The 57671-nt window shown below is 56.3% G+C and carries 46 protein-coding genes and 9 tRNA genes (1 of these 55 running past the window's edge); 29 read left to right on the top strand and 26 right to left on the bottom strand.

Annotated elements, in window-relative coordinates; all coding sequences use genetic code 11:
• Positions 1-136: the 3' end of a glycosyltransferase family 2 protein gene (locus DWV57_RS05045; protein ID WP_120020164.1), read on the top strand. 866 nt of this gene lie to the left of the window's left edge; the window shows 136 of its 1002 coding nt (coding positions 867-1002); the start codon falls outside the window, past its left edge; its stop codon occupies positions 134-136.
• A gap of 51 nt (positions 137-187) precedes the next feature.
• On the opposite strand, the gene DWV57_RS05040 is transcribed toward DWV57_RS05045, so the two are convergent.
• Entirely contained in the window at positions 188-1102 is a 915-nt protein-coding gene (locus DWV57_RS05040) for an Ice-structuring protein (protein WP_118529239.1), read from the bottom strand.
• Between the two features lie 107 nt (positions 1103-1209).
• Positions 1210-1551: an arsenate reductase family protein gene (locus tag DWV57_RS05035; protein WP_120020163.1), complete on the bottom strand. Its 342-nt coding sequence runs from the start codon at positions 1549-1551 to the stop codon at positions 1210-1212.
• 115 nt (positions 1552-1666) lie between these two features.
• On the opposite strand from DWV57_RS05035, the gene DWV57_RS14450 reads away from it, so the two are divergent.
• The 3 genes from DWV57_RS14450 to tsaD all read left to right on the top strand — a co-directional run bounded on the left by DWV57_RS14450 (position 1667) and on the right by tsaD (position 5559).
• Entirely contained in the window at positions 1667-1855 is a 189-nt protein-coding gene (locus DWV57_RS14450; RefSeq protein ID WP_005945433.1) for a ferredoxin, read from the top strand.
• Between the two features lie 119 nt (positions 1856-1974).
• Positions 1975-4548 (top strand): DNA polymerase I, encoded by a 2574-nt coding sequence (gene polA, locus DWV57_RS05025; protein ID WP_120020162.1) that lies wholly within the window; start codon positions 1975-1977, stop codon positions 4546-4548.
• A gap of 3 nt (positions 4549-4551) precedes the next feature.
• A complete protein-coding gene (gene tsaD, locus DWV57_RS05020; protein WP_097776634.1) occupies positions 4552-5559 on the top strand; it encodes a tRNA (adenosine(37)-N6)-threonylcarbamoyltransferase complex transferase subunit TsaD in 1008 nt (335 codons plus the stop codon).
• Between the two features lie 58 nt (positions 5560-5617).
• Here tsaD and ribF read toward each other — a convergent pair whose 3' ends face one another.
• The 14 genes from ribF to DWV57_RS04950 all read right to left on the bottom strand — a co-directional run bounded on the left by ribF (position 5618) and on the right by DWV57_RS04950 (position 22504).
• A complete protein-coding gene (gene ribF, locus DWV57_RS05015) occupies positions 5618-6535 on the bottom strand; it encodes a riboflavin biosynthesis protein RibF (protein ID WP_118529235.1) in 918 nt (305 codons plus the stop codon).
• A 17-nt stretch (positions 6536-6552) separates the two neighbouring features.
• The gene (gene truB, locus DWV57_RS05010; RefSeq protein ID WP_120020161.1) at positions 6553-7437 is read right to left on the bottom strand and encodes a tRNA pseudouridine(55) synthase TruB; all 885 of its coding nucleotides are present in this window, start codon (positions 7435-7437) and stop codon (positions 6553-6555) included.
• A complete protein-coding gene (locus DWV57_RS05005) occupies positions 7438-8427 on the bottom strand; it encodes a bifunctional oligoribonuclease/PAP phosphatase NrnA (protein WP_120020160.1) in 990 nt (329 codons plus the stop codon).
• Positions 8428-8444: 17 nt separating this feature from the next.
• Positions 8445-8837, bottom strand: coding sequence for a 30S ribosome-binding factor RbfA (gene rbfA / locus DWV57_RS05000; RefSeq protein WP_005945412.1), 393 nt, complete (start codon positions 8835-8837; stop codon positions 8445-8447).
• A 169-nt stretch (positions 8838-9006) separates the two neighbouring features.
• The gene (gene infB, locus DWV57_RS04995) at positions 9007-11463 is read right to left on the bottom strand and encodes a translation initiation factor IF-2 (RefSeq protein ID WP_118529232.1); all 2457 of its coding nucleotides are present in this window, start codon (positions 11461-11463) and stop codon (positions 9007-9009) included.
• Positions 11460-11837: a 50S ribosomal protein L7ae gene (locus DWV57_RS04990; protein WP_097780834.1), complete on the bottom strand. Its 378-nt coding sequence runs from the start codon at positions 11835-11837 to the stop codon at positions 11460-11462. The genes infB and DWV57_RS04990 overlap by 4 nt, the downstream gene beginning before the upstream one ends.
• The gene (locus tag DWV57_RS04985) at positions 11821-12120 is read right to left on the bottom strand and encodes a YlxR family protein (protein ID WP_005945403.1); all 300 of its coding nucleotides are present in this window, start codon (positions 12118-12120) and stop codon (positions 11821-11823) included. Before DWV57_RS04985 ends, DWV57_RS04990 begins: the two co-directional genes overlap by 17 nt.
• Before the next feature lie 33 nt (positions 12121-12153).
• Positions 12154-13260: a transcription termination factor NusA gene (gene nusA, locus DWV57_RS04980; RefSeq protein WP_097773881.1), complete on the bottom strand. Its 1107-nt coding sequence runs from the start codon at positions 13258-13260 to the stop codon at positions 12154-12156.
• A gap of 37 nt (positions 13261-13297) precedes the next feature.
• Positions 13298-13783: a ribosome maturation factor RimP gene (rimP, locus tag DWV57_RS04975; protein WP_005945397.1), complete on the bottom strand. Its 486-nt coding sequence runs from the start codon at positions 13781-13783 to the stop codon at positions 13298-13300.
• A 137-nt stretch (positions 13784-13920) separates the two neighbouring features.
• Positions 13921-15162 carry an aminopeptidase gene (locus tag DWV57_RS04970; RefSeq protein ID WP_118529231.1) on the bottom strand — a complete coding sequence of 414 codons (1242 nt, stop codon included), beginning with the start codon at positions 15160-15162 and terminating at the stop codon, positions 13921-13923.
• A gap of 506 nt (positions 15163-15668) precedes the next feature.
• A complete protein-coding gene (locus DWV57_RS04965) occupies positions 15669-17090 on the bottom strand; it encodes a glycine--tRNA ligase (RefSeq protein WP_097773884.1) in 1422 nt (473 codons plus the stop codon).
• Positions 17091-17272: 182 nt separating this feature from the next.
• Positions 17273-17758 carry a 23S rRNA (pseudouridine(1915)-N(3))-methyltransferase RlmH gene (gene rlmH / locus DWV57_RS04960; protein ID WP_044954166.1) on the bottom strand — a complete coding sequence of 162 codons (486 nt, stop codon included), beginning with the start codon at positions 17756-17758 and terminating at the stop codon, positions 17273-17275.
• 212 nt (positions 17759-17970) lie between these two features.
• On the bottom strand, positions 17971-20220 hold the full coding sequence (locus tag DWV57_RS04955) for a DNA gyrase subunit A (RefSeq protein WP_120020159.1): 2250 nt from the start codon (positions 20218-20220) through the stop codon (positions 17971-17973).
• 292 nt (positions 20221-20512) lie between these two features.
• Positions 20513-22504, bottom strand: a complete 1992-nt coding sequence (locus DWV57_RS04950; RefSeq protein WP_120020158.1) for a toprim domain-containing protein — start codon at positions 22502-22504, stop codon at positions 20513-20515.
• Between the two features lie 355 nt (positions 22505-22859).
• On the opposite strand from DWV57_RS04950, the gene DWV57_RS04945 reads away from it, so the two are divergent.
• The 6 genes from DWV57_RS04945 to recG all read left to right on the top strand — a co-directional run bounded on the left by DWV57_RS04945 (position 22860) and on the right by recG (position 25609).
• Positions 22860-22935: transfer RNA gene (locus DWV57_RS04945), tRNA-Phe, on the top strand.
• 30 nt (positions 22936-22965) lie between these two features.
• Positions 22966-23041 (top strand) — tRNA-Gly (locus tag DWV57_RS04940).
• Positions 23042-23070: 29 nt separating this feature from the next.
• Positions 23071-23147 (top strand) — tRNA-Asp (locus DWV57_RS04935).
• A gap of 86 nt (positions 23148-23233) precedes the next feature.
• Positions 23234-23309: transfer RNA gene (locus DWV57_RS04930), tRNA-Gly, on the top strand.
• A gap of 28 nt (positions 23310-23337) precedes the next feature.
• A tRNA-Cys gene (locus DWV57_RS04925) sits at positions 23338-23412 on the top strand.
• Between the two features lie 136 nt (positions 23413-23548).
• Positions 23549-25609, top strand: coding sequence for an ATP-dependent DNA helicase RecG (gene recG / locus DWV57_RS04920; protein ID WP_120020157.1), 2061 nt, complete (start codon positions 23549-23551; stop codon positions 25607-25609).
• A gap of 70 nt (positions 25610-25679) precedes the next feature.
• On the opposite strand, the gene DWV57_RS04915 is transcribed toward recG, so the two are convergent.
• Positions 25680-26372, bottom strand: coding sequence for a metallophosphoesterase (locus DWV57_RS04915; RefSeq protein WP_120020156.1), 693 nt, complete (start codon positions 26370-26372; stop codon positions 25680-25682).
• A 175-nt stretch (positions 26373-26547) separates the two neighbouring features.
• Here DWV57_RS04915 and DWV57_RS04910 point away from each other — a divergent pair, with 175 nt between their 5' ends.
• Positions 26548-27888 carry a D-alanyl-D-alanine carboxypeptidase gene (locus DWV57_RS04910; RefSeq protein WP_120020155.1) on the top strand — a complete coding sequence of 447 codons (1341 nt, stop codon included), beginning with the start codon at positions 26548-26550 and terminating at the stop codon, positions 27886-27888.
• A gap of 78 nt (positions 27889-27966) precedes the next feature.
• Here DWV57_RS04910 and DWV57_RS04905 read toward each other — a convergent pair.
• Positions 27967-28040 (bottom strand) — tRNA-Gln (locus DWV57_RS04905).
• Between the two features lie 314 nt (positions 28041-28354).
• Here DWV57_RS04905 and DWV57_RS04900 point away from each other — a divergent pair.
• From DWV57_RS04900 to DWV57_RS04865, 8 genes are all read left to right on the top strand, one after another.
• Complete coding sequence (locus DWV57_RS04900; protein ID WP_242959143.1) at positions 28355-28813, top strand: InlB B-repeat-containing protein; 459 nt, start codon at positions 28355-28357, stop codon at positions 28811-28813.
• Between the two features lie 48 nt (positions 28814-28861).
• Entirely contained in the window at positions 28862-29083 is a 222-nt protein-coding gene (locus DWV57_RS04895) for a hypothetical protein (RefSeq protein ID WP_242959145.1), read from the top strand.
• 345 nt (positions 29084-29428) lie between these two features.
• Positions 29429-29971: a hypothetical protein gene (locus DWV57_RS04890; RefSeq protein ID WP_120020154.1), complete on the top strand. Its 543-nt coding sequence runs from the start codon at positions 29429-29431 to the stop codon at positions 29969-29971.
• Positions 29968-30558 (top strand): signal peptidase I, encoded by a 591-nt coding sequence (lepB, locus tag DWV57_RS04885; protein WP_120020153.1) that lies wholly within the window; start codon positions 29968-29970, stop codon positions 30556-30558. The genes DWV57_RS04890 and lepB overlap by 4 nt, the downstream gene beginning before the upstream one ends.
• Before the next feature lie 15 nt (positions 30559-30573).
• On the top strand, positions 30574-36042 hold the full coding sequence (locus DWV57_RS04880; RefSeq protein WP_120020152.1) for a SpaA isopeptide-forming pilin-related protein: 5469 nt from the start codon (positions 30574-30576) through the stop codon (positions 36040-36042).
• Positions 36043-36154: 112 nt separating this feature from the next.
• Entirely contained in the window at positions 36155-37696 is a 1542-nt protein-coding gene (locus DWV57_RS04875; protein WP_120020253.1) for a SpaA isopeptide-forming pilin-related protein, read from the top strand.
• A gap of 79 nt (positions 37697-37775) precedes the next feature.
• Complete coding sequence (locus DWV57_RS04870) at positions 37776-38621, top strand: class C sortase (protein WP_120020151.1); 846 nt, start codon at positions 37776-37778, stop codon at positions 38619-38621.
• Positions 38608-39477: a SpaA isopeptide-forming pilin-related protein gene (locus DWV57_RS04865; RefSeq protein WP_120020150.1), complete on the top strand. Its 870-nt coding sequence runs from the start codon at positions 38608-38610 to the stop codon at positions 39475-39477. Before DWV57_RS04870 ends, DWV57_RS04865 begins: the two co-directional genes overlap by 14 nt.
• A gap of 79 nt (positions 39478-39556) precedes the next feature.
• On the opposite strand, the gene DWV57_RS04860 is transcribed toward DWV57_RS04865, so the two are convergent.
• From DWV57_RS04860 to DWV57_RS04835, 6 genes are all read right to left on the bottom strand, one after another.
• Complete coding sequence (locus DWV57_RS04860; RefSeq protein WP_118529221.1) at positions 39557-41704, bottom strand: polyribonucleotide nucleotidyltransferase; 2148 nt, start codon at positions 41702-41704, stop codon at positions 39557-39559.
• Between the two features lie 277 nt (positions 41705-41981).
• Positions 41982-42236, bottom strand: a complete 255-nt coding sequence (gene rpsO / locus DWV57_RS04855; RefSeq protein WP_005933138.1) for a 30S ribosomal protein S15 — start codon at positions 42234-42236, stop codon at positions 41982-41984.
• 158 nt (positions 42237-42394) lie between these two features.
• Complete coding sequence (locus tag DWV57_RS04850) at positions 42395-43234, bottom strand: CPBP family intramembrane glutamic endopeptidase (RefSeq protein WP_118529220.1); 840 nt, start codon at positions 43232-43234, stop codon at positions 42395-42397.
• Positions 43235-43342: 108 nt separating this feature from the next.
• Entirely contained in the window at positions 43343-44953 is a 1611-nt protein-coding gene (locus tag DWV57_RS04845) for a glycosyltransferase family 39 protein (protein ID WP_120020149.1), read from the bottom strand.
• A gap of 429 nt (positions 44954-45382) precedes the next feature.
• Positions 45383-45458, bottom strand: a tRNA-Pro gene (locus DWV57_RS04840).
• A 34-nt stretch (positions 45459-45492) separates the two neighbouring features.
• Positions 45493-45566 (bottom strand) — tRNA-Gln (locus DWV57_RS04835).
• Between the two features lie 280 nt (positions 45567-45846).
• Here DWV57_RS04835 and DWV57_RS04830 point away from each other — a divergent pair.
• The 4 genes from DWV57_RS04830 to DWV57_RS04815 all read left to right on the top strand — a co-directional run bounded on the left by DWV57_RS04830 (position 45847) and on the right by DWV57_RS04815 (position 51172).
• Positions 45847-46926 (top strand): ATP-dependent 6-phosphofructokinase, encoded by a 1080-nt coding sequence (locus DWV57_RS04830; RefSeq protein ID WP_097776657.1) that lies wholly within the window; start codon positions 45847-45849, stop codon positions 46924-46926.
• Positions 46927-47241: 315 nt separating this feature from the next.
• Positions 47242-48072 (top strand): PRD domain-containing protein, encoded by an 831-nt coding sequence (locus tag DWV57_RS04825; RefSeq protein ID WP_118529293.1) that lies wholly within the window; start codon positions 47242-47244, stop codon positions 48070-48072.
• A gap of 82 nt (positions 48073-48154) precedes the next feature.
• Positions 48155-49762, top strand: coding sequence for a PTS transporter subunit EIIC (locus DWV57_RS04820; RefSeq protein ID WP_118529294.1), 1608 nt, complete (start codon positions 48155-48157; stop codon positions 49760-49762).
• 3 nt (positions 49763-49765) lie between these two features.
• Positions 49766-51172, top strand: coding sequence for a family 1 glycosylhydrolase (locus DWV57_RS04815; protein ID WP_118529295.1), 1407 nt, complete (start codon positions 49766-49768; stop codon positions 51170-51172).
• A 55-nt stretch (positions 51173-51227) separates the two neighbouring features.
• Here DWV57_RS04815 and DWV57_RS04810 read toward each other — a convergent pair whose 3' ends face one another.
• On the bottom strand, positions 51228-52223 hold the full coding sequence (locus tag DWV57_RS04810) for a D-isomer specific 2-hydroxyacid dehydrogenase family protein (RefSeq protein WP_118529296.1): 996 nt from the start codon (positions 52221-52223) through the stop codon (positions 51228-51230).
• Between the two features lie 208 nt (positions 52224-52431).
• On the opposite strand from DWV57_RS04810, the gene pepT reads away from it, so the two are divergent.
• Complete coding sequence (gene pepT / locus DWV57_RS04805) at positions 52432-53649, top strand: peptidase T (RefSeq protein WP_120020148.1); 1218 nt, start codon at positions 52432-52434, stop codon at positions 53647-53649.
• Positions 53650-54048: 399 nt separating this feature from the next.
• Here pepT and DWV57_RS04800 read toward each other — a convergent pair whose 3' ends face one another.
• Positions 54049-55434: a potassium transporter TrkG gene (locus DWV57_RS04800; protein WP_120020147.1), complete on the bottom strand. Its 1386-nt coding sequence runs from the start codon at positions 55432-55434 to the stop codon at positions 54049-54051.
• A gap of 372 nt (positions 55435-55806) precedes the next feature.
• On the opposite strand from DWV57_RS04800, the gene DWV57_RS04795 reads away from it, so the two are divergent.
• The 5 genes from DWV57_RS04795 to DWV57_RS04775 all read left to right on the top strand — a co-directional run bounded on the left by DWV57_RS04795 (position 55807) and on the right by DWV57_RS04775 (position 57581).
• Positions 55807-55880, top strand: a tRNA-Arg gene (locus tag DWV57_RS04795).
• Between the two features lie 248 nt (positions 55881-56128).
• A complete protein-coding gene (locus DWV57_RS04790; RefSeq protein WP_243112304.1) occupies positions 56129-56479 on the top strand; it encodes a YodL domain-containing protein in 351 nt (116 codons plus the stop codon).
• The gene (locus tag DWV57_RS04785) at positions 56469-56672 is read left to right on the top strand and encodes a transposon-transfer assisting family protein (protein ID WP_120020146.1); all 204 of its coding nucleotides are present in this window, start codon (positions 56469-56471) and stop codon (positions 56670-56672) included. The genes DWV57_RS04790 and DWV57_RS04785 overlap by 11 nt, the downstream gene beginning before the upstream one ends.
• A 173-nt stretch (positions 56673-56845) precedes the next feature.
• On the top strand, positions 56846-57193 hold the full coding sequence (locus tag DWV57_RS04780; protein WP_112122235.1) for a DUF6054 family protein: 348 nt from the start codon (positions 56846-56848) through the stop codon (positions 57191-57193).
• 1 nt (position 57194) lies between these two features.
• Positions 57195-57581, top strand: a complete 387-nt coding sequence (locus tag DWV57_RS04775) for a DUF2500 domain-containing protein (RefSeq protein WP_015536783.1) — start codon at positions 57195-57197, stop codon at positions 57579-57581.
• Positions 57582-57671 lie beyond the last annotated feature (90 nt).

The raw sequence follows: 57671 nt of genomic DNA, 5'->3' as shown, positions 1-57671 counted from the left end.
AAGCGGCAGGCTGGGCAAGCGGCCTTTCCGCCTGAAGGATCTGCCCAACTACATCCTGATGGAGCTGTGGATGATCTGGAACATGGTGCCGTACCTGTGGTACCGGCTGGTGATCGTAAAATTTGACCTCAAATAAAAAATACCGGATACGAAGCATCTGCCTTGTATCCGGTATTTTTGTTTTGTATTATGCCGCCGGGCTGGCTGTGCTTTCGTCCGCCTGTGCCTCGGTGCTGTCGGCGGGCTGTTCCTCCGCCTGTGTATCCACGCCCTCGTCTGCAGCGGTGCTGTCTGCCTCAGCCGAAGCAGAATCCGAACCGGCTGCTGCAAGAATAGCATCCTGCACATCGCTTTCTGCCATGGGTTCCGGCACATTCGCGGCCGGTGTGCTTTCCGTGCTCTCGGCCTTGGTCTCGCTCTCGGTCAGGCCGGTGAGATACCAGCTGCCGCTCTGGCGCTCGAACAGATAATCCATGTACTTGGTGGGCGTATCCGAAGAAACATTGATGATACTGTCGTCCGTGCTGGCGGTGGGGATATAGCCCACGGTCACATGCAGCTTGCCGCTGCGCTTGAACAGCTTGGTGACTACAGCGCGGTAGTAGCCCACCGTGCCGGTGACCGGAATCTTATAGCACTGGGTGGCATCGTCAAACTCGATGGTCATATCCTCCATCTCAAAGCTGCGGTGGGTCAGCTTGAAGCCGGGGCCAAGCAGCTTTGCAAGGTAGGCATCCACATCCAGCGAGGGCAGCAGCAGCTGTTCGGTGTCGGGGTCGGTATTGTAGTTGTCAAAGCCGCCCTGCGTTTCCTGAATATTATAGATGCAGCCCCACACCGCAGCTTCGCGCAGAGTCAGGTCGTCGATGTTCTCAATGCCGTCAAATGGCATGGGGTCAAACAGCACAAGCCCTTCCAGCTTATCTTCATATTCCTGCTTTTGGGCGGTATCATCGAACAGGTTCGCCACCGCGCCCACACCGGCCCGCAGCACGGTAACAAAGCCCACGATCACCAGAATGGCAACCAGAAGGCCCAGTGCCTGCCGCCCGCGGCGGCGCTGCATCCGGGCATGTTCTTCAGGGGTAATATAATGTTTCATAGTTGTTTTATCTCCCAGGGTTCTCAAATGCTACAGTGTCCAGTATACCACATACCGGCCCATTGTGCAAAACTATGCCCGTGGTTTTTTTGTGAAAAGCGCATTCCTTATTCCCATGTCTTCCACACATCGGGCTGGTAGCCCACGGTGGCCTTGCGGCCATTGCGTACAATGGGCGTTAAAAACAGCTGCTGGTTCTCAAACAGCTTGTCCTCCTTCTGCCAGTCCACCAGTGCGTCCAGAAGTGCAAGGGTCTGCTTGTCCTTCGCCTTGGGGTCCACCAGCTTTTCCCAGCCGCCAAGAGCGCGGGCCACGTTCTCGAACTCGCCGCGGCTCATCTCTTTTTCCTTGAGGTCAATCATCTGGAACTTGATGCCGCGCTCCTTGAAATAGCGCTGGGCCTTTTTGGTATCAAAGCACTTGCTTGTGCCAAAGATCTGAATATTCATGGTCTGTACCCTCCTGAATTTTTATTGTACCACATCCTGTGCCCTCTGCATAGGCATAATTCGCAGCCGGATGGGCCATACTGCCCGCAGGGCATTATCAGAAGGAGGTTTTTCTATGAACGCATATGTTGACCCTGATCTGTGCATTGGCTGCACCCAGTGCGCCGGGCTTTGCCCCGCCGTGTTCCAGATGGAAGGCACGCTGGCCGTGGCCCAGCCCGGGCCGATCCCACCGGAGGAGGTGCCGCAGGCTGTGGACGCAGCCAACGCCTGCCCGGTAAGCGCGATCCGCATCGAGGAGTAAGAGGGAAGGCCGTCAACCATGTTGGCGGCTTTCTCTCTTTTTTACGCAAAAATCCCCCGCTGGGCACGGTTTTGTGGTATAATGCAGAATGTGTAATAATGCAATGGAGGAACACGACTATGCGTTTACTGGTCATTGACGGCAACAGCATTGCCAACCGTGCTTTTTTTGGCATCAAGCTGCTGACCACCAAGGACGGACGATACACCAACGCCATCTATGGCTTTCTGAATATCCTGCTCTCCCTGCTTAAGGAGTGCGAACCCGACGAGGTGGCTGTTGCCTTTGACCTGAAGGCTCCCACCTTCCGCCACAAAATGTACGATGGCTACAAGGCCACCCGCCATGGCATGCCCGAAGAGCTGGCCCAGCAGATGCCGGTGCTCAAGGAACTTCTGGCAGACCTCGGCTACCGCACCGTCACCGCCGAAGGCTGGGAAGCGGATGATATCCTTGGCACGCTGGCCGCTGCCTGCGCCGCCCGGAAGGACGACTGCTTCCTTGCTACGGGAGACCGGGACAGCCTGCAGCTGGTCAGTGACACCACCACTGTGCTGCTTGCCGCCACTGTCATGGGACGCAGCAAGACGGTGACGATGGACGTGGATGCCATTCAGGAAAAATACGGCATCCAGCCCAGACAGCTCATTGAGGTGAAGAGCCTGATGGGCGATGTTTCGGATAATATTCCGGGCGTGAAGGGCATTGGTGAAAAGACCGCCCTGACCCTTGTGCAGAACTTTGGCACGCTGGAAGGCGTGTACGAGCACATCGACGATAAGCTCATCAAGCCCAAACAGCGGGAACATTTGCTGGAATGCCGCGAGATGGCCCAGCTGAGCCACACCCTTGGCACCATCCGCACCGATGCACCCATCGACACGGCCGAGGGCACCTATGCCGTGGGCGAGGGCAACAAAGCCGAGGCCGTGCGCCTTTTGCAGGAATTGGAGATCCACTCTCTGATCCCTCGCTTTGGGCTGGACGGCATTGCACCTGCCGCCCCGGAAGAAGAGGACGGCATCGAGCTGGCTGAAGCAGAGCTGGAAGCTCTGCCGCTGGCTCCTTCCGGCACCTATCTGGTGGCATCGCGCCCGGCCGTGATGGGCAAGCAGGGCACCCGCAACGTGGTGCTGCAGCCGGAGAGCTGGTACGCCGTGCAGGACTGCACCGTTTACCCGCTGGAGGATGCCGACCTTGTGCGCCTGCTGGACAACGCAGACGTAACGCTGGAAGTGTTCAACGCAGCGCCCCTCTATGCCAAGGCCATGGCCGCAGGCGGCTGGGGCAGCAGCATCGTGTGGGATGGCAAGCTTGCCGCCTACCTGCTGGACGCTTCTGCTTCCAAGTATCAGATCAGCGAGCTGACCGCCAGCTACCGCGCCGCTGCTGCCTTTACCTGTGCCGATTACCCGGATGCAGGCCGCCTTGCCGACCTGTTCTGCAAGATGAAGGCCGAGATCACCGCCTGCGGTGAGGACAGCCTTTACAATGAGATCGAGTTCCCGCTGGCACAGGTGCTGGCCGATATGACCCGCACCGGTGTGCTGGTGGATAAGGACGGCATCGAGCAGTTCGGCGTAAAGCTGCGCACCGAGCTGGAGCAGGTGCTCACCCGCATCCATATGGAGACCGGCAGCGCCAGCTTCAACCCCAACAGCCCGAAGCAGCTGGGCGAGATGCTGTTCGATACCATGGGCCTGCCCCATGGCAAAAAGACCCAGCGCGGCTGGTCCACCGATGCCGAAACGCTGGAAAGCCTGCGGGATTACCCGCTGGTAGAGGACATTCTGCAGTACCGTGCCTACCAGAAGCTGAACTCCACCTACGTGGAGGGCCTTTTGAAGGTGATCGGCGAGGATGGCCGCATCCACTCCACCTTCAACCAGACCGAGGCCCGCACCGGACGGCTTTCCTCCGATAACCCCAACCTGCAGAACATCCCCATCCGCACCGAGCTGGGCAGCCAGCTGCGCGCCTACTTTATTGCAAAGCCGGGCTGTGTGCTGGTGGATGCCGACTACAGCCAGATCGAGCTGCGCATCCTTGCCCACATTACCGGCGATGAGCACATGCAGCAGGCGTTTTTGAACGGTGAGGACATCCACCGCAGCACCGCCGCAAAAATTTACGGCATCCCGCAGGAAGAAGTCACCTCCCGGCTGCGCTCTTCTGCCAAGGCCATCAACTTTGGCATCATGTACGGCAAGGGCGCTTACAGCCTTGCCAAAGACATCGGCGTGAGTGTGAAGGAGGCAGATGCCTTCCTCAAGAACTATCTGGCCGCGTTCCCCAAGGTGAGCGGCTACATGGATAAGACCATCGCGGACGCCAAGGCCGTGGGCTATGTATCCACCCTGTTCGGCCGCCGCCGTGCTCTGCCGGAGCTGGCAAGCAGCAACTTCAATGTGCGTTCCAGCGGCGAACGCATGGCCCGCAACACCCCCATTCAGGGCACTGCGGCCGACGTGATCAAGCTGGCCATGGTGCGGGTATGGAAGCGCCTGCGGAACGAAAAGATGGAAAGCCGCCTGATCCTGACCGTCCACGATGAATTGATCGTGGAAGCCCCGCAGGCCGAAGCCGAAAAGGCTGCGCAGATCCTGCGGGAGGAAATGGAAGGCTGCGTGCAGTATGCCGTGCCCCTGAGCACCGATGTGCACGCAGGAAAAAACTGGCTGGAGGCCCACTAAAACATGATTATTTTGGGAATTGAATCCACCTGCGACGAGACCGCCGCAGCTCTGGTGGAGGATGGCCGGCACCTGCTGAGCAACGTCATTTCCACCAGCGTAAAAGAACAGGCTCTTTACGGCGGCGTTGTGCCGGAGATCGCCAGCCGCCGCCACTGCGAGTTTATCAGCGCTACGGTCAAAAAAGCCCTGCTGGATGCAGGCAAGACCATCGACGATGTGGATGCCGTGGCCGTCACCTTTGCGCCGGGCCTCATCGGTGCAGTGCTGGTGGGCGTGAATTTTGCCAAGGGTCTGGCCTACTCGGCCAATAAGCCTTTGGTGCCGGTGCACCACCTGCGCGGACACATTGCCGCGCTGTACCTCACCCACCCGGAGCTGAAGCCGCCCTTCCTCTGCCTTGTGGCATCCGGCGGCCACAGCCACATCGTGGAGGTGCAGGACTACACCCATTACCACATCCTCGGCCACACGGTGGACGATGCCGCCGGTGAAGCCTTTGACAAAGTGGCCCGCACGCTGGGTCTGCCCTACCCCGGCGGCCCTAGCGTGGCCAATGCCGCCAAGACCGGCAACCCCAAGGCCTACCGCCTGCCGGTGCCCCATGTGGACGGCAAGTACAACGTAAGCTTTTCCGGCCTGAAAACCGCCGTGCTCAATGAGGTGAACAAGGCCCAGATGAAGGGCGAAGAAGTGAATGTGCCCGACCTTGCCGCCAGCTTTCAGGACCGCATTGCGGGCATTCTGGCCGAAAAGCTGCTGCTGGCCGCAGCGGACACCGGCGCAAAGCAGGTGTGTCTGGCAGGCGGAGTTGCCGCCAACGGACGGCTGCGCCAGCTGGTGAACGACGGTGCCCAGAAGCTGGGTGCAAAAGTTTATCTGCCGGAGCTGAAATTCTGCGGTGACAACGGCGCTATGATCGCGGCGCAGGGGTATTACCAGTACATTGCAGGCCACACAGCGGGCCTTGAACTGAACGGTCTGCCCACTTTACCCATCGACTACGAATAAAACAGGCGCTTTTGCGCAAAAAATCCCGTCTTTCTGCAACAGAAGACGGGATTTTTTCTTATGCAAAATATTCCTGTGCACGCTTTGCAGCGTTGTTGATGCAGGCCCGCAGCTCGTCCAGCGTATCAAACTTTTTGCTGGGGCTGAGGTAGGCGTGGAACTCCACCACCGGGTCGGTGCCGTAGAGGTCGCCGGAAAAGCCCGGGATAAAGGTCTCGCAGGTCACCTTGGTGGCATCATCGTTGACGGTAGGGCGGCTGCCAAGGCCGGTGGCCGAAGGATACCACACCCCGCCAATGCGGGTGCGGGTGATATAAATGCCGCTGCGGGGCAGCTGAAAGCCCTCGGGATACAGCTGGTTGATGGTGGGCACCCCCAGCGTGTGGCCCAGACCTGCACCGTGCTGCACCTCGAACCGGATGGCGTAGGGCATCCCCAGCATGGCGTTTGCTGCCGGGATGTCGCCGCCTTCCAGCGCGGTGCGGATGCGGGTGGAAGACACCGGCTTTTCCTCAAACTGCGCCATGGGCACCACGATCACCTCCACGCCCAACGGAGCGCAGAGGGTGCGCAGCAGCTCCGGGTTGCCGGCCGCTTTGGCGCCAAAGGTAAAGTTTTCGCCGCAGACCAGCGCACGGGCATTGCAGTCCCGCACGATGCCCAGCACGAACTGCTCCGGGGTCAGGCCCTTGATCTCCTCAAAGTCCGGCGTGAGGTAATACTCCACGCCAAGGCTTGCGATCAGAGCATGCTTATCCGCTGTGGAAAGCAGGCGCTTGCCCTTCATCTTATTCACCATCGGCAGCTTGAAGGTAAACACCGCCGGGGCGGCATCGTGTTCTTTGGCCCACTGCACGGCGCTTTCGATCACCGCACGGTGGCCGATGTGGATGCCGTCAAAAAAGCCCATTGCCACTGCGGTGCCTTTTTCCGGCTGCGCCAGCGGCAGCGGTGCAAATTGTGAAATGATCTGCATGGGTTTTGTTTCCTTTTTCAATTACGTTCTACGAACAGTTTTTCCACCCGCAGCACACCCTGTACGATATTGGCAAGGCCCAAAAACTGTCCGGCGGCATTGCGCACCCGGTAGCGGCCATCTGCTGCCGGATACCGGCTGGTGGGGCAGCCGTTGTACAAATGCTGTTCCACCCAAGGCTCCACCACCAGCAGCGGCAGGCTTTCAAACACGCTTTCCACCGGCAGCATCAGCGCTTCCAGTGCGTCCATGCCCTGCTCTTTTGCGGCAAGAATTTCCTCCAGCGTGTGGGCATCGGCTTCGGTGTACACGCCCGCCGAGGTGCGGCGCAGTGCGCTCATGGTGCCCTTCTGGCCCATGGCGGCGGCAATGTCTTCCAGCAATGTGCGGATATAGGTGCCCTTGGAGCACGTTACATCCAGCGCATACTCATTCTCTGCCGGGCTTCCGCCGTAGGTGATGCTGTAAATTTCAATGGGGCGCGCCTTGCGCTCCACGGTCACGCCCTCACGGGCCAGCTTATACAGCGGCTGACCGTTCAGCTTGATGGCCGAGTACATGGGCGGCACCTGCATCTGCGGGCCGACGAATTGTGGCAGCACGGCCAGCAGTTCCCCTTCGCCCGCCGTGACCGGAGCCGTTTCCAGCACAGTGCCGGTCACATCGCCGGTGTCGGTGCGCGCGCCCAGTTTTAAAACCGCACGGTAGCTTTTATCGTGGTTCAGCTGCAGGTCCACTGCCTTGCTGGCACCGCCGCAGAACACCGGCAGCACGCCGGTGGCCATGGGGTCCAGCGTGCCGCTGTGGCCCAGCTTGCGGGTGCCCAGCACGCCGCGCAGCTTTGCCACCACATCAAAGCTGGTCCAGTCCATGGGCTTGTCAACGATCAGGATGCCCTGCATTTATGCTTCCTCCTGCGGTGCGTCCAGCTCGGCTTCCACCTCTGCCAGAATTGCATTTTTTGCGTTTTCCAGATTGCCCAGCAGCTCACAGCCTGCAGCGCAGCTGTGACCGCCTCCGCCCAGACGCCGGGCGATGGCGCAGGCATCCACGCCCTTTGCGGTGCGCACACTGATACGGTAGCTGCCGCCGGGCTGCTGCCGCAGGGTCAGGCCCACCTTTACGCCCTCAATGCTCACAGGCAGGCTGGTCAGTTCTTCCAGATCGGCCGGGTCCACCCCGCTCTGCTCGATCTCGTCCCGGGTGAGGTAGATGAGCGCGCACCGGCCATCCAGATAGTATTCCAGATGGTTGCGGGCAATGCGCTCGGCCTCCATGCGCTCACGGGGCTTGGTATCGAACAGCAGGGTGTTCAGCTCTTCCACATGACAGCCCGCCTCAATGAGCTTTGCCGCCACGATGTGGGTGTTTGCCGTGGTGGAAGAGAACCGGAAGCAGCCGGTGTCGGTTGCAAGGCCGGTGTAAAGGCAGTCTGCAATGTGCGGCGTAATGGCAACGCCCATGGCGTTGATCACCTCGTACAGCAGCTCTGCCGCCGCTGCGGCGCTGCCATTGAGCAAGGTGAAGTCGGCATAGCCGCTGTTGCCTGCGTGGTGGTCGATGCACAGGTCCACATGGCGCGAGAACTGCGGCATACCGTTGTTTTCTCCAAACAGCTGCACGCTGGCAACATCCACCGCTACCACAGTCTGCGGCTCAAACTCGCCTTTGAACATATGTGCGTTGGTAAACGCATACCGGTTGGGAATGGCATCGGAGCAGAGCACTGCCGCGTTTTTATCCAGTGCTTTCAGTGCACAATACAGCGCGCTGCCGCAGCCAATGGTATCGCCATCCGGGTTTTTGTGACACAGAATCAAAATGTTGTCCGCCGTCATCAGGCGCTGGGCCATCTGCTGCACATTCAACTGTTCTGTCATTCCATGATCCATCCTTTCCGCAGGCGGAATTATTCTTCGGTCTCCTCCGGTGCGCTGGCTTCGGTGTCAGCGTCGCCGTTCACGTTCAGCGTGCGGAGCAGCTCGTTGATGTGGGCTGCATAGGCGGCACCGTCATCCTCTACGAAGATGAAGCGGGGAGCCTTGCGGATGTGCATTTTCTTGCTCACTTCAGTGCGCACATGGCCTGCCGCGCGGTTCAGTGCCTCGATGGCGGGCTTTGGGCCGTCCTCGCGGCCCATCACGCTCACATACACCTTGGCCACATCCAGATCAGGGGTCACATCCAGACGGGTGACGGTGAGCAGGCCGCCCTCCAGACGCGGGTCCTTCAGCCTGCCGATGATGGCAATGATCTCGCGCTTCATATCCTGCGCCAGACGGCCCATATTCTTCTGAGACATAGTATTTCTCCCTATAAAAGAAAACCCTCTCAGCCTCGCTTCGCTCGGCAGCTCTCCCGAGGGGCGAGCTTTTTGCGTGGATACGGCAAACGTTCCGTTTCTCTGCAAACCTCCCACCTCGGGGGAGGTGGCATTGCGCCAGCAATGACGGAGAGGGTTATTTCAGATCTTAATCGCGGTACTCTTCCATCTTGAAGGCTTCGTACACGTCGCCTTCCTTAACGTCGGCAAACTTTGCCAGAGTAACGCCGCACTCGTAGCCCTCGGCCACTTCCTTGGCATCATCCTTGAAGCGCTTCAGGGATGCGATCTCGTCCTCGGTGATCACGATGCCGTCACGCACCACGCGCACCTTGCTGTCGCGGGTGATCTTGCCGCTGGTCACGCGGCAGCCTGCAACGGTGCCCACATTGGAGATCTTGTACACCTGACGGACCTGCAGCTCGCCCAGAGACACCTCGCGGAACTTGGGAGCCAGCATGCCCTTCATAGCGTCGGTGACATCGTTGATGGCATCATAGATGACGCGGTACATACGCATTTCCACCTTGGTGGCAGCAGCTTCTTCCTTGGCCACATTGTCCGGGCGGACGTTGAAGCCGATGATGATGGCGTTGGAGGCATCGGCCAGATCCACGTCGGACTTGCTGATGGCACCGACACCGGCATGGATGACGCGCACGCGCACCTCTTCGTTGGAGATCTTCTCCAGACTCTGCTTCACAGCCTCGGCAGAGCCCTGCACATCGGCCTTGACCACGATGGCCAGTTCCTTCATGTCGTTCTGAGCCATCTGGCTGAACAGGTTATCCAGAGTGACCTTCTGGAAGGAGGAGAACTGCTTTTCCTTAGCGGCAGCAACGCGCTGTTCGGCCAGCTCACGGGCCAGACGCTCATCCTCAACAGCCTCGAACAGGTCGCCTGCTTCGGGCACTGCGGTCAGGCCGGTGATCTCCACAGGGGTAGAGGGGCCGGCATCGCTCAGCAGCTGGCCCTTGTCGCTGCGCATGGTGCGCACGCGGCCCACAGCGGTACCGGCAATGATCACATCGCCGGAGTGCAGGGTGCCGTTCTGCACCAGAATGGTGGCAATGGGGCCCTGGCCCTTGTCCAGACGGGCCTCGACGACCGCACCCTTGGCGCGGCGGTTGGGGTTTGCCTTCAGCTCCATGACCTCAGCTTCCAGAGCAATGCGCTCTAGCAGGTCGTTGATGCCCATGCCGGTCAGGGCAGACACCGGGATGCAGGCCACATCGCCGCCCCAGTCCTCGGTGATGATGCCGTACTTGGTCAGGCCTTCCATCACGCGCTCGGGGTTTGCGGTGGGCTTATCCATCTTGTTCATTGCCACGATAATCTTGACATTTGCAGCCTTGGCGTGGTTGATGGACTCGATGGTCTGGGGCATGATGCCGTCGTCGGCAGCAACCACCAGAACTGCAATATCGGTCATGTTGGCACCGCGGGCACGCATGGAGGTGAATGCCTCGTGGCCCGGGGTATCCAGGAAGGTGATGAGGCTGTCGTTGACCTTGACCTGATATGCACCGATGGCCTGCGTGATGCCGCCGGCCTCGCCTGCGGTGACGTTGGTCTTGCGGATGGCATCCAGAATACTGGTCTTGCCGTGGTCAACGTGGCCCATAACGCAGACCACCGGGGGACGCTCCACCAGGTCCTCCTGCGAATCCTCTTCCTGCGTGAACAGGCGCTCCTCGATGGTCACATGCACCTCGTGCTCGACCTTTGCGTGGAACTCCTCTGCCAGCAGAGAAGCGGTATCAAAATCGATCACGTCGTTGATGGCGTGCATCTCGCCCATCTGCATGAACTTGGCAATGACCTTGCCGGCCTGCTGCTTCAGGCGGGCAGCCAGCTCGCCCACGGTGATCTCGTCGGGGATCATCACCTTCAGCTGTGCGCTGCGGGCCTTTTCCAGCTGGATGCGCTGCAGACGCTCAAACTCGGTCTCGCGCTTGCCCTTCTGGAACTGCTGGCGCTGGCGCTGACCGCGCTGGGTGAACTTTTGCTTGTTGCCCTGCGGGGTGGGCTTGCGGCGGTTCTCGGTGTTCTTGGTGGAAGCCAGATCATCGTAACGGGCATCGAAGCGGTCCACGTTCATATCCACAGTGCGGGTATCCACGGTGACCTGATTGTCCTCGCGGCGCACGGACACAGCCTGTGCCGGAGCAGCAGATGCCTTGGCACCGGTCTCACGAGCCAGTTCGCTGAGAGAAACGGTCTTTTCCTCGCGCTTCTTGTGCTGCTCGTTCTTCTTTTCGTTATGCTTATTGCCGTTCTTATCCTGCTGGGCAGGCTCTGCCTTTTTGGCGGCAGGCTGCTCCGGTTTCTTTTCTGCCTTGGGAGCTTCGGGCTTTTTCTCGGCCTTCTTCTCAGTGGGCTTCGGCTCTTCCTTTGCGGCCTTGGCGCTGTTCAGGAATTCGTCCAGATTTGCCACGCTGTTATCCTTGCTGAACTTTTCCAGCAGGTAGTTCAGCTCGTTCTCTTCCAGATTGGAGCTGTTCTTCTTGCCGGTGCTGCCCATGGCGTTCAGCTCATCCAGGACCTTCTTGGCAGAAAGGTTCAGGTCCTTTGCAAAATCACTCACTTTATATTTTACGATCATTCGGTCATATCCTCCTCATTTTTGATTGCTCCGCAGTCCGACAGGCGGTCAAAGCAGAGCTTTGCGAGGTTGCGGTCAGTCACCGCGTAAACAGCCACAGGCTTGCGGCTGATATCGGCCAGTTTATCCTGCGTAAGCGGCATGGTGATCACATCCACCAGATCGCCCACAGAATAGTCGAGACGCTGCACGGTCTTGGCGCTGGCATCGCTTGCCACCATCACCAGCCATGCCTTGCTCTTGACGCAGGCATCTTCCACGGCATCAAAGCCCATGGTCAGTGCGCCCGCCTTGCGGCACAGGCTCAGCGCCTGATATAGCGCTTCCTCCGGCGGCAGCTTGGGCTTTGCGGGGGTGTTATTCTTCTTTGCCATTTGCTGCTGCCTCCTTTGCGGCTTCGGCCAGCTGTGCGGCCAGAGCCTCATAAACTTCGGCGGGAACCGGCTGCTCAAAGCAGCGCTCCAGCGCCTTTTTCTTTTTTGCCTTGGTCAGGCAGTCGGGGTTCGGGCAGAGATACGCGCCGCGGCCCGGCTTTTTGCCGACCAGATCAATGCTGATCTCTCCGCTGGGTGCACGCACCACACGCACCAGCTCCTTTTTGGGGCGGCTGGTCATGCAGCCGATGCACTGGCGGGAAGGGATCTTTTTCTGTGCCATCCGGTTTCCCTCCTTTGGCCATCTGCGCCGGAATTACTCGGTGTCAGTCTCGGCTTCTTTCTTCGGCTCTTCCTCGCCATAATAGCCGCTCTCGGGGCGGATATCAATGTTGTAGCCGGTCAGGCGTGCACACAGGCGTGCGTTCTGGCCCTTGTTGCCAATGGCAAGGCTCAGCTGCTGGTCGGGCACGGTCACACGGCAGGAACGGGTCTCGCCGGGCAGCAGTTCCACCTTGACCACCTTTGCGGGGCTCAGTGCTGCGGAGATGAACTCGGAGATATCCTCGCTCCACTTCACAATGTCGATCTTTTCGCCGCCCAGCTTTTCCACAACAGCAGCTACACGTGCACCGTGCTCACCGATGCAGGCGGAAACAGGGTTCACGTTGGGGTCCTTGCTCCAAACAGCCATCTTGGTGCGGGCACCGGCCTCGCGGCTGATGGCCTTGACCTCCACAGTGCCGTCAAAAATTTCGGGCACTTCCAGCTCAAACAGGCGCTTGACAAGGCCGGGGTGGGTGCGGCTGATCATAACGCGGGGGCCGCGCTCAGTGCTGACCACATCCACAACGTAGACCTGCAGGGTCTGGCCCTCGGTGTACACCTCGCCGGGCACCTGCTCGTTGTGGGGCAGGATAGCCTCGCCGCCCTTGCCCAGATCCAGAGCAACGATGCCCTTCTCCGGGTCCACGCGGGTAACGGTGGCCTGCACGATGTCGTGTGCACGGGACTGGATCTCGCTCAGCTGCTGGCTGCGCTCAGCCTCGCGGATGCCCTGACGGATCACGTGCTTTGCGGTCTGGGCTGCAATGCGGCCGAAGTCCTTGGTCTTGAGGGGGGTCACGATGCGGTCGCCCACTTCGTAGCTCTTGCGGATCTTCTGTGCCTCGGTAATGCCGATCTCAGAGTGCTCGTCGTACCAGTCCTCGTCGGCCACAACGTCCTGGATCAGGGCCACGTCAAAGCGGCCTGCGGCGGGGTCGATATCCACCTTCACGTGGTCCTCTTCCACCTCATAGTTCTTCTTGACGGCAATGATGATCGCAGCCTTGATCTTTTCGATCAGGTATTCTGCGGTGATGCCGCGCTCGTGCTCCAGCATGGAGAGAGCTTCAAAAAATTCATTGTTCGCTGCTGCCATTTTTCGGGTTCCTCCTGTAATTTACTCTCTATCTATGTTAGTCAAACAGGTCTTCATCATCGCACAGGTTCACACTGGATGCGGCGTTCACCTCAAAGGTGACAGCGCCCGCATCGGTGTTCACCGTAACAGTGCTGCCCTCGCGGCCTGTCAGGATACCGGAAAACTCACGCACGCCGTCTGCATTCGGGCGGATGAGCTTTACCCGGATCTTCTGGCCCTTGAGGGCTTCATAGTGCTCCGGGCGGGTCAGCTTACGGCCAAGGCCGGGGCTGCCCACTTCCAGATAATAGCTCTGGTCGATGGGGTCTGCCTCGTCAAGGATGGGGTCCAGCGCATGGGAAACATCCGCGCAGGTGTCCGTATCCATGGTGCCGTCCTTGTCGATGAGCACGCGAAGATACCAGTCCGGACCTTCCTTTTCAAAAACCACATCCCACAGGCGCAGGCCCATGCCCTCCACGGTGGGGCGGACAAGCGCTTCGACTCTCTGGGCGGTGTTGCCGCCAGACTGCTTCGCCATAAAAAACCTCCAAACAAACAAGAAACGCGGACCTTGCGGCCCACGTTTCAGGTTAAACTATATCGTACTACTAGAATATACCATACATCCCGCGATTATGCAAGCATTTTCGCAGATTTTTTTCGCCGCAGGGTCTTTTACAGCACCCACACGCCGTCCCGGAACAGCTCCACGGTGCGGCCATCGCGGCATTTGCCGGTGATATGGCTGTCCTCTGCACCGATCATCACATCCTCGTGCAGGCGGGACTGGTTCATGCCGCGGGCCAGCAGCTCTTCCTTCGTCAGCGCCGTGCCGCCCTTCGTGGTGCCGGGGTAGCTGGCGCCGAACGCGATGTGGCAGGCGGCATTTTCGTCAAACAACGTGCTGTAGAACAGCTTGCCGCTGCGGTTGATGGGGCTGCTTGCCGGCACCAGTGCCACTTCGCCAATGCTGCGGGAGCCTTCGTCGCCGTCCAGCAGACGGCCCAGCAGCACCTGTCCCTGCTCGGCGTGGTAGTCCACAACCCGGCCCTTCTCAAAGGTGACACGGAAGTTCTTGATGAGCTGGCCGTTGAACACATAGGGCTTTGTGCCGTAGACAACGCCCTCTACCCTGTCCTTGTGGGGCGCAGTGAACACTTCCTCCGTGGGGATGTTGGGCAGGAACACCACTCCCTTTTCGCTCTTGCTGGCGGCGCTTTCCCACACAGCCCGATCCGCAAGACCCACGGTCAGGTCCGTGCCGTTGCTGCTCTCAAAATGCACGCTTTCCAAGTCCAGCGCGTTCATTTTATCCCGCAGAGTGCTGAGCCGCTCCATATGGGCCTTCCACTCGTTCACCGGGTCGCCGCCGGTGACCCGGCACACGTCAAAGATCAGCTTCCACAGCGCTTCCATGGCGGCATCCGCGTCCAGCTCCGGGAAGACCTTCTTTGCCCACGGCACACTGGGCAGGGCCGCAATGGACCACTGCACCCGGTCGTTCATGGTGTATTCCTGCCACTCTTCCATAAAGGCGCGGCGGGCGGCATTCACCCTGCTGATCTTATTGCCGTCAATGCCCGCATACAGCTCCGGGTCGTCCGCAATGAGATGCAGTACACACACGCCGCCCTCGCTTTCAGCATAGTCAAGATAGCGGCGCAGCTGCCATGGCTTGAGGTCGGTCAGGGCCTCCTCGCTGCCCAGCTCCATGCGGGCACGGGCCACAGCGTCATCGCTCCAGTTCACTTGCACATCCCGGGCACCGGCTTCGTAGGCACTGCGCACGCACAGCCGCGCCAGCGGCGCGCCCTCCAGCGGGCAGTTGATGATGAGGGTCTGGCCCGGCTGCGGGTTCACCCCCACCCGGACGATGAAATCGGCATATTTTTTCAGCAGTTCGTCAAAGTTTTCCACGGTAGAACCTCCTGCGGTGTAAAAATCATGTTTTTCTGTTTTTCAGTATACCCGGTACAAGCCGTTCTGTCCAGTAAAAAGAAAACAGACACCTCCCGCTGTTGAAAAAGCAGGAAACGTCTGTTATACTGTCTCTTGAGAGTGCTGTCTACATACGGCAGGCGGTCTATGCCTTTTCGGCCCTGCGTCGGGAAGGCGAACATTTTTGTCGTACCCCGACGCTTTGCAGCGAAGGGGGTGATGCTTCATGACGCTTTTAGAAACTCTGGCTCTGCTCACATTGCTTGCAACCGTGAGCTTTGGCATTTTCGATATCGCGTGGAAGATCTTCAACAACAAAAAATGACCGCCCTCAGCGTCCAAACCTGAGCGGTCATCTTTTGATTATCGCGCCGGAAAGGTACTGACCGTTTGCCAGACAGCACTTTCTTTATTTGTATTATAGCACAGCCCCGCCGAAATTGCAACGGCGGGGCTGTTTTTTATCGACTGAAAGCGAAATTTTCTCAGAACTCGATCTTGCTCTCGATATAAGCTTTCAGCTCGGAGATGGGCATACGCACCTGCTCCATGGTGTCGCGGTCACGGACGGTGACGCAGTTGTCGGCGGCAATGCCCTTGGCCTCGTCACCCACGGTATCAAAGTCCACAGTGATGCAGTACGGGGTGCCGATCTCGTCCTCGCGGCGGTAACGCTTGCCGATGGAACCGGTATCGTCGTAATCCACCATGAAGTACTTGCTCAGCTCGTTGCGGATCTCCATAGCCTTCTCGCCCAGCTTCTTGCTCAAGGGCAGCACGGCACACTTGTAGGGAGCCAGAGCCGGATGCAGATGCAGCACGGTGCGGATATCCTCCTTGCCCTTGCTGTCGGTCAGGTGCTCCTCGTCGTACGCTTCGCACAGGAAAGCCAGAGCCACACGGTCACAGCCCAGAGACGGCTCAATGACGTAGGGGATGTAGTGCTCGTTGGTCTCGCTGTCGAAGTACTCCAGGCTCTTGCCGGAAGCCTCCTGATGGCGGGTCAGGTCGTAGTTGGTACGATCCGCGATGCCCCACAGCTCACCCCAGTCGGTGAACGGGAAGGCGTACTCGATATCGGTGGTAGCGCGGCTGTAGAAGGCCAGCTCTGCAGGCTCGTGGTCACGCAGGCGCAGGTGCTCCTTCTTGATGCCAAGGCTCAGCAGCCAGTTCTCGCAATAGTCCTTCCAGTAAGCGAACCATTCCAGATCGGTGCCGGGCTTGCAGAAGAACTCGCACTCCATCTGCTCGAACTCGCGGGTGCGGAAGGTGAAGTTGCCCGGAGTGATCTCGTTGCGGAAGGCCTTGCCCACCTGGCACACGCCGAAGGGCAGCTTGCGGCGGGTGGTGCGCTGGATGTTGGCAAAGTTGACAAAGATGCCCTGTGCGGTCTCAGGACGCAGATAGCAGGTGGAAGAGCTGTCCTCGGTAACGCCGATGGCAGTCTTGAACATCAGGTTGAACTTGCGGATGGGGGTAAAATCGTGCTTGCCGCAGACGGGGCAGACGATGTCCTCATGCTCTGCGATGAAAGCATCCATCTCGTCAAAGCTCATGGCATCCACGTTCACCTCGGGGTGCTCCTCGCCGATCAGCTTGTCGGCGCGGTGGCGCGCCTTGCAGGCGCGGCAGTCCAGCAGGGGGTCCGAGAAGCTGGACACATGGCCGGTGGTCACCCAGGTCTGAGGGTTCATGATGATGGCTGCATCCAGACCCACATTGTAGGGGCTCTCCTGCACGAATTTCTTCAGCCATGCCTTTTTGACGTTGTTCTTGAACTCGACGCCCAGCGGGCCGTAATCCCAGCTGTTGGCCAGACCGCCGTAGATCTCGGAACCGGGGAACACATAACCACGGTTCTTGCAGAGATTGACGATCATATCAAGGGTCTTTTCGCTCTGTTCCATTGTAGTACATCCTTTCCGTCCGCGGCTGGTTTGCCGTGTCGTTGTTGTATCGTTCCGGCAGCTTTCCCCACTGCCGGGCGTGCTTTTCAAAGGGAAAGCACAGTATCTTTACTGTACCATGTTTTGCGCCGCTTGTAAAGCCGAAAACCGGCCTGCTTTGGGGAACAGACCGGTTTTTGCACTTATTTATGGTATTTCATCCCTGCATTGATGGTGCAGGCACGGTAGATCTGCTCCGTGAGCACAAGGCGGGCCAGCTGGTGGGGCATGGTGATGCGTCCCATGCTGAACTTGAGTGCAGCGGCCTTTTTCACCTCATCGGACAGGCCGTGGGACGAGCCGATGACGAACGCCACATCCCCTGCCCCGCTGTTTGCGCGGTCGGCAAGGAACTGGGCCAGCTCGTCGGAGGAGATCTGCCTGCCTTCAATGCACATGGCCACGATGGCAGCACCCTTGCGCACGTTGGACAGAATGGCCTTGCCCTCCTTGTCCAGTGCCTTTTTTACCACGGCATCCGAGGCGTTCTTCTCCTCGATCTTTTCCTCCGGCAGCTCGATGATGCGGAAGGACGCGAAGGCGGCAAGGCGCTTCTGGTACTCGGCCACGCCCTCGGCGAAATATTTTGCATTCAGCTTGCCCACACAGATCAGGTCGATGTTTTGCATTGCAGTTTCCTCTTTTATATAGAAACGATTTAAAATTGTCTCCGCTACTGCTTGAACTCCCTCAGTCACGGCTTACGCCGTGCCAGCTCCCTCGGAGAGGGAGCCTCTGGCGAAACCGGATACTTTGCAATTCAACCAGAGGCTTTGCCGCCATGCCAAAGGCCCCATCCTAGAGGGGGCTGTCGAGCGAATGCGAGACTGGGGGAGTTTTTTTACAGCAGGCTCATCTGCTCGCCCTCGTCCTCGGCGCGGAGCAGCGCACCGGTGGCGGGCAGGCTGCGCACCCGGTAGCGGTGGGGGTTCGCCAGTTCCAGCGTGTCCGCAGGCACCACCGAAGCGATGGTCTGGTTCTTTTTCAAAGTAACCACTGCCACGCCCTGACTGTCGCGGGTGGCCTTGGCCGCGATCTGCGCCGTGCCAACCAGCAGCATCCGGCTGGCACTGGTGCGGATGGCAAGCTCGGTCTCCTCCTGCAGGAAGAAGAGCTTCGCCAGCGGTTCCTTGTCGCAGTAGGCCTTGAGCAGCTTACGGCGGTTCTGCTTGGTGGCATAGGAGCTGAGCGGGATCTTTGCGCACCTGCCGCTGGCAAAGAAGAACAGCATATAGCCGCTGTAGTCGCTGGTGATCACCATGGAGAGCACGTTCTCGCCCTCGTCCATGCCCAGACGGCCCGGGATGAAAATGCCCATCTGGGCCACCTTGCCGTCCTCCAGCTCTGCCAGACGCACCTTGTACACCTGCTGCTTGTCGGTAAAGAACAGCGCTTCCACGTTGTTGCGAGTCTCGATCTGCTGCACGATCTCGTCGCCTTCTTTCAGCTTATGGGCACCGGCGGTGCGCAGACCTTGCGGCGGGATCTTTTTGAAGTAGCCCTCGCGGGTAAAGAACACCGTCACGGGGTAATCCGGCGCTTCTTCCTCCTCGGAGCCGTTCTCTTCCTCAGGCAGATCGTACAGGATCTCGCTGCGGCGGGGCTGACCGTACTTCTTGGCAACATCGTTCAGCTCATTGATGATGATGCGGCGGATGCGGGCGGGCTTTGCAAGGATATCGTTCAGGTCGGCAATGTCCTTCTCCAGCTGTTCGATCTCGCTGGTGCGCTTGAGGATATATTCCCGGTTCAAATGACGCAGCTTGATCTCGGCCACATAGTCGGCCTGCACTTCATCGATGCCAAAACCGATCATCAGGTTGGGCACCACTTCGGTCTCTTCCTCGGTGGTGCGGATAATTTTGATTGCCTTGTCAATGTCCAGCAGGATGGCAGCAAGACCCTTGAGCAGGTGCAGGCGCTTTTCCTTGCCGTGCAGGTCGTAGTAGGTGCGGCGGCGCACGCACTCCACGCGGAAGGCCGTCCACTCCTTGAGAATTTCGCGCACGCCCATCACGCGGGGCTGGCCGGACACCAGAATATTGAAGTTAGCGCTGAAGCTGTCTTCCAGAGGGGTAGCCTTAAACAGCTTTGCCATCAGCTTGTCGGCATCCACGCCGCGCTTGAGGTCCAGTGTCAGCTTCAGGCCATTCAGGTCGGTCTCGTCACGCATGTCGCTGATTTCCTTGACCTTGCCGGCCTTGACCAGCTCTGCGATCTTGTCCATGATGGCCTCCACCGTGGTGGTTGGCGGGATCTGGGTGACCTCGATCATGTTCTCGCCCGGCACCACATTGTAGCGGGCGCGTACCTTCACGCTGCCGCGGCCGTTCTCGTAAATTTCACGCATCTGCGCTTCATCGTACAAAATCTGACCGCCGCCCACGAAGTCCGGGGCGGGCATGGTGGTGGAGATGTCGTGGTGCTCGTCCTTCATCAGGGCCACGGTAGTGGCGCACAGCTCTGCCAGATTGAACGAGCAGATGTTGCAGGCCATGCCCACCGCGATGCCCAGCGTGTTGTTTGCCAGAATGGTGGGGAATGTGACCGGCAGCAGGGTAGGCTCGGTGGTGGTGCTGTCGTAGTTGGGCACAAAGTCCACGGTCTCCTTGTCGATATCCCGGAACAGCTCCTCGCACACACCCTCGAGCTTTGCCTCCGTGTAACGGGCAGCAGCGCAGGACATATCCCGGCTGTAGGCCTTGCCGAAGTTGCCCTTGCTGTCCACAAAGGGCACCAGCAGGCTCTCGTTGCCGCGGCCCATGCGCACCATGGTGTCGTAGATGGCGGCATCGCCGTGGGGGTTCAGGTGCATGGTGCTGCCCACGATGTTGGCAGACTTGGTGCGTGCGCCCTTGAGCAGGCCCATCTCGTACATGGTGTACAGCAGCTTGCGGTGCGCCGGTTTGAAGCCGTCGATCTCTGGCAGCGCGCGGCTGACGATAACGCTCATGGCGTAGGGCATATAGTTGGTTTCCAGCGTGCGGGTGATGGGGTCCTCCAGCACACTGCCGGCATTTAAAATTTCAACGCCGTCGCCCAGCTGCGGGCGCACCGGCTTGAGTGTTTTCTTGGTCGATTTTCTAGGCATCTTCTAACCTCTTGACGATTTTAAATGGGCGCCGCTCTCGCTCTGCCCATATTCAGCGGAAAATATTTTTTATTTTTGCAGCTCAGGATGGCCTGCGGGCCATCCTGAGCTGCTCTTTCACAGATGGAGCCGTTCCGGTTTTCTGCATTTTTCCCTTAAAATGCCGTGACCCATTGGGGCTTTCTTCGTGAAAACGTGATTTGGAGCAGCCCGCAGGCTGCGACAAATCACCAAATTAAAATAACGTTACCTCTGTCATTGCCAGAGCGCAAGCGGAGGCAATTTAAAATCATCAGCTCACATCCAGATCGTCCAGATATTCTGCGCCGTGCTGCGCAATGTGTTCCTTGCGGCCTGCAAGGTTATCACCCAGCAGGATATCGAACACCTGCGCGGTCTGCACCACATCCGTGGGCATCACCTTGATCAGACGGCGGCTCTCCGGGTTCATGGTGGTCAGCCACATCATCTCTGGGTCGTTCTCACCCAAGCCTTTGGAGCGCTGGATGGTGTATTTTTTCTCGCCGATCTCTTCCAGAAACGCTGTCTTTTCCGGCTCGGTGTAGGCAAAATAAGTTCGGTCTTTCGTTGTAATTTCATACAACGGCGACTCTGCGATATACACATAGCCCTTCTCGATCAGGGTCGGGGTCAGGCGGTAGAGCATGGTGAGCACCAGCGTGCGGATCTGGTAGCCGTCCACATCGGCATCGGTACAAATGACGATTTTATTGAACCGCAGATTATCGAGATTGAAGGTGGCCAGCTCCTTGTTGTGTTTGCCGCCCAGTTCCACGCCGCAGCCCATCACCTTGATGAGATCCACGATGACATCCGATTTAAAGATGCGGGCATAGTCGGCCTTCAGGCAGTTTAAAATTTTGCCGCGGATGGGCATGATGGCCTGATATTCACTGTCGCGGCTGGACTTGACCGCACCCATAGCGGAATCGCCCTCCACGATATACAGCTCGCGGCGGGATGCATCCTTGGTGCGGCAGTCCACGAATTTCTGCACACGGTTGGCAAGGTCGATCTGGGTGGACAGCGTTTTTTTGATGCTCTGGCGCGTTTTTTCCGCATGCTCACGGCTCTGCTTGTTCACCAGCACCTGCTGGCAGATCTTCTGGGCCTCGTCCGGCTTTTCCAGAAAATACACTTCCAGATAATGCTTGAGGAAGTCGGTCATAGCCTGCGAGACGAATTTGTTGGTGATGGCCTTTTTGGTCTGGTTCTCGTAGCTGGTGCGGGTGGAAAAACTGGACGAGACATACACCAGACAGTCCTGCACATCCTGAAAGCTGATGGCGCTCTCACCTTTTTTATAGAGGTTCTTTTCCTTCAGGTACTTGTTGATCTGGTAGACAAAGGCGGTGCGCACCGCGTGCTCCGGGCTGCCGCCGTGCTCCAGCCAGGAAGAGTTGTGGTAATATTCCAGCATCTGCACCTTATTGGAGAAGCAGAACGCCGCGCTCATGCGCACCTTGTAATCCGGCTGGTCCTCGCGGTCTCGGCCGGATGCCTCACTCTCGCAGCTGAATACCGGGGTCAGGGTATCCTCCCCTGCCACCTCGGCCACATAGTCCGCGATGCCGTGCTCATAGCACCAGCTCTCGTACCACGCCTTGCCAGTGGCAGGGTCTTTCTCTTTTTCATCGGTAAAGTTCAGGGTCAGGCCTGCGTTGACCACCGCTTGACGGCGCAGGGTATCCTTATAGTAGCTGCCGGGCACATCGATGTCGGTGAACACCTCGTCGTCCGGCTTCCAGTGAATGATGCTGCCGGTGCGGCGGCCCTTGTAGGCTTCCTTCTGCAGGCCGCCCACATTCTCGCCCTTTTTAAAATCAAGGTGATAGTGGTATCCGTCACGGTAGATATCGGCGGTCATCCATGCAGAAGCATACTGGGTAGCGCACAGGCCCAGACCGTTCAAGCCAAGGCTGAACTCGTAGTTATCCTCACCCTCGCCATACTTGCCGCCTGCATACATCTCGCAGAACAGCAGCTCCCAATTGTAGCGCCCCTCGCCGTTGTTCCAGTCCACGGGCATACCGCGGCCAAAGTCCTCAACGATAACGCTGCCATCCTTACAGCGGGTCACGTTGATGGTATCGCCGTGGCCGTCGCGGGCTTCGTCGATGGAGTTGGAGACGATCTCAAAGATGGAGTGGGCGCAGCCCTCCACGCCGTCTGAGCCAAAGATAACGGCCGGGCGCTTGCGCACACGGTCGGCACCCTTCAAAGAAGTAATGCTCTCGTTGCCATATTCCTGTTTTTTTGCCATGCTGCTCCTCCCGGCCCGGCCTTTCTTGCAAAAAGCGGGCCGTCTGTAGTCAAATCATAAAACGCCTCTGCCCTTTTCTTACTATAATATAGGTATGCACAGAGAAAAAGGGCAAAAGCGCCTGAATCATTTCATTTTCATTAAACCATAGGTTGTTGAATTTGTCAATTTCTGTTTGGCACGCCCGCACACAGCACGTCCTGTGCCGGATGCGCCGAAAGCAGGTTGAAAAAAGTCATTCTTATTTTACGCGCTGGAACGACCAAAATCAAGAAAGTTTCAATTTTCTGAAAAAAATTCGGATTTACCCCTTTACAAAATCGAAATTTCAGGTATAATAATCATCGTCCGGTGCGCCTCTGTAGCTCAGTCGGTAGAGCAGGGGACTGAAAATCCCCGTGTCATTGGTTCGATTCCGATCGGAGGCACCAGTCAAGGAAACCCAGCAGGGGTTCCAATATGCGGCCGTAGCTCATCTGGTAGAGCGCCACCTTGCCAAGGCGGAGGTAGCGAGTTCGAGCCTCGTCCGCCGCTCCATAACGGAGTAGCAACAGATGCTCCAATATGGCCCGGTAGCTCAGTTGGTTAGAGCACCAGCCTGTCACGCTGGGGGTCGTCGGTTCGAGCCCGATCCGGGTCGCCACCAAGAAAGCGTAAGCTTTCACCTACTTTGAAACTTGTTTTCAGGGCATCAGAAATGATGGGTGCAAGGTAAAATGCACCGAATATGCGGCCGTAGCTCATCTGGTAGAGCGCCACCTTGCCAAGGTGGAGGTAGCGAGTTCGAGCCTCGTCGGCCGCTCCAACAGGAGTGGAAATTCACTCCTAAATATGGTGACGTGGCCAAGTGGTAAGGCAAGGGTCTGCAAAACCCTCATCCACCAGTTCAAATCTGGTCGTCACCTCCAAAAGATTCCCGGAAGCTTCGGCTTCCGGGATTTTTTGTTTTGCGTTGTTCCCGGAATGATTATCGCCGGTTTAGCTGGATTTGCAAACGGGAAGGTGCTACAATGGCTATACTACTTTGCAAAGGAGCTGATGCCTGTGCCCGCCGAAAACCATACCACCCTCACCCCGGATACGCCGGTGCGCTACCTGAAGGGCGTTGGCCCCAAGACCGCTGAGCGGTTCGAGAAGCTGGGTATCGTGACGCTGGCCGACCTGCTGTGCCACTACCCGCGCAGATATATCGACTTCACCAAACCCTATTCCATCGCCGAAGCGCCCACCGATGTGGAGTGCGTCGTCAGGGCCGAGGTGTTCGCCAAACCCGGCGGGCGTATCCTGCCGGGCGGGCGGCGGATGGAGCGCATCACTGCCGGGGACGATGTGTCCAGTCTGGAGATCACATGGTTCAATAATCCCTATGCCGCCCAGAAGCTGCAGCTGGGGCAGGAATATTATTTTCAGGGCATCGTTACCGGCGGGATGCTGCGCCGCCAGATGGTCAACCCGCAGGTGCGCACCGCCGAGCAGATCAAGGCTTCTCCCTTTGAAGCGGTCTACCCCCAGACCGAGGGCCTGACCAGCAATGCCATCGCCAAGTGCGTGCGGCAGCTGCTGCCCCATGCAGAACTTCTGCCCGACCCTCTTCCGCCGGAAATGCTGGCAAAATACCGTCTGCTCTCCAAGGCAGATGCGGTGCGGGCCATCCACTGCCCTGCCACCGAAGAGCAGGCCTATGCAGCCCGACGGCGGCTGATCTATGAAGAACTTCTGGTTTTGCAGCTGGGCATTGGCCGGATGAAAAACCGGGGTGCCGCTGCCACCGGTGCGCCCATGCAGCTTGCCGACCCGTCCCCGTTCTGGGCCAGCCTGCCCTTCTCCCCCACCGGTGCCCAGCGCCGAGCCGTGAGCGAGATTCTGGCCGACATGGCGGGCGAGACTTCCATGAACCGCCTTTTGCAGGGCGATGTGGGCAGCGGCAAAACGCTGGTGGCGGCTGCTGCCATCTGGGCCTGCATCCGAGCGGGGTATCAGGCCGCGCTGCTGGCCCCGACAGAAATTCTGGCCACCCAGCACGCCGAAGGCCTGAACCGGATGCTTGCCCCCTTCGGGATGCGGGTGGCCCTGCTGACCGGCGGCATGAAGGCCGCTGCACGCCGCACCACCCTTGCCGCCATCCGGAACGACGAAGCCGACCTTGTGGTGGGCACCCACGCCATCCTCAGCGAAGGCGTAGAATTTGCCCGGCTTGGTCTTGCCGTGATCGACGAGCAGCACCGCTTTGGGGTACGGCAGCGCGGAATGCTGGCCGAAAAGGCCGCGAATCCGCACCTGCTGGTGATGAGCGCAACGCCCATTCCCCGCACGCTGGGCCTGCTCATCTACGGCGATTTGGACATCTCCATTCTGGACGAGCTGCCGCCGGGCCGCACACCGGTCAAGACCCGGTGCATCACCGGCCAAAAGCGGCGCGACCTCTACCATTTTCTCGATCAGGAGATCGGGCGCGGACGGCAGGTGTATCTGGTCTGCCCTGCCATCGAGAACACACCGGACGGCGGGCTGAACGCCGTCAAGAGCTACTACGAGGACATTGCCAAAGCCCTGCTGCCGGAGCGCCGGGTAGGCCTGATGCACGGCAAGCTCAAGCCCAAGGAGAAAGCTGCCGTGATGGAGGACTTCAAAGCCGGACGGCTGGACGCACTGGTGTCCACCACCGTCATTGAGGTGGGCGTGGACGTGCCCAATGCCAGCGTAATGGTGATCGAAAACGCAGAGCGCTACGGTCTGAGCGCTCTGCACCAGCTGCGCGGCCGCGTGGGACGCGGTGCAGCGGAGAGCTGGTGCTTCCTTGTCAGCGACAACCAAAGCGAAAACGTACAAAAGCGGCTGAAATTTTTGTGCAGCACCACGGACGGCTTTGCGGTGGCGCAGTACGATCTGGAGACCCGCGGCCCCGGCGACTTTTTCGGCAGCCGCCAGCACGGCCTGCCCACCCTGCAGATCGCCGACCTGATGAACGACACCCGCACCCTGCACGCTGCGCAGGCGGAAGCCGTTGCCATGCTGGCCGACGACCCGCTGCTGGAAGCGCCGGAGCACGCACTGCTGGAACAGCAGGTGCAGCAGATGTTCGAGAAAGCCGGAGCCATGAACTGATCCGGAGGTTTTTTGCGCACAAGCAGCAGCAAATGCAAAAGCCGCTGCACGGCTGGTGCAGCGGCCCCTGTTATCGAACAGAACGCTTTGCGTGCCGTTCGCCCATGCTTATCACATCGCAGAATACGCAGCGGCTTTTGGTGGAAAGCTGGGTATCCTTATGGTAGCAGCCAAAAAACCACTTGTCGTAAGTCAGCTTCAACAAAATTTTATCCAGAAAACTGTGCAGCTGGTTGGTCTCGCCGCTGGCAAGGGCGGTAAAATCCAAAAATCTGCTTGGCGCATCGTGGGTCAGCACATAATCCACTTTGTAATCGCACGCTGCAAGGTTCTCCTCACAAAAGGCGTATTCCTCCTCCGAAGGCATTTCTTCCCTCCACCAGTTCACGCCGGGTTCCCGATCCTCCACATCCTGGCTTTCCGCACCGCCAAAGCACAGGTATTTTTTATTCTCCAATTCCAGCACACTGCCGCGGCACACATGGTACACATTGCCACCCAGTGCCTGCACCTTGCCGCCAAAGCGTTCCTCGGTGGGATACTGCTTTAAAAGGTCGTAGTTTTCGTGGCTGCCGTCCAGAAACAGCAGGGTATACGGGCGCTTGCGCAGCCAATCCAGCTTTTTCTGTTCCTCCTTGCTGTCGTCCCACACAAAGCCAAAGTCGCCCAGTACCACCACGGTATCCCGTTTGCCCAGCCAGCGCAGCTTGCCGTGCTTGAAGCGGTCGATGTCGCCGTGGGTGTCCCCTGTCAGATATACCATTCCTGTCCTCCCTGACCGGATGTGAAATCGGCACAATAAGCCTTGTCACACCCCGCCAAACCTGTTATTATAAAGAATACAGCCTTCCGCTGTGATCTCGTTCTTATCCGGCGCACGGCGCTTGTGCCGTGCTGCCTGTTGTTTTATATTATCGCTTTTTAAAGGAATTGTCCACATGAAACGTATTTTTGCGCTGGTTTTGTCGTTCGCTGTCCTGTTCAGCTGCCTTGTGCTGCCCGCCGGGGCTATGTTCGACCCCACCCCGGTCTATCAGGTGCAGGCACAGAGTGCCTATATCGTCAACACCGATACCAATATCATCGTCTATGATAAGGACAGCACAAAGCAGGTATCCGCCGGTGGTCTGACAAAGTACATGACCATCGCCCTGCTGCTGACCAACTATGCCGACCATCTGGACGACACCTTCCAGATGCCCTTTGCCATCTCGGATTACGTTTATAACACCAACAACGCCGATATGCGCTCCAACGAGACCTTTACCTACCGCGAAGCCATGTACGCCATGCTGACCCGCAACGCCAACGAAGCCGCCATGGGCCTTGCCTATGCCCTTTCCGGCGGCGACCTCGCGGGCTGGGTGAGCCAGATGAACACCCTGTCCCAGCGCATCGGCACCACCGGCAGCACATGGACGGATGCCTGCGGCATCGACAGCGGCAACGTGACCTGTGCCGTGGATATGTACCTGATCCTGCGCTATCTGATGAGCTTTGATGCCTTTGTGGAGGTTTCCGGTGCGCCCAGCTTTACCATGCCCGCCAAAGAAAAACACCGTTCTTCGTCTGTTCTGGTCAGCCAGAACGCCGCGCTGAGCAAATCCAGCGGCGGCAAATACTACCGCAGCGCCATGCAGGGCGGCATGTGCGATGTGACCGCATTCAAAAACGACAGTGGCAATCAGAGCTATGTTTCATGGGCCAATAAGGATGGTGCCACCTATATTTTCTGCGTGATGCAAAGCCCGGACACCTGCGACGATTTCGGCTACGCCAATCGCCGCCCGGCCCTGTGCGAGACCGTGAAGCTGATGGACTGGGTGTTCGACAGCTTTTCCATTCAGGCCGCGCTGGATACCGACCTTACGCTGGCTGAGATCCCGGTGAAGTATTCCTCCGATACCAGCTCCCTGCAGCTGTATCCCGCCGACAGCATGATGACCCTGCTGCCCTCCACCGGCGACGGCAGCGTGACCCAGAAATATTTCCACCTGCCGGATCACGTGTGTGCCCCCGTCCAGCAGGGCGATGTGGTGGGCACCGTGGAGCTGAAGCTTGCCGGTGAGACCATTGGCGTGGTGGACCTGATCGCCGGGCAGGATGTCAGCCGCAACCCGCTGCTGTTCACTGTGGCGCGTTTTCAGGAATTCTTAGGCAGTCTGTACCTCAAAGTTGTAATAACATTGAGTATTATTTCCATCATTATCTACCTTGCGTGGGTCCTTTTGAACAACTGGAACCGCCGCAAGCCCACCAGAAAGATCCGCCGCCGCTGAGCTTTGTACCGTTCAGCCGCATTTTGTGGAAAAGTGACGCAAAAAGCCCCGTCAGCCTTTTCAGGATGACGGGGCTTTTGGTTGCGCCAGCAGGAGTCGAACCTACGATGGGGGAGTCAAAGTCCCCTGCCTTACCGCTTGGCGATGGCGCATCATGCAAGATATTATACCATATTCTTTGTTTTTCCACAAGGGGAAGGTTCCACTTTTCCGCTTTTGCGGCGGCTCTGTGATGCCTTTTGCAGCCTGCAATTTGTGAAAAACCAATTTTTTTCATCATAGCAACAAAATACGCCCATTTTGTTGCACTTTTGTTGCATTATATGTGGTAAATATAGGATTGAATAAACCTCCTCTTCCCGGCTTTTTCGTCTACTGCCTCATGGCGGGGACATCGAGGTCTGTTCTGGTGTTTCCGTTCCCGGCAGGCACCACATCCCAATTCGTCAGGAAAGCGAGGAGTCATATGAAAAAGATCTTGAAAATGCTGGTCCTCGGTCTGCTCAGCGCTGCACTGCTCTGCTGTGCACTGCCCTCTGCCTTTGCCGCAGAAGACAAGGATTCGCAGGTCTACACCATTGGTCTGGATGCCATGGGCGGCAGCAGCTCCGCTGTGGCAGTCACCACCAATCTGAGCGGCAAACTCAGTGCCCTGCCCGCGCAGCCTACGCTGGAAGGCTACACCTTTGACGGCTGGTATACCGAGCCGGTGGGCGGCACAAAAATCAGCACCTCTACGGTGTTTACCGGTGATACCACTGTGTACGCACACTGGACCGTGAAAAATGCCACCACTTCCACCAGCACATCCACACCCGCTCAGCCGGAACAGACCGCGCAGGAATACGATGACGGCCCGGTTCTGAGCGTTCTGGCGGTAGCCGGTGCTCTGATCACCACGCTGGCCGTGGCTGCCTTTATTTAAGTCTTTCCACGCACTGTATCAATTTTATCAATAGAAAGGAAAATCTCCATGTCTACTATGAAACTGCCTGCAAACTATGCCTCCATCAGCGAAGAGGAAATGGTCTATCTGGACGGTGGTGCCAGCGACGCTTACAACAGCTTCCTGAATATCGGTAAGGTGTTCAACGCCATTGCCCGTATCTTCTCCGGTGCAAGCTCCATCATCAACAATGTCAACGTGATCTACCAGTCCTTCCTGACTCTGGGCGATCTGCTGAAGAGCTTCTGATCCGGCTTCTATTTTCATCTGTTTTTCAAGAACTGTTTCCGTTGTGGGGACAGTTCTTTTTGTTTTTAATGCATTTTCAGTCCGGTGTATCCGGCGTAATCGTTTACATCAAAAGAAACAATTTTTTTATTCTTTGGCAAAAAAATGCACAGAAAAAGCATTTTTGTTACGCTTCTGTTGCGCATGTTGTGCTAACATACAGGGTAGAAGTTTATCCATCAAACTGGCGCTGTCACGTCGAAAACTAATATATCAAATGTGGTTTTGTGGTGCGAAAATTTTCGGATTTGTCGAAAGTTTTCGTTCGCCTGATCCGACCACTTTTTGCGGGAGAAATCGATCATTATGCCGGACCGTGAACTGCGGCACATGCGCCGCACCGAATTAGTCGAGATCATTCTGGCGCTCAAGCAGAGCGAGGACCAGCTCCGGGCAGAAAACGCTGCCCTGTCTGCCCAGCTGCAGGAACGGCAGATCCATATTGAAAACGCAGGTTCCATTGCGCAGGCTGCACTGGAGCTGAACAAGGTGTTTGAAGCGGCGCAGGCTGCGGCCGATGAATACGTTGCATCGGTGCACGCAGCAAACAAAAACACCAATGCCGCCGCCAGCGCTCTGCGCGCTCAGGCGGAAGCCGAAGCCCAGCAGATCCTTGCACAGGCACAGACTGAGGCCGCGAACCTGAAGGCCCGCACCCAGCAGCAGTGCGACGCGGAAGTGGAAGCCGCCGCACACAAGCGCGCCCAGACCGAAGCGGACTGCAAGGCAATGCTTGCCCGGACGCAGCAGGAGATCCAACAGCGCTGGGCCGCTTTTGACCATCGGGCCAGCGAACTGCTGGACGGCTATCACAGCACGGAATTCCTGCCGGAGGAGCGTGCCAAATGAAAGAGCAAAAGATCAGGTTCACGCCCATTCCATCCACAGCAGAGGTGGAAGCAGAGCGCGAACGTCTGGCCTACCGCAGCCGTTATATGCGGGTGCTGCGCAGCACGGTCTACACGCTGCTGGTGGTCGCGGCCGTTGCCGTGCTGCTGGCCACCCTGTTTCTGCCGGTGCTGCAGGTCTCCGGCGACAGCATGAACCCCACTCTGCAGGACCGGGACATCATTCTGCTGGTCAAAGGCAGCGACATGAAGACCGGCGACCTTTGCGGATTTTACTGGCAGAACAAACTTCTGCTCAAGCGCATCATCGGCCTGCCCGGTGATGTGATCGAACTGGACGAGGACGGTGTGGTCACTGTGAACGGCCAGACGCTGGATGAGCCCTATGTAGATGAACTGGCTCTGGGCGAATGCGACATCAAATTTCCCTATCAGGTGCCGGAAAACCGGTATTTCGTACTGGGTGACCATCGGGCCACCTCCATTGACAGCCGCAGCAGTGTGATCGGCTGTGTGGAAAAAAGTCAGATCGTGGGCAAGGTTTTTTTGCGGGTATGGCCCTTATCCAGCTTCTGGTTGATCCCCTAAGGAGGTTTAGGAATCATGCGGGATATTGTGAAAGAATATCAGGAAAAGTTCCGTCGGAACCACCAGCGCGCCAGACGCTATACTGCGCTGCTGCTGGCACTGGCGCTTACCACCAGCCTGTTCGTGAACTGGCAGCTGCACGGCGTGGGCATTGCCAAAACGGCCGAATATCTGTGCGGCGAGCTGGAGCATGAGCACACCGCTGCCTGCTATGAAAAGCAGCTGGTGTGCGGCTATGAGGAAGGCGAACCGGAGGACTGGAACGCCACTATGACGGACGACGGCATGTCTTTTGATGATACGTTCGGCATGGATGATGATGCGTTCGGCGTGGATGCGGATGATCCCGGCATTGCAGCCTATTCCGCAGAGCCGGAGTACATCTTTGTGCCCCATGAGCACACCGACGACTGCTACCAGGAAGTGCAGGAGCTGACCTGCCTGGAAGAAGAGCACACCCACACCGACGACTGCTTTGACCCTGAGGACGGCAGCCTGATTTGTGATCTGTTCGAGCACACCCACGACGACAGCTGCTACACCACCACCTATGAGCTGGTGTGCGGTCTGGAAGAGGGCGAGCTTGTAGAAGAAGTGAACCCCGATTATGACCCGGTGGCCCTGTTTGAGGAGCCGGTGGCCGCAAAGCCCGTGGTGGTCGATCCTGTGATCGAGACCCCGGTGCACCACCACACCGATGCCTGCTACGAGGAAGTGCTGGTCTGCGGCCTGCCGGAGCATCACCACACGGTGAACTGCCTGTCCGACCCGATGGACGACACGCAGGACGAGGACGAATGGCTGGACAAGACCGGCACGGCCCTGACCGGCATGTGGAACGAAGACCTGCTCACCGTGGCACAGGGTCAACTGGGCTATGAGCAGAGCGAGAAAAATTTCAAGCTTGATACCGATGACGGCGAGACCCTGCGCTACTACACCCGCTACGGCCAGTGGTACGGCAACCCCTACGGCGAGTGGGACGTGATGTTCCTGTCCTACTGCCTGAACTATGCAAATATCCCGCAGAGCGCGATCCCGCAGCGCGCCAGTACGCTGGCCCTGCGCAGCGAGCTGCGTTCCACCGGTTATCTGCTGGACCCGGACAGCGACATTGCGGCCTATGAAATGGACGCAGACATGTCTGTTACTGGCCTGCAGCCCGGTGATATCGTGTTCTATAACGCCACCACGACCGAGACGGTCGCTGTGGCAGACGAGCCGCAGATCGAGGACCTTTCCCCGGATGCTGACACCGAGCTGCTGCAGGCTTTGAGCGCCCCGGCAGCGGCCGAGCCGCAGACCGAAGAGCGCACTGTCTCGTGTGAGACCGTGGGCATCGTGTCGGCTGTGGACGAAGCTTCCGGCACGCTGACGGTCATCTCCGGCAACGTGGACGGCAAGGTGTCCGAGGTGTCCCTTGCGCCGTCCCAGCTCACCGGCATGATCCCCGTGGCATCTGTGCAGGCCGCGGAGAGCGGAGCGGATACGATGGATGGCACTGATCTTGATTTTTCAAAGATGCTGAATGGTTCTCAGTATGTGACCGATTTCAAGATTCAGAAGCTGCAGGACTCCGACTACTCTGACGTCACAGAGAGTACCGTAACCGATAAGCTTCATGGCTTTATCGATCTGCATGATATCCCGGCTGACCGCATCAAGGACAATAATTATAAAGTATATGTCCCGATTCCAGAGGGTCTCGACAAGCTGAATAATGGCGGCGCTGAAAAAGGCAGTCTGAAGGACTCCTCTTATTCCGGCCCCAACGGAACCATCTGTGGCACCTACGAGTTCGTGCAGGATGCCGACGGAGACTGGTATGTTGTCTTTACTTATGATAAAGATTACATCAACCAGCAGGAAACGACGAAAGACAGTAAAGTCAAAACCGACGTTTCTTTCGATTTTCAGTGGGATACCGCTAAAATCAGCACAGATGAATCCAATAAGTTCACCATTAACGGCAAAGACATCACGATCACGATCAAGGATCAGAGCGAAGATAAGCCGTCCGATAAAAAGAACTATTCCCTGTCCAAGGACGCTGGCTCTCTGCGTTATGATAGTCATGATGCCTACATTGACTACACGGTCACGCTCAAATCAAAGGATGACATGGCTGCTCCTTTGACCCTGACCGATGCCTTGCGTTGTCCTACCAATGCCGACTTCCAGTATACTGGTACGCCGGATGTTTCTGGTTCGAACGGTGCGTCCAACACAACCGTTTCCTGGACGGATGGGACTGACTCCAGCACAAAAACCATCACACTGGGACAGGAGGGCGAGACCCTCGCTGCAGGAACCTATACGATCACCTATCAGGTAAAGGCTACTAACTTCGGCAATGTTGACTACGTCAACAACGAGAAGGTCAAAAACACTGTCACTTTTAAGGACACCAGTAAAACGAAAGAGACCTCTCTCACCACAAAATTGATCGACAAGTCCGGCAAGCTTGAGAATGGCGAGATCATCTGGACCGTGAAGATCAATATCGATCAAGATGACACCTCTCTGCGCTATCTGCCGAAAGATGCCAAGTTTACTGATACGCTTCCTGATGATCCCATTGACAATAAGATCACTGTCACGAAGGATGGAGAATCCACCGATGTCACACTGGACAACACCATCTATGACAACAGCAGCAAGCTGCTTACTTATCCTCTGGAAGAAGGTTTCCATTCTTACGAGATCACCTACCGTACCAAAGCACCTGAAAACACCTCTGAATCCGAGACAATCGTCAATAACACCGGTGAGATCAAAGGTACCGGTATCAATGGTTCCGACTCTTCCAACGTGAAAATTCCTTCTACCCTGCTGAGTAAGCAGTTGGAAAACGGCAGTCATGATACCCAAACCGCAACTATGGATTGGGTCACAACTGTCAATGCAACAGACCTTAACACCCTCGTCTATTACGATTGGAGCAGCACCCGCTGGGATGCCGACACTTCCAAGAGCGTCCGCCTGCAGCAAATCGTTGCTGACAGCGTACACGTTTTTGATGCATCCGATCTTGAAGTAACCGACAAGGTGACCATCAACTATCAGTATTCGCGCACCGAAAACGGTGTTGAAGTCGGACTGTTCTCGGTAGATTTCAAAGAAAAGAACATTCAGGGGCCTGCAACCATCAAATATCAGACCACAGCCGATTTGTCTTGGGTGGCATCTGGCACACGCTGTCAGATCACGAACTACGGACAGCTGAATCAGGGCGATATTGTTTCGGATGTGTATGATTTCACCAACTCTTCCGAGCAGCGTAAATACTTCCGGAAGATTGCAGGCGATTCCAGCAACTGGAACAAAACAGAAGACACCATCACCCTGAAACCCGGACAGAAGATTCCGTGGACGATTGCTATAAACGATACCACGGATGAGGGTCTTGTATGGGATGCTGAAAAAGACAAAGAATGGGTCGTTAAGGACCTCATCCCTGCCGGCCTGAATCTGGATGAGAGCAGCGTCCGGGTCGAGCTGAACGGTAACACAGTTTCGAGCAGTTACTATACTGTTTCTGCTAAAAAACAGGCAGACGGCAGCACCAAACTGGTGGTCACACTTCAGCCCGAGTGCTATACGCTTACAGTCAATGGGAACAAAACGCTCAGCAAACGTGTTTTTATCACCTACGACACCACACTGGACCCTGATAACACAGAGGTCTGGAACGGTGGCAATGTTGCCTCCTTTGTCAACAACGCTACGTTCGAGCGGAACGGCGAACAGAGCGGCAGTGATTCCTTTAAGGAAACTGTCACCCGAAATGTTGTGGGCAAACACGGCAACTATGATGAAGCAACCGGCCTTCTGACCTATCAGGTACAGGTCAATCCTAACAGCGTCACACTGAACAATGGCGTGTCGTTGACTCTGTATGATTTCATGTCTGTTCCGGATGGTCTGTACAGCAAAGATGGTACCACCTCCGACCGTGTAACATTGGCAGGTGTCTCTGTCTTTGAGGGTGAGCTGCAGGCAGATGGCTCTCTGGAAGCAACGACTTTCCTCAAGGATCTCGCCCCGATTGAAGGAGATTACGACAGCAGCTCTGCTCCGAATAACGTTACTGAGAATACCTACTACACCAAACGGAATAAGGATCGAAACCAGATTCAAGTCTGGACGAAGGTACCAGACGGCAAGGCTTTGGTTCTGGTTTTCCACTATACGGTCAATACCAAGAATCTGCCCGCTAAGAACTATAAGTTCAAGAATACCGTGCAGTTGGAGGGCTATAATTCTTACGTCGATGAAAATGTAGATTTCACGAGCGATTCTTCCGGTAACGCAGGCATCGATTTCAACACCAACAATGTTACGATCGTGAAGTACTCCGGTACCCAGAGCAATCTGCTGTCGGATGCAAAGTTCCAGCTGGAAGCCTATGATAATGGCCAATGGACTGATGTAAAGCAGTATGTCACCTCTCAGAGCGGCAATTCCGTCATGTCCGGTCTTACGCAGGATACGCTTTACCGTCTGCATGAAACCGCTGCGCCGGAAGGTTACCTGCTGCCAGACCCCACTCCGTATCACTATTTTGTCATTTCCAAAAATGCCTATACCTTGCCGACAGATTCGGGCTTTGTCGAAGGCCGTGACTCCTTCGCCCTCTACAAGCTGGGTGAAAATGAGTCGTTCGGAAGCTTTTACTACTACTGCAACAACACCCCCAAACCCCACTACGTCAAGCCCGGAAGCCTGAAGGTGACCAAGGTCTGGCAGGACTCCAACGGTGATGAGATCACCGATAAGTCCATTCTGACTGTGCTGAAGCCGGTCAATGTAAAGCTGGTCAAACACGCTAAAAAAGCGGTTGTGACATTTGTTGGTACAAACGGCTTCTCTTATTCCTGCTCTGTTTACCGCAACGGCAGTATTACTGTTAGCTGGAATGGTTCCCAAGAGTTTACTGCCACCCCAGAAACCGCTGATAACGCCACAATCACTCGCGCAGACTCCACTAACGGAAATGTTTATATTACCAATATCAAGGGTGATGTCACAATTCAGGTCGAATCTCCTTTGGATAGCTGGTTCCCATCTGCTGTGGCCTGCAATGAGGGAACCTATACGCGGGAAGATTTCATTTATGCCTACCCGATTACAGAGCTGCGCTATGATAACAAATGGACCTATACCTGGAGCGACCTACCCACCAGCGAGGACGGCAGCATCTGGTACACGCTGGAAGAGGTTTCCGCTACCGATGGCTACACCACCTCTTATGTGATCGGCAGCGGCGAGGCCTCGGAGAGCTGCCCGCAGATCACGCTTACCCCGTCGGAGGGTGTCAATGCGCAGGTGGTCAACCGCTCTACGCAGTCCGGCGAATACGTACTTCCCTCTACCGGCGGGGCCGGTACCAAACTGTATACAGCAGGCGGCGGCGCGCTGATGCTTGCCGCTCTGGTGTGCGGGGTTTGCAGAAAGCGCAGACGCGAAAGGAGGGCACGTTAAAAAGCCTGCATCCTTCCTGACACGGCGGCAAAATTGATTCTGCGCCGGAAGCAGACCCTGAAAATAGGAATCAGAAAAATCAGAAAAACTTGAAAGGAGACTTTCGCAAATCATGATGAAGAAATCAATCAAAAAGCTGCTGGCCGCACTGCTGGCAGTTGCCATGGTGTGCGCCATGGCAGTACCCGCGCTGGCGGACGACGCCGCTACCGCTGCTGCTGGCACTGGCAGCATCACCATCAATAATGCTGTTCCGAACCAGACTTATACGATTTACCGTATTCTGGATCTGGAGTATCACGCAGATACTAATTCCTATCTTTATAAGGTCGCTTCTGGGTGGGAGAGCTTTGTCAAAGCGCATTCTACTGACTTGGAGTTGAATGAGACCACTCGTGTTGTTACATGGAAGAACTCTAACAGTGACGATGGCAGTTCTGTTATTCAGAATCTTGCAAATGAAGCAGGAACTTACGCTAAAGATTCCACCAATCATATCACAAAAGCAGGCCAAAAGAATGCTGCCGCCATTACTGTTAAATTTACCGATCTGCCCCTTGGCTGGTATCTGGTGGTTTCTGATCTGGACAATGGCGCTATCTGCTCCATTGGTACTACCGCCACGAATGCAGTAATCGAAGAGAAGAACAGCAAGCCCACTATCGAGAAGGAAGTTTACGAAGGTAATAAATCTGGCTATAGCAATGATGCCGGTATTGGTGACACTGTGAATTTCTACACCAATATTTATGTGACCGATGGTAAGCCCACCAAATACGTTCTGCACGATACCATGACCAGCGGGTTGAACTTCGACCCTCAATCTGTTAAGGTCTATCTCCACCGTGATCGTGCCGGTAACGATAACAAATTCAGTAATTATCTCACCGCCAATACTGATTATGAGCTGGTAACTTCTACCAACGATAACTGCACCTTTGAGATTAAGTTCCTCAAGCCGCTGATGCCTTACGATTCCATCCAAGTGACCTACAGTGCCACTGTTACCGCTGATGCAGTGATTGGCACTAAGGGCAACGACAACGATACCGTTCTGGAATACGGCAACGACAGCAAAACCGAGCACTCCACCACCAAGACCTACGTCTGGGAGATGGGCGTGCGCAAGTTTGCAAACCTCGGCGCATCTAATAAAGACCACCCTCTGGAAAATGCTGAGTTCAAGCTGTATAAGGGCGCTGACGCAAACAAGAAGTACGCGGCCTTCTCTACCGCCACCACCGTGGATGGTACTTCCGTCTACAAGCTGACTGGCTGGGTGGACAGTGAAACCGCTGCCACCGCCGTTGTTACCCCCGCTTCCGGCAACATCAAGCTGGAAGGTCTGGACGCTGGCACCTATTATCTGGAGGAGACCAAGGCTCCTGTTGGCTACAACAAGCTGACCGATCCTATTACGGTTGTGATCGATCGCGGCACTCTGCCCACTAAGGCAGGTGAATCCGTTTCTTACACTGTTAAGTACGGCGAGACTACTGCCGCCGACCATATTGTTCGCGTTGAGAACAAGGCCGGTGCTGTGTTGCCCTCCACCGGCGGCATGGGCACTACCCTGTTCTATGTGGTCGGCGGCGGCCTGATGGTTGCGGCCATCGTTCTGCTGGTCACCAAGAAGCGCATGGAGAACAAGTAAGCTCCATTTCCCCCAAGAACCCGGAGCAAAGGGGCCGCAAGGCCCCCGCTCCTATCCTTATAACATTAGGGAGTAGCCCATGAAAAAGAACAAAAGCACCATCATCCTGATCCTCGTCTTTTTCGTGGGTCTATCCGTGATGTTATACCCTACCCTCAGCGATTATGTCAATCAGCGGCACCAGTCCCGCGCGGTGGCCACCTATGCCGAGGACGTGGACAAGCTGACCGATGCCGATTACTCCGCCTATTTCGAGGCGGCAGATGCGTTCAATGCGCAGATCGCCGCAGACCCGGATGCGTTGTATTTTCCGCAGCGCTTTCCCACCTACGAAAGCACGCTGGATGTGACCGGCACCGGCATTATGGGCTACATCACCATTGAAAAGATCGGTGTGGAGTTGCCCATCTACCACGGCACCAGCGATAGCGTGCTGCAGATCGCTGCAGGCCACTTGGAGGGCACCAGCCTGCCGGTGGGCGGCAAGAGCACCCATGCGGTCATTTCGGCTCACCGCGGCCTGCCCAGCGCCAAGCTGTTCACCAATCTCGACCGGCTGGAAGTGGGCGATACCTTTACCATCACCGTGCTGGACCGCGTGCTCACCTACGAGGTGGACAACATCTCCATCGTTCTGCCCACCGAGACGGACAACCTCAAGGTGGTGGACGGCAAGGATTACGTCACCCTGATGACCTGCACCCCCTACGGCATCAACACGCACCGCCTGCTGGTGCGAGGACGCCGCATCACCACGCCGGACAAGCTCAAGCACATCCGTGTAACAGCCGATGCCGTCAAGATCGAACCTATCATCACAGCCCCCATCATGGCACTGCCCCTGCTGCTGGTGCTGCTGCTCTGGCTGCTGTTCTCCAACCGCAAACGCAAATCTACAAGAGGTGAAAAACATGAAACGCACTGATCTCAAAAAGCACGCTGCGGCCCTGCTTTTGGTGCTGTGCCTTCTGGTAACAAGTGCGCTGCCTGCCCTTGCCACCAGCGCAAACATCAAGCTGGTGGACAGCAGCGGCAATCCCACTACCGGCACCATCCGCGTTACGCTGTACGACAGCGCCAACGATAAGGCGCTGAGCGGCGGCAAGCTCACTTTGTACCGTGTGGCCGAGGTAAAGCGCAAAAACGGCGACCTGAGCTACGAATACTGCGGCGATTTCTACGGCTGCGGTATTGCGCTGGGTGATTTGACTGACAGCACCCTTGCGGCCCAGCTGCAGGAGTATCTGCCCCAAAGCGCCGAGGGCACTGCGAAGACCATTGACGAGGACGGCAGCGTGACCTTCCGTGATCTGGAACTGGGACTGTATCTGATCGTACAGACCGAGGCTTCCAAGGGCTATGAGCCGATCAATCCGTTCCTTGTCTCTCTGCCCATGGCGGAGGATGGCAAGTGGAATTATGCGGTGGATGCCAGCCCCAAGGTGGGTGCTTACACCCCCACCAAGCCGGACACGCCGCCTACGCCCCCTACGCCGCCGGATACGCCCGATCATCCTGATACGCCTACCCCGCCGGACAACCCGGATAACCCGGTCTCTCCCGGTAATCCGGACAATCCCGTGGCTCCGGGCCACCCGGATCATCCGGTAGCACCCGGTAATCCAGACAGCCCCGTTCTGCCGGGCCACCCGGATAACCCGGTAATGAGCGGTCTGCCGCAGACCGGTCAGCTGAACTGGCCCGTGCCGGTGCTGGCTGTCAGCGGTGTGGTGCTGTTTGCATTCGGCTGGGCGCTGGATCGCAAATACCGCACAGTATAATTTTCTTTCGATACAACAAAGAGGACCCGATGCAGATGCATCGGGTCCTCTTTTTCGGTTTCTTTTATGCAGTCAGGGTTTACTGCTGCTGTGCCTGCTCGGCGCGCTTGGCTTCCAGCGCCAGAATGGCATCGCGGCGGCTCAGGTTGATGCGGCCCTGCTGGTCGATGTCGGTCACCTTGACAACGATGGCATCGCCCACAGCCACCACATCCTCCACGCGCTCCACACGCTTGGTGTCCAGCTTGGAGATGTGCACCAGACCTTCCTTGCCCGGTGCGATCTCAACGAAGGCACCAAAGTTCATCAGGCGGGTCACTTTGCCCTTGTAGATGGCACCGATCTCGGGGTCCTCCACAATGGTCTTGATGGTAAAGATGGCGCGCTTTGCGTCCTCCTGATCTACAGCGGAGACGAACACATGGCCGTCCTCCTGCACGTCGATCTTGCAGTTGCAGGTAGCGCAGATGTCCTGAATGACCTTGCCGCCCTTACCGATCACGTCCTTGATCTTATCGGTGGGGATCATCATGCTGAACATCTTGGGTGCGTAGCGGCTCAGCTCATGGCGGGGCTCTGCGATCACCGGCTTGATGATCTCGTCCAGAATATACAGGCGGCCCTTGCGGCACTTCTCGAAAGCCTCGGCAATGATGTCGTAGGTCAGGCCATCGATCTTGATGTCCATCTGGATGGCAGTGATGCCCTTGCGGGTGCCGCCCACCTTGAAGTCCATATCGCCGTGGAAGTCCTCCACGCCCTGAATGTCCAGCATGGTCATCCAGCGGTCGCCCTCGGTGATCAGGCCGCAGGAAATGCCGGCAACGGGTGCCTTGATGGGCACGCCTGCATCCATCAGGGCCAGCGTAGAGCCGCAGATAGATGCCTGAGAGGTGGAACCGTTGGAGGAGAGCACCTCAGACACGCAACGGATGGTGTAGGGGAACTCTTCCAGAGAGGGCAGCACGGGCACCAGAGCACGCTCTGCCAGTGCGCCATGGCCGATTTCGCGGCGGCCGGGGCTGCGCGGTGCGCGGGCCTCGCCCACAGAGTACGGCGGGAAGTTGTAGTGATGGATATAGCGCTTGGTCTGCTCGTCGGTCAGGTCGTCCATGAGCTGGTTGTCCTTGGTGCCGCCCAGAGTGCAGGTGGTCAGCACCTGCGTCTGGCCGCGGGTGAACATGCCGGAGCCGTGCACGCGGGGCAGGATGCCCACTTCGGCAGCCAGCGGGCGGATCTCGTTGATGCCGCGGCCGTCCACGCGCTTGCCCTCGTCCAGCAGCCAGCGGCGCACCACGAACTTCTGCATCTTATAGCTGACCAGATCAAGATCTGCAGCGGTCAGGTCGGGGTACTCCTCGGCGATCTTGTCCATGATGGGCAGCAGAGCGGCATCGCGCACATTCTTGTCGTCGGTATCCATAGCGGCCTTGAAGTCGTCCAGATACTTGTTCTGGATGGCGTGGAACACGTCCATATCCAGACCCACCACCTGAAAATCGATCTTCGGCTTACCGCGCTCGGCCACGATCTTGTTGATGAACTCGATGGTCTTTTTGATCTCCACGTGAGCGGCCTTGATGGCGTTCAGCATGGTGTCCTCGTCCACCTCGTTGGCACCGGCCTCGATCATCACGATCTTATCCATGGTGGCGGCAACGGTCAGGGCAAGGTCGCTCACCTTGCGCTGCTCCTGCGTGGGGTTCAGCACGATCTCGCCGTCCACCAGACCCACCTGCACGCCGCCGATGGGGCCGTTCCACGGGATGTCGGACACGGCAGTGACCAGAGAAGCACCGATCATACCGGCGATCTCAGGGCTGCAGTCGGGGTCCAGACTCATGACGGTCATGGTGATGCACACGTCGTTGCGCATTTCCTTGGGGAACAGCGGGCGCATGGGGCGGTCCACCACGCGGCTGGTCAGGATGGCGCGCTCACCGGGGCGGCCCTCACGGCGCATAAAGCTACCGGGGATGCGGCCTGCGGCGTAGAGCTTTTCCTCATACTCCACGTTCAGGGGGAAGAAATCCACGCCCTCGCGGGGCTTGGGGCTCATGACCACATTGCACATCACGCAGGTCTCACCGTAGCGGATCAGCGCACTGGCGTTGGACAGACCGCACATTTTGCCCATTTCTACCTTGAACGGGCGGCCTGCCAGCATGGTCTCGTAGACCTTGTAGTTCTCAAAGGTCTCTCTGCGGGAACCAAATTCAATTGCCATTGTTTTTGCCTCCTTGTTTTTTCGGATTTTTTCTATCCAAAAGGCGGTGGCACGCGCATCATAGCAATAAATCCAGCGTCCGTGCCGTTCACATCCGGTTTTGTTTGAGATATTTCCCCCACCGGGGGAATGTCTCTGCCGTTGATGTGAGCCGTCCGCGCCATGAAAAAGCATTCGGGGCACAGGCGTTCGATTTACTGCTGCAATACGCAGCCGCTGCCATTTGTATACAAAAGCAAAAGGCAGGCACCTTTGCGGTACCTGCCCTCTGTTTAAATTACTTACGCAGACCCAGAGTTGCGATCAGAGCACGGTAACGCTCGATGTCCTTCTTCTGGAGATAAGCCAGCAGATTGCGGCGGCGGCCAACCATCTTCATCAGGCCGCGGCGGCTGTGGTGATCGTTCGGGTTCTTCTTCAGGTGCTCGTTCAGCTCGTTGATGTGAGCGGTCAGCAGAGCGACCTGCACTTCGGGAGAGCCAGTGTCCTTCTCGGTCAGAGCGACTTTGGCCATAACTTCCTGCTTGTTCATAGTACCATACCTCTTTATAAAATTTTATGTGCCAATGGAACAGCGGCGGGAAACGGCATTCCCAAAAAGCGGGCATACTCCCAACCCCGTACCACGGTAACAGATACAGTATACCAGAACCCTGTGCAAAATGCAAGGATATTTTTTGCATCCTGCCTTTATTTTTTTACGTACTGGTGCCAGTACAGCTGCACCTCCGGCAGCTTCTTTTTGCGCAGCAGAACTGCGGTGGGGATCAGATACAGCAGCACCGAAAGCAGCATGGATGCATCGTAGCCGCTCACCGCATCGGCCACGGTAGTGGTGCCGTACAGCCCACCGATGAGCATGGACGAAATATCCATGGCACCATGCAGGAATACCGTCACCCACAAATTGCCGGTGCGGAAGTAGATCGCCGCAAAAAGAGTGCCCAGCGATGCTGCAAACACGCACTGCATCAGCACACCGAACGGTGCCGAACTGAGGATATTGGTCAGGTGCGCCGCACCAAACAGCACACCGGACAAAAGGCAGGCCTTCCACACACCGGCGCGGCTGGTGCCAAAGTGCTCCAGCAGGGTCTGGGCAATGACACCGCGGAAGATGAATTCCTCGGCCACACCCACCATGGCCATGCTGACAAGGAAGGTGCAGATGCGTGCCGCAGGCTGCAGCACGCCGTTCTCCGGCCGACCCAGCACCAGCGAACCAAAGGCATTGTAGCCAATGAACACCAGCGGGTACATGCCCACCAGCAGGCCATTGAAAAAGCCGCTGCCGCGGCGGCGCAGCAGCCCGGCACGGTCTGTCCGTACCAGAAACAGCACTGCCACCATGGCCCCCACCAGCTCCTGCAGAGTGCTGTAGAGGTATGTATCAATGGACGCAAAATCCGTCCGGAAAAGAACCAATGCAATGGTAAAGACCAGATCTGTTACAAACAGGCTTGCCAGAAAAATCACTTCTGCCAGAACGCAGAATAAGATCGGGTGCGCTTTGCGCAGTCGTTTGAGCATGGGATACCCTCCTGAATCGTTGATGGTACTATTCTAGCACACTTTACCTTAAAACGATATAGCACACGCAAAAAAGGCAGTTTTCCCTTCTGCTGTGCCGCAAAGCGTTCACTTTTTCAAAACAAAGATCTGTTCAAACTCCTGCGTTGCCAGCAGCGAAACATCCTCATAGCCGCCCTGCCGGGCAACGTTCCACGCAGTTTCCATGTTCTGGGCCGTGATCTGCTCCACCTGTTCTGCCGTCACGAACTGCCACAGCCCCCGGCCTCCAATGAACAGCACCAGCGTATCATTTTCGCCGGTGTTATACTGCACCAGCAGCTCACTGGAATCGTCCGGCACCACACAGACCTCCTGAAATTTGAGAAGCTCCTGCACGCCGGAAGTGAAACTGCCAAGGTCCCCGGTAATATCCACGCAGGCGGCCTGACTGTATTGTTCCAGTTCTTTGTCTATCTTATAAGTACCGCTGTACATGCGCTCCGGCTCGATCACAAATGCAAGCACGACCATTGCAAGGCACACGATCTGCAGAATGCGCTTTCTGGTGCCTGCACGCAGCGTATCCAGAATGGAGAAAAGGCCGCAGCCGCAAAACAGCGCTTCCAGCGGCTGCAGATGGTACACATACCGCAGCGACTTATACGGCGAGATCACCGCGATAACCAGAAATGCAGCAAGCGCCGGGACCGCGATCAGCTTGACATCCCCGGGGATCAGCGTAGTGCCGCGCAACTTGCCCGGCAGCCAGCGCTGCCCCAGCTTCGTCAGGGTCAGCACGGCCATAATGCCTGCGCCTACAGCAAAACCGACGATGCTCCAGCCGATCAGCTCCAGCGGGCCTTTGGGGTACTGCGCCAGATCCAGCAGATTGTTTGCTGTTGACTCCAGCGAAACCGTATCCTGCGAGTGCAGCTGTGCATACCAGCACGGAAAGGTGAGCAGCATTCCGCCAACGCCCGCAAGCGCTGAAAGCGAAAATGCAGCAGCATTTTTCCATTCGCGCCGGAACATCAGGTAAAGGTCATATGCTGCGCACAGCAGGAAGGCATAGACCACAAAGAAATACTGGGTCATCATGCCAAGATAGATGGTTACACCGATCAGAAGATATCTGGGCACAGACGGCCTGCGAAGAGACTTTGCCACCAGCAGCGCAAGCAGGATCGTCAGCAAGGTCATGAGCATATACATGCGCACCATCGTCACATTCGAGATCATTTCACGGTTGAACGCATACAATGCACAGACAAACAATGCTTTTTTCCAGTCTGCAAACAGCTCCATGCCCAGCGCATACAGCGCTGCCAGCGTGCCGCCCAGCAGCACAAAATTCATCCCCAGACCCGTCCATTTTGTAAAGCTGCCCGGAAATAATGAGCACACCGTGTGCAGCAAAAAGTAGAACAGCGGCGGATGAACGTCCTGCGTCTGGTTATAGTAGACCGACGCATAGTCGAACCGTGTGCTTCCCTGCGGGGCAACATAATTCAGAAACTCGCTCTGCGTGAACACTGCCTCCGGCAGCTTGCCGTTTGCCACCTGTTCTCCACCATGGAGCCAGCTTAAAAACGGAACATAACTGCTGTTTGCAAGGCCGTAGGAGTAGATCTCATCCAGAAAGAAGCCCTCTTTCCGCACAGCCCACCAGCCGCAAAGGCAGATCAGAACGATCACAAAAAGCGCGACCGCCCGTTTTTTCTTTTTTGTTTCCTGCATAGTTTCTGTTTTTCCTCGCTTTTTTGTCCGTTCTGCAGCCAGATATGGCTTTGCTCTTCCAGTATATCATATTTAGAACACAAGTCAAAATTTTGCGGATTGCAGATCCCGCTACTCCTGGCGGGATGCACCTTGTTAGACATTCCTACGGGTTGGGACCCGCGCACTAATCAAAGCCCCACTGGGGCTTTGATTACCTCGCCTACGGCGCGGCCCGTGCTCCTTCAAATCCCGCGCGGAGACAAAAAAGAACCAGTACACGAATGTGTTAGCAGCATGCACCTTGTTAGACATTCCTAGCCGGTGGGACCCGCGGGCTAAACAAAGCCATACTATGGCTTTGTTTGCGATGCTTCGCACCGCCGCCCTGTTCAAATCCCGCACAGAGACAAAAAAAGAACCAGTACACGAATGTGTACTGGTTCTTTTTGGTCGGAGCAGCGGGATTTGAACCCACGGCCTCCTCGTCCCGAACGAGGCGCGCTACCAACTGCGCTATGCCCCGAAAATACCGCAGCCAGTTGAGACTGCGGTTTTCTTGGTTGGGGATGAGAGAATCGAACTCCCACAAGTAGAGTCAGAGTCTACCGCACTACCACTATGCAAATCCCCATTATTCTGTTTGTCTGCCGCGCCGTGCGCTGCTGACAAGGGATATTATACTCAAAAGGCCCGCGCTTGTCAACCATTTTTTTATTTTTTCTGCAAAAGTTTTCCCGCTGTTCTCCTGCCCGCAGAAATGCACCGTGGAAGCGTGTAAATTTTCTGCGCTTCTCTTGACAGCGGCCCCCATCCGGAATAATCTTATACTATAAACAGGTAGGTCTCCGGGCAGACTGACTTTGAAAGGCAGAACGCGCGGCGCTGAATACCAAATGAAAGAGGGCTTTTGAATGAAAAAACGTGTTGGAATCCTGACCTCCGGCGGCGACTGTCCGGGTCTGAACGCCACCATCCGCGGCGTAGCAAAAGCACTGTATGCCCGCATGGGCGATAACGTGGAGATCATTGGCATCCTGAACGGATACAGCGGCCTGATCAACGGCGACTACAAGGAGATGTGCGAGGACGATTTCCGCGGCATCCTGACGCTGGGCGGCACCATTCTGGGCACCAAGCGCACCCCCTTTAAAATGATGCGTGTGGTGGAGGACGACAACATTGATAAGGTTGCCGCCATGAAAAAGACCTACAAGGAAGCCAAGCTGGACTGCCTGCTGTGCCTGGGCGGCAATGGCACCCACAAAACCGCAAACCTGCTCTCGCAGGAGGGTCTGAACATCATCGGCCTGCCCAAGACCATTGATAACGATATCTATGGTACCGACGTAACCTTCGGCTTCCACACCGCCGTGGACATTGCCACCGATGTGATCGACCGCATCCACACCACCGCAGGCAGCCACAGCCGCGTGATGTGCATTGAGATCATGGGCAACAAGGCAGGCTGGCTGACGCTGTACTCCGGCATTGCAGGTGGTGCAGATATTATTCTGCTGCCGGAACAGCCCTATGATATCGACCGTGTGTGTTCTGCCGTGGAACGCCGCGCAAAGAAGGGTTCCAACTTCTCCATCATCGCTGTGGCCGAGGGTGCCATCAACTGCGAGGAAGCCGGCATGAAGCGCAAGGAATGGATGGCAAAGCGCGCCGAGGCAGGCTTTGGTACCACCGCCACCAACCGCATTGCACAGGCCGTGCAGAAAAAAACCGGCATGGAGACCCGTGTGTGCATCCCGGGCCACATGCAGCGCGGCGGCAGCCCCAGCGCCTACGACCGTGTGCTGGCCACCCAGTTCGGCAGCTATGCGGCAAAGCTGGTGGAGATCGAGCGCTACGGCGTGACCGTTGCCATGGTGAATCGCCATGTCACCGAGAACCGTCTGGCCGACATTGCAGGCAAGACCCGCAATGTGCCGGAGAACTGCGACCTGCTCACCGTCGCCCGCCGCATGGGCATCAGTCTGGGTTGATTTTTCTTCAAATAGTATGCTTTCCCCCTGCCGATGGCATTTCTCCTGTCGGCAGGGGTTTATTGTATCCAACATTTGGGTAACCCGTCTGATTTTTCAGAATATCTTTTGTCGAAATCGCGAATGGATTTTCTCTGTCTGTTCTGGTAAGATATTTGCAGACAATTAAACCAGTCGTTACTCCTCGGGAGGCGCTACTGGCAGTTAACCAAAAGACACTATGGGTGTGTTATCGGTTCTGCACAGGTAGATGCTTTCGGAGGTTTTTTCTTTTTATTGCGTATTTTTCAACATTCTGTCGGGAGGAAGCTGTCCATGAAGCTGCTGCGTAAGATCAACAACAACGCTGCCGTGGCGCAGGATAATCGCGGCCGTGAGATGGTCGTTCTGGGCCGCGGGGTAGGCTTCCATCCGATGCCCTATGAGCTGACCGATCTTTCTGTGGTCTACCGCACGTTTTACGACGTAGACCCGCAGTATTATGAAATGCTGGCCAGCCTGCCGGAAGAAGCGCTTCTGGCAGCGGCAGATATTACCGAGCAGGCCGAGATCACCCTGCACACCGAGCTGAACCCCAACCTGCCCTTCACGCTGGCCGACCACATCGCCTTTGCACAGCAGCGGGAAAAGCAGGGCATCCGGATGGCAGCTCCGCTGCATTACGACGTGCAGCATCTGTATCCCCATGAATACGAGCTGGGCCTGCGGGCACTGGAGACCGTGCGTCTGCGTACCGGTTCTTCCCTGCCCCGCGCCGAGGCCGTAAACATTGCGCTGCATATCGTCAATGCCGAGCTGGAAGGCAGTGACCTGTCCAGCACCCTGACCGCCGTGGAAGTTCTGGACAAAGTGACGGCCTCCGTCGAGCAGGAGCTTGGCATTGTGCTAGATCGCGAAAGCTACAACTATGCCCGGTTTGCCATGCACATCCAGTTTCTGGTGCGGCGGCTTTCCGCCGGGGCAGCCATGGAACAGGGCAGCGGGAAGATGCTGGACGAGCTTTCCCGCGAATACCCCGCCGTCTATCATTGTGCCTGCACCGTGGCACAGAATATTGAGCAGCGCCACGGCTGGCATTGCAGCCGTGATGAAGTGCTGTACCTGATGCTGCACATCTACCGTGTGCAGAACCGCGAAAGCGATTGATTTTTTGAATGTTTCCGGCTCCGGAGATGCGCGCGTCCGGGCCAGATTCAGATAGAGTTATCCACAAACGGAGGTTTCCCCTATGGATCGTGAGAAGTTTCTGGAAAAGCTTTTTCCGCTGGTCGGCGGAAAAGAAAACACCAGCCTGTGCGAGTTTCAGGACGATATGCTCTATATCACCCTGAAGGACGCCGGTCTGGCCGATGAAAACGCTGTGGCAAAGCTGCCGGATGTTGCATCCGCCGCCCTGCGCCGCGGCCGCCTTACGGTCACATTCGGGGAGCCGGAAAGAAAAGAGGAGGTTCCCTTCATGGCGAACAACGAAAAACTTATCAACGAGATCCTGCGCGCAGTTGGCGGCAAGGAAAATGTCTCGTCCGCAACGCACTGCATCACCCGCCTGCGTTTCCGCCTGATTGATGTGAAAAAAGCAGATATTGAAGAAGTAAAAAAAATCGATGGCGTGGCAGGCTGCGTTTACAAGGCAGGGCAGTTTCAGGTCATTATCGGCCCCAATGTGAACGAAGTTTATGATGAACTGATCAGAACGACTGGCGTCAAGAGCGAGCCGGCGGTTACAGATGCCGAGGCCGAAGCCGAGGACGGGGCAAAGAAGAATATCTTCTCCCGCCTGGTCGATACGATGGCAAGCATCGTTATGCCGATGATTGGACCTCTGGCTGGTGCCGGTATGATCAAGGCCATCCTGTCCATTCTGACCCAGTTCGGCGTGATCAGCTCGGATTCCCAGACCTACCAACTGTTCTATCTGGTGGCTGACGGCGTTTTCTATTATATGCCCTTCTTTCTGGCATTCTCTGCGGGCAAGAAGTTTAAGTGCAACCCATATCTGTCTTTGATCTTTGCCGCAATGCTGGTGCACCCCAATTATATTGCGCTGCGCACCGCAGGTGAAGCAGTCAAGTTGTTCGGTTTCCTGCCAGTCACATTGGCAAGCTATACTTCCAGTGTTGTACCCATTATTCTGATCGTCTACTTCCAGTCCATCGTTGAAAGATTCTTTGAAAAGAAAACGCCAAAAGCAATCAAAGTTTTCTTTGTCCCCATGATCACTGTTCTGATTACGGTCCCGGTCGGTTACGTTGTGCTTGGCCCTCTGGGCTCCATTATCGGCACCTATCTGGCAAAGGGATTCACCGCACTGGATGTTTATGCAAGCTGGCTGTGTCCCACGCTGGTCGGCGGCTTGTGCCCGTTGCTGGTCATGACCGGCATGCACTATGCACTGGGCAGTGCACAGAGCATTCAGCGTGCTACGCTGGGTTACGCTACTATTCTGGCTCCCGGCATGGTCTGCAGCAACATGGCACAGTCCGCTGCAACCTTTGGCGTTGCCCTGAAGAGCAAGAACCCCGAGATCAAGAGTCTGGCTTCCACCGTTGGTGTTACCGCGCTGTGCGGTATTACTGAACCCACCCTGTATGGCATTGGCCTGAAGTATAAAACACCCCTGTACTGTGCAATGGCAGGCGGCGCTCTTGGCGGACTGTTTGCAGGCCTGATGCATGTTAAGCAGTGGGCCTACGGTACTTCTACCATTTTTGCACTTGCTGTCTACCTTGGCGAGGATAACTCGTTTATCAATATGTGCATCGCTGTTGCAATCGCCATGGTCAGTGCTTTCATCCTTTCCTATATTACCTTTAAGGATCCGGTTCAGGAGAAGTAAAATATGAGTTTTCCGAAAGATTTTTTATGGGGCGGTGCTTTGGCAGCAAACCAGTGTGAGGGTGCTTATCTGGAAGATGGCAAGGGCCTAAGCCAGCAGGATGTCATGCCGCACGGCGTACAAGGTCCGGTGACGGAAGCACCTACGCCGGACAATCTCAAACTGCTGGGTACGGATTTTTATCATCGCTACAAGGAAGATATTGCGCTTCTGGCCGAAATGGGATTCAAGGTGTTCCGTTTTTCCATTGCGTGGAGCCGTATTTATCCTACTGGTTTTGAACAGGAGCCCAATGAAACAGGCCTTGCGTTCTATGATCAGGTAATCGATGAGTGCCTGAAATACGGCATCCAGCCGCTAATCACACTTTCCCATTATGAGATGCCACTGGAGCTGTGCCGCAGACTGGATGGGTTCCGTTCTCGTGAAGCAATCGAATACTTTGTGCGCTATGCCAAGACAGTACTGACCCGTTACCATGACCGTGTAAAATACTGGCTGACCTTCAACGAAATCAATGTGACCCTGATTTCGCCGTTGTTGGGGGCCGGTGTGATGACACCAAAATCCAAGCTTACCGCACAGGACAAATACCAGGCTGCCCACCATCAGCTGGTGGCCAGTGCACTTGTGACGCAGTTTGCACACCAGCTGGACGCCACCCTGAAAATCGGCTGCATGGCAGCTTCGGCACCGCGTTATCCAATGACCTGCAATCCGGATGATGTGATGTCAGCCATGCTCTCACAGCAGGAGCTGGATTACTTCATCACAATGCATTGTACCGGCAGCTATCCCTACTATGCACAGCGTCTCTGGAAGGAAAACCATGTCCAGCTGAATATCACCGAAGATGACCGAATCGCCTTGCAGAATACAGTCGATTTTGTCTCGTTCAGTTATTACAGCAGTAAAGTGGTGGCCGCAGACGAAAGCAAGTATCAGATGGCAAACGGAAATGTGATGCGTGGGCTGAAAAATCCATTCGTGCCGGTTTCGGACTACGATTATCCAATTGATCCGGAGGGGCTGCGTTATATCCTGAACTATCTGTACGAGCATTTCCACAAACCGCTTTTCGTAGCAGAAAATGGGATCGGCGCCCGTGAGCAGTTGGTCATGCTGCAGGATGGCACGCAGACGGTGGAAGATGATGCACGCATCTTGTTCCATCGGGGCCACATTCAGGCAATGGAACGTGCGATTGCAGATGGCGTAGAAGTGTTTGGCTATACCAGCTGGGGCCCCATTGACTGCGTCAGTGCAGCCTCTGCGGAGATTAGTAAGCGGTATGGTTTTGTGTATGTAGACCGCAACCAAGACGGCTCTGGTACACTGGAACGCTTCCGCAAAAAGTCTTTCTACTGGTACAAAAAGGTCATTGCCACCAACGGCGAAGACCTGAGCTGATTTTTCTACAGACACAAAAATACCGGTGCAGTTCAAAAAGCCGCACCGGTATTTTTTACTTTTCCGTCACATCATGCCGGGTAGGCTGGCCTTTTTCAAAGGCAGCTGCGCTTTCCAGCACACCGCGCACCATGCTCTCCACATCCTCGTGGGTGTAGAAAGCCGTGTGGTCGGTCAGGATCACATTGGGCATGCTGCGCAGAGCCGCCAGCTCCGGGTTCGGGATCACATCGCCCATGCGATTATAATAGTACAGGCCGTTCTCATTTTCCAGCACGTCCAGGCCCGCCGCGCCGATCTTGCCGCTTTCCAGCCCGGCGATCAGTGCATCGCTGTCGATTAGCTTGCCGCGGGCGGTGTTGATGATGGTCACGCCCGGCTTCATGCTCTCAATTGCTTTGGTGTCGATGAGATGGTGATTCTCCTCCGTAGCGTTGGTGTGCAGAGTGATGACATCGCTTTCCGCCAGCAGGGTCTCCAGCGGCACATACTCGGCGATCTTCTTTACCTCGTCGTTGGGGTACAGGTCGTAGGCCAGCAGGCGGCAGCCAAAGCCGGACAGATGCTGCAGCACCGTGCGGCCAATGCGGCCCGTACCGATCACACCCACAGTGCAGTTGGAAATATCGCGGCCGATTTTTCCCTGCAGGGAGTAGTCCTGCGCTTCGCCGCGCTTGAGGATGTGCCCTGCCTTGCGCAGGCTCATCAGCATCAGCATAATGGCAAAGTTTGCAACGCCGTTTGGCGGATAATCCACATTGGCCACCTTCATGCCCAGTTCCCGGGCCGTCTCGCGGTCTACGTGGTCGTAGCCGATGGAACGGCAGCAGATGGACTTTACGCCCAGCTCGTGAAACCGCTTGACCATGGGCGCGCTCATATCACAGGGCGTTACCGACACGGCATCATAGCCCTTTGCCAGTTCAGCATTTTCCAGCGTGGGATACTCCTGCGTAGAGCCAAACTCAACATCCAGCTTCGGTGCCAGCCGCTGCGCGATGCCCAGCTCATCGTAGGGGCGCAGGGTGTAAAAAAAGACTTTTGTTGCCATAAAACTTCCCTCCCGGCTTATTTTGTACCTATTGTAGCACGTTCTGCACAGATGGATGCATTTTACTGCGTGAATTTTGTTCATCTTAAAAATGAGGGTTCATCTTTCCATATGAATGCGTGCAAAACAGTTGTAAATTGTCGGAAAAGAGGGTATGATAAAAGAACTGAGAAGTATACATCACTGAAATATAAAAGGAGTGTGCCTTATGCGCGCTTATGAACGGCTTTTGAATTATGTCCGGGTGCATACCACCTCGGACGAAAACTCCGGTACGCACCCTTCCGCTGAACGGGAGTTTGACCTTGCCCGCCAGCTGGTGGAGGAGATGAAGGCCCTCGGCATGGAGAATGCCCATGTGGACGAGCACTGCTACGTCTATGGCACCCTGCCTGCCACGCCCGGCTGTGAGGATCAACACGCTCTGGGCCTGATCGCCCACATGGACACTGCCGACGATGCCAGCGGTGAGAATGTGCAGCCCGTTGTGTGGGAAAACTACAACGGCGGCGACGTAACTCTGCCCGCCACCGGCATGGTGATGAAGCCCTCTGTGTTCCCCTTCCTTACTTCCATGAAGGGCGAGACCCTCATCACCTCAGACGGTACCACCCTGCTGGGTGCCGACGATAAGGCCGGTATTGCCGAAATTTTGACCGCTGTTGAGACCATTCAGGAAAAAGGCCTGCCCCATGGCAAGCTGTGTATCGCCTTTACTCCGGATGAAGAGATCGGCGAGGGTGCAGAGCTGTTCGATATTCCGGGCTTCGGTGCCAACTTTGCCTATACGGTGGACGGCGGCGATGCCGGTTCCATTGAGTACGAGAACTTCAACGCCGCTTCCGCCACCGTGACCATCCGCGGCTTCTCGGTGCACCCGGGCACCGCCAAGGACACCATGATCAACGCTTCCAACGTAGCAATGGAGTTCCACGGTGCTCTGCCCGTCACGGCCCGGCCGGAGACCACCGAGGGCCGTCAGGGCTTCTACCACCTGTGCCAGATGTACGGCGATGTGACCACCGCAAAGCTGGGCTACATCCTGCGCGACCACGATGCCGCAAAGCTGCAGTTCAAGAAGGACAACATGCTGGATATTGCCGAATTTTTGAACGGAAAGTACGGCGAAGGCACCGTGACCGTGGAGATCAAGGACAGCTACCGCAACATGCTGGAAAAAATCAAGCCGCATTTCCACTTAGTAGAGACCGCCCGCAAAGCCACCCGCATGGCCGGGCTGGAACCGGAGGAAATTCCGGTGCGCGGCGGCACCGACGGTGCCATGCTGAGCTGGAAAGGCCTGCCCTGCCCCAATCTGGGCACCGGCGGCTTCAATTTCCACGGCGTATGCGAGTGCATCACCGCTGAGCGCATGGACCGCTGCACCGAGATCTTGCTGAACATCATCAAGCTGTACGCAGAGTAAATTTTATTTTTCAATATACAAAAAAGTGGGTGCTATTTTCGGATAGCACCCACTTTTATTATACTCTGACGCTTATTTCTACGACTCCACTCGTGAAAATGCATTTGGAGCAGCCCTGCGGTTGCGTAGCAATGAAAGCCCCAGTGGGGCTTTCAAGCAGGCGAGCGATCTGCGTTAGCAGATGGAAGGGATTCGCCCTGACAAGCGTCGGGGCTGTGACAAATGCGAAAAATAAAAATCAAATTCCACCGAACATGCCCAGAGTACAACGACGACGACCGCTGCCTGCGGCAGAAGCAGGGAGGAGTTGTTGGGGCCGCGGCCAGCAAGACACGAATGCCGCTCAAGGCATGAAGTGGATGCTGGGAGCCGCAACTCTAGGAGGGCATTCAAAATCGTTTAACCAACGTTGATATGCCCCACCGGCATGATCTTCCGTTTGTTGTCATCCGGCTTTGCCGTCAGGCTCATGGCCAGCGACACCGGGCCGACACGGCCCATGAACATGACCAGCATATACAGGATCTTTGCGCCCCGGTTCAGCTGAGCGGTAACGCCCACCGAAAGGCCAACTGTGCCAAAGGCAGAGCAGGACTCGAAAATAGCGTCAATGACCGATACCGCCTCCGAAGTGTTGTAGTACACCACCACAGCCGAGCCAACCGCCGCCAGCCCGCCGAGCACGATAATGGTCAAAGCACGATAAACCGTCTTGGACTCGATGTGGTGCTCTGCGATCACACAGTCATCGCGGCCCTGAGCCACACTGCGGATCGTCAGGATGATCACAGCGAACGTAGTCACCTTCACGCCGCCGCCGGTAGAGCCGGGTGCCGCACCAATGAACTGCAGCGCGCTCATCAGCAGTTTGGTGATGGGGCCGCAGGCCGCAAGGTCGATGGTATTCATGCCCGCAGTACGAGTGGACACCGACTGGAACAGCGCCGCCATCAGCTTGCCGGGCACAGAGAGCCCGCCCATGCTGGCAGGATTGTTCCACTCCATCAGCGCGATGAGCGCCGCGCCGCCGAGCCACAGGATCACCGAGAAGCTCAGCACCACCTTAGCCTGCAGAGACAAGCGGTGTTTTTTGCGGTACTCGCCGATCTCCACCCATACCATGAAACCCAGACCGCCGGAGATGATCATGAACATCACAACGGCCTGAACATAGTAATTGTTCACATAGGGTGCCAGTGAGGAATACTGGCCGAACCGGCCAAACAGATCAAAGCCCGCGTTACAGAAAGCCGAGATGGCCGTGAACACGCTCACCCAGATGCCTTCCAGCCCGAACTGCGGCACAAAGGCGAACAGCAGCAGCACAATGCCAATGCCTTCAAACAGGCCAGCCAGTCCCACCACGATCTTCAGCACGTCCTTGGCCTGCGCATATCCGTCCGCTGAGACGCTTTCTCCCAGCAGCCGCAGATCGCGGAAGCCCATACGCCGCCGCATAGCCAGCGCGAAGAAGCTGGTGAGGGTGACCAACCCCAGACCACCCACCTGAATGAGCAGCAGGATCACCGCCTGCCCAAAGTAGGTGAACTGGGTCCAGGTATCCCGCACGATCAGACCAGTAACGCAGGTAGCGCTTGTGGCGGTGAACATGGCATTCAGCACATCCAGCCGCCCGTGCTTGCTGGCAACCGGCAGGCTGAGCAGAAAGGTGCCCAGCGCGATCACGATGACAAAGCTCACACAGATGATCTGCGTAGGCGTATACATCCCCTTGCGCTTGCCCGCCGGGCGGTAAAACAGCTTTTTCCCTTTTGCTTTTTCCATAAGCTCCTCCGCACGCGGCAAAGCCTGCCGCGGCTATTTTCATTTCCTCTATAGCATACACCATTTTGCCCGCCGGTTCAACTTGATTTTATCCGCAAAATGCTGTATTATAATAGGGTATCCGTCTCCGTAGCTCAGATGGATAGAGCGCAAGCCTCCTAAGAATTCGGTCAACCTGATACCTTGGGTGCAGAAGTGATTGCTCTAATCAAAAGCAAGGCCGGGGATCAGAGTTTTCCCAACAAATTTTGATGCAACAACTTCACCATCGTCCCAGTTGCAATGCAGTCGGTCACTTCGTTGTGAAAAGCATTCCACACATTTGTTTCCAAGTGCGTCGAATTTCAAAAAATCAACGATAATACATAATATGCCTCAGTAGCTTAGCTGGATAAAGCGCCTCCCTCCTAAGGAGGAGACCGCAGGTTCGAATCCTGTCTGGGGTATCCCTTTATGAAAATGCGAAGGTCATTTTTCCATGTGAAAGACGATCTTCGCATTTTTCATTTTGAACCTATCACCAAAATTAGCCAGCTAATGCCATTAGCAGAATTTTCGGTTTCAGCTAATAAAATCAGGTTTCCAGCTAATGAAGCCCCATAAAGCACCTTTTGAACTCTGTTTTCCGGCTCTCTGCTAAAATTGGTAGCCGCTTTCCTGTAAATCCATGTAAATAGAAGATAAACTGTGTATCGTGATCGAGTGCGGCAATGCCCTGTTACAAAAGGGCTATGCTGATTTGCCCGCCATGTGGCAGGATGTGCCGAACAACGAGGTTTTGGAAGAACTGTTTCAGGTGTTCAACCTCTCCCGTCCGCAGGATTTTGAGGGGCACAGCCTGTCGGTCAGCGATGTGATCGCACTCAAACGCAATGGCGAGGTGTCTGTGCACTATGTGGACAGCATCGGCTTCAAAGATTTACGGGGGTTTCTGGACAAGCAGCCGGAACGTCCTTCGGTGCTGATGAATCTCAAGGAAAAATGCGATGCCCCGGAGTGCAACCCAATCGGATGCCGGAAAGCGAGGTCTACCCATGAACTTTGACCATGAGGAACTCATGCTGATGATGCTCTACAACACCGGCACCCGGATGGGACTTATCCACGAACTGCGGCTGATGCAGTGCTACCTGATGCCCGATGAAACCGCCCTGCGGGAGTTGTCGGAAGGTGTTATCGAAAAGCTGAAACTGCTGACCGATGCGGAGTTTGGCGAGTTGGAATTTCCCCCGGACTGATTATTGCCGCCTGCGGGCGGCGTACATAAAGTATTTTGTTCTTCCAAAAGATATGCTATAATCAAATTAGACAAAATTCCTCTCTTCAAGCGATTTCTCCGCAATTTTCCTGTGGCTCTGCTCGTATCAAAAATAAGGGACCGATTTTTAATTGTCAGAACGGAGGAACCATTATGGCAATCTTTGAAAAGACCATCCGAAACAAAAACTTTGACAAGCTGCTTCGGAAGCTGGAACAGGAGATCCCGGACAGCAGCTGGTCGGCCGATCTGGAAGCAGGCAGTGACTTCAAAGAAGGCGACGCCCGGTGCAGTGTCCGTGTGTTTGAGCGGTACAGCATGATAGGCGGCAACCGCCTGAGCCTGACGCTGACCCTGTTCCAGAATGGAGACAGTCCGATCCGCCTGTCTGCCATCACCGCAGGCGGCAGTCAGGCGGTGTTCTTCAAGGTGAACACCCTTGGAGAAGAATCTTTTCTGGACGATGTAAAGGACCTGCTGGAAGAAATTTTGGAGGAGTAAAATGTTTTTTGGATGGTTTGACGCTATATTCAGCTTCATTTTCCCAATCCTGTTCCTGCTTTTTATTGGAATGTTTTTCTTTGCTCTAATTTCAAATCTCCGCACATGGAACAAAAACAACCACTCGCCGCGACTTACCGTTCCGGCAACAGTGGTAGCAAAGCGCACCGATGTTTCGCATTCCAGCAGTGCCAATGCCGGAGATATGTCCGGTGCGCACGGATACGACACTAGCACATTTACATCGTACTATGTGACTTTTCAGGTGGAGAGCGGCGACCGGATGGAATTTGAAGTGGACGGAAGCGATTATGGTCTGCTCGTGCAGGGCGACATCGGAAAGCTGAGTTTTCAGGGCACCCGCTATCTTGGGTTTGAGCGGAGCTAAGTGTTTCTTACATTATATAGTATGGAGTGCTGTATGAACGATTTGTTTATCCAAGGGCTGACCATCGACTGGAACAGAGTTCGCCCATAC

The sequence above is a fragment of the Faecalibacterium sp. AF10-46 genome (assembly GCF_003604105.1).
GTDB lineage: Bacteria > Bacillota > Clostridia > Oscillospirales > Ruminococcaceae > Faecalibacterium > Faecalibacterium taiwanense.
This window is presented reverse-complemented; position numbering and strand designations above follow the sequence as displayed.

Bases quoted from the DNA above. Each gene is read 5' to 3' on its own strand.
- DWV57_RS04965 (WP_097773884.1), bottom strand. From the start codon at position 17,090: ATGGAACAGAGCGAAAAGACCCTTGATATGATCGTCAATCTCTGCAAG.
- DWV57_RS04850 (WP_118529220.1), bottom strand. From the start codon at position 43,234: ATGCTCAAACGACTGCGCAAAGCGCACCCGATCTTATTCTGCGTTCTG.
- truB (WP_120020161.1), bottom strand. From the start codon at position 7,437: ATGCAGGGCATCCTGATCGTTGACAAGCCCATGGACTGGACCAGCTTT.
- DWV57_RS04955 (WP_120020159.1), bottom strand. From the start codon at position 20,220: ATGCCTAGAAAATCGACCAAGAAAACACTCAAGCCGGTGCGCCCGCAG.
- DWV57_RS04810 (WP_118529296.1), bottom strand. From the start codon at position 52,223: ATGGCAACAAAAGTCTTTTTTTACACCCTGCGCCCCTACGATGAGCTG.
- rbfA (WP_005945412.1), bottom strand. From the start codon at position 8,837: ATGTCTCAGAAGAATATGGGCCGTCTGGCGCAGGATATGAAGCGCGAG.
- DWV57_RS04830 (WP_097776657.1), top strand. From the start codon at position 45,847: ATGAAAAAACGTGTTGGAATCCTGACCTCCGGCGGCGACTGTCCGGGT.
- DWV57_RS04880 (WP_120020152.1), top strand. From the start codon at position 30,574: ATGCGGGATATTGTGAAAGAATATCAGGAAAAGTTCCGTCGGAACCAC.
- rlmH (WP_044954166.1), bottom strand. From the start codon at position 17,758: ATGCAAAACATCGACCTGATCTGTGTGGGCAAGCTGAATGCAAAATAT.
- DWV57_RS04910 (WP_120020155.1), top strand. From the start codon at position 26,548: ATGAAACGTATTTTTGCGCTGGTTTTGTCGTTCGCTGTCCTGTTCAGC.
- DWV57_RS04950 (WP_120020158.1), bottom strand. From the start codon at position 22,504: ATGGCAAAAAAACAGGAATATGGCAACGAGAGCATTACTTCTTTGAAG.
- DWV57_RS04815 (WP_118529295.1), top strand. From the start codon at position 49,766: ATGAGTTTTCCGAAAGATTTTTTATGGGGCGGTGCTTTGGCAGCAAAC.
- DWV57_RS04820 (WP_118529294.1), top strand. From the start codon at position 48,155: ATGGATCGTGAGAAGTTTCTGGAAAAGCTTTTTCCGCTGGTCGGCGGA.
- lepB (WP_120020153.1), top strand. From the start codon at position 29,968: ATGAAAGAGCAAAAGATCAGGTTCACGCCCATTCCATCCACAGCAGAG.
- DWV57_RS14450 (WP_005945433.1), top strand. From the start codon at position 1,667: ATGAACGCATATGTTGACCCTGATCTGTGCATTGGCTGCACCCAGTGC.
- DWV57_RS04775 (WP_015536783.1), top strand. From the start codon at position 57,195: ATGTTTTTTGGATGGTTTGACGCTATATTCAGCTTCATTTTCCCAATC.
- rimP (WP_005945397.1), bottom strand. From the start codon at position 13,783: ATGGCGAAGCAGTCTGGCGGCAACACCGCCCAGAGAGTCGAAGCGCTT.
- DWV57_RS04990 (WP_097780834.1), bottom strand. From the start codon at position 11,837: ATGGCAAAGAAGAATAACACCCCCGCAAAGCCCAAGCTGCCGCCGGAG.
- DWV57_RS04900 (WP_242959143.1), top strand. From the start codon at position 28,355: ATGAAAAAGATCTTGAAAATGCTGGTCCTCGGTCTGCTCAGCGCTGCA.
- DWV57_RS04860 (WP_118529221.1), bottom strand. From the start codon at position 41,704: ATGGCAATTGAATTTGGTTCCCGCAGAGAGACCTTTGAGAACTACAAG.
- DWV57_RS04785 (WP_120020146.1), top strand. From the start codon at position 56,469: ATGAACTTTGACCATGAGGAACTCATGCTGATGATGCTCTACAACACC.
- ribF (WP_118529235.1), bottom strand. From the start codon at position 6,535: ATGCAGATCATTTCACAATTTGCACCGCTGCCGCTGGCGCAGCCGGAA.
- DWV57_RS04865 (WP_120020150.1), top strand. From the start codon at position 38,608: ATGAAACGCACTGATCTCAAAAAGCACGCTGCGGCCCTGCTTTTGGTG.
- DWV57_RS04895 (WP_242959145.1), top strand. From the start codon at position 28,862: ATGTCTACTATGAAACTGCCTGCAAACTATGCCTCCATCAGCGAAGAG.
- DWV57_RS04890 (WP_120020154.1), top strand. From the start codon at position 29,429: ATGCCGGACCGTGAACTGCGGCACATGCGCCGCACCGAATTAGTCGAG.
- DWV57_RS04780 (WP_112122235.1), top strand. From the start codon at position 56,846: ATGGCAATCTTTGAAAAGACCATCCGAAACAAAAACTTTGACAAGCTG.
- rpsO (WP_005933138.1), bottom strand. From the start codon at position 42,236: ATGAACAAGCAGGAAGTTATGGCCAAAGTCGCTCTGACCGAGAAGGAC.
- pepT (WP_120020148.1), top strand. From the start codon at position 52,432: ATGCGCGCTTATGAACGGCTTTTGAATTATGTCCGGGTGCATACCACC.
- DWV57_RS04800 (WP_120020147.1), bottom strand. From the start codon at position 55,434: ATGGAAAAAGCAAAAGGGAAAAAGCTGTTTTACCGCCCGGCGGGCAAG.
- nusA (WP_097773881.1), bottom strand. From the start codon at position 13,260: ATGGCAGCAGCGAACAATGAATTTTTTGAAGCTCTCTCCATGCTGGAG.
- polA (WP_120020162.1), top strand. From the start codon at position 1,975: ATGCGTTTACTGGTCATTGACGGCAACAGCATTGCCAACCGTGCTTTT.
- DWV57_RS04825 (WP_118529293.1), top strand. From the start codon at position 47,242: ATGAAGCTGCTGCGTAAGATCAACAACAACGCTGCCGTGGCGCAGGAT.
- infB (WP_118529232.1), bottom strand. From the start codon at position 11,463: ATGATCGTAAAATATAAAGTGAGTGATTTTGCAAAGGACCTGAACCTT.
- DWV57_RS04870 (WP_120020151.1), top strand. From the start codon at position 37,776: ATGAAAAAGAACAAAAGCACCATCATCCTGATCCTCGTCTTTTTCGTG.
- DWV57_RS04915 (WP_120020156.1), bottom strand. From the start codon at position 26,372: ATGGTATATCTGACAGGGGACACCCACGGCGACATCGACCGCTTCAAG.
- DWV57_RS05040 (WP_118529239.1), bottom strand. From the start codon at position 1,102: ATGAAACATTATATTACCCCTGAAGAACATGCCCGGATGCAGCGCCGC.
- tsaD (WP_097776634.1), top strand. From the start codon at position 4,552: ATGATTATTTTGGGAATTGAATCCACCTGCGACGAGACCGCCGCAGCT.
- DWV57_RS04875 (WP_120020253.1), top strand. From the start codon at position 36,155: ATGATGAAGAAATCAATCAAAAAGCTGCTGGCCGCACTGCTGGCAGTT.
- DWV57_RS05035 (WP_120020163.1), bottom strand. From the start codon at position 1,551: ATGAATATTCAGATCTTTGGCACAAGCAAGTGCTTTGATACCAAAAAG.
- DWV57_RS04985 (WP_005945403.1), bottom strand. From the start codon at position 12,120: ATGGCACAGAAAAAGATCCCTTCCCGCCAGTGCATCGGCTGCATGACC.
- DWV57_RS04845 (WP_120020149.1), bottom strand. From the start codon at position 44,953: ATGCAGGAAACAAAAAAGAAAAAACGGGCGGTCGCGCTTTTTGTGATC.
- DWV57_RS05005 (WP_120020160.1), bottom strand. From the start codon at position 8,427: ATGGATCATGGAATGACAGAACAGTTGAATGTGCAGCAGATGGCCCAG.